This window comes from Methylobacter sp., assembly GCF_023227905.1.
Classification (GTDB): Bacteria; Pseudomonadota; Gammaproteobacteria; order Methylococcales; family Methylomonadaceae; genus Methylobacter_A.
In genome coordinates, this window is the sequence record NZ_JALOCF010000001.1 from 1 (window position 1) to 57671 (window position 57671).

Annotated in this window: 57 protein-coding genes and 1 pseudogene; 21 read left to right on the top strand and 37 right to left on the bottom strand. The window is 48.5% G+C overall.

What is annotated here, in order from left to right; translation table 11 throughout:
• The 4 genes from M0R47_RS00005 to M0R47_RS00020 all read right to left on the bottom strand — a co-directional run.
• The coding region (locus M0R47_RS00005; RefSeq protein ID WP_292548711.1) for a TonB-dependent receptor plug domain-containing protein at positions 1 to 545 on the bottom strand (545 nt) is incomplete at its 3' end.
• Positions 546 to 984: 439 nt separating this feature from the next.
• Positions 985 to 2043 (bottom strand): sulfite exporter TauE/SafE family protein, encoded by a 1059-nt coding sequence (locus M0R47_RS00010; RefSeq protein ID WP_292548713.1) that lies wholly within the window; start codon positions 2041 to 2043, stop codon positions 985 to 987.
• A gap of 21 nt (positions 2044 to 2064) precedes the next feature.
• On the bottom strand, positions 2065 to 2598 hold the full coding sequence (locus M0R47_RS00015) for an aspartate carbamoyltransferase (protein ID WP_292548715.1): 534 nt from the start codon (positions 2596 to 2598) through the stop codon (positions 2065 to 2067).
• A 430-nt stretch (positions 2599 to 3028) separates the two neighbouring features.
• A complete protein-coding gene (locus tag M0R47_RS00020) occupies positions 3029 to 4507 on the bottom strand; it encodes a multiheme c-type cytochrome (RefSeq protein ID WP_292549011.1) in 1479 nt (492 codons plus the stop codon).
• Between the two features lie 16 nt (positions 4508 to 4523).
• On the opposite strand from M0R47_RS00020, the gene M0R47_RS00025 reads away from it, so the two are divergent.
• Positions 4524 to 5174, top strand: a complete 651-nt coding sequence (locus tag M0R47_RS00025; RefSeq protein ID WP_292549026.1) for a hypothetical protein — start codon at positions 4524 to 4526, stop codon at positions 5172 to 5174.
• A gap of 404 nt (positions 5175 to 5578) precedes the next feature.
• On the opposite strand, the gene M0R47_RS00030 is transcribed toward M0R47_RS00025, so the two are convergent.
• From M0R47_RS00030 to M0R47_RS00045, 4 genes are all read right to left on the bottom strand, one after another.
• Positions 5579 to 5923, bottom strand: coding sequence for a hypothetical protein (locus M0R47_RS00030; protein WP_292548717.1), 345 nt, complete (start codon positions 5921 to 5923; stop codon positions 5579 to 5581).
• Positions 5923 to 7020, bottom strand: coding sequence for a quinolinate synthase NadA (nadA, locus tag M0R47_RS00035; RefSeq protein WP_292548719.1), 1098 nt, complete (start codon positions 7018 to 7020; stop codon positions 5923 to 5925). Before nadA ends, M0R47_RS00030 begins: the two co-directional genes overlap by 1 nt.
• A gap of 139 nt (positions 7021 to 7159) precedes the next feature.
• Positions 7160 to 8953: an aspartate--tRNA ligase gene (gene aspS / locus M0R47_RS00040; protein ID WP_292548722.1), complete on the bottom strand. Its 1794-nt coding sequence runs from the start codon at positions 8951 to 8953 to the stop codon at positions 7160 to 7162.
• A 99-nt stretch (positions 8954 to 9052) separates the two neighbouring features.
• On the bottom strand, positions 9053 to 9328 hold the full coding sequence (locus M0R47_RS00045) for a zinc ribbon domain-containing protein (RefSeq protein ID WP_292548724.1): 276 nt from the start codon (positions 9326 to 9328) through the stop codon (positions 9053 to 9055).
• A gap of 106 nt (positions 9329 to 9434) precedes the next feature.
• Between M0R47_RS00045 and pyrC the strand changes: the two genes are divergently transcribed.
• Positions 9435 to 10475, top strand: a complete 1041-nt coding sequence (pyrC, locus tag M0R47_RS00050) for a dihydroorotase (RefSeq protein WP_292548726.1) — start codon at positions 9435 to 9437, stop codon at positions 10473 to 10475.
• Positions 10476 to 10545: 70 nt separating this feature from the next.
• On the opposite strand, the gene M0R47_RS00055 is transcribed toward pyrC, so the two are convergent.
• Complete coding sequence (locus tag M0R47_RS00055; protein WP_292548728.1) at positions 10546 to 11310, bottom strand: VacJ family lipoprotein; 765 nt, start codon at positions 11308 to 11310, stop codon at positions 10546 to 10548.
• Between the two features lie 115 nt (positions 11311 to 11425).
• On the opposite strand from M0R47_RS00055, the gene rnt reads away from it, so the two are divergent.
• A complete protein-coding gene (gene rnt / locus M0R47_RS00060; protein WP_292548730.1) occupies positions 11426 to 12052 on the top strand; it encodes a ribonuclease T in 627 nt (208 codons plus the stop codon).
• Positions 12053 to 12098: 46 nt separating this feature from the next.
• Here the strand turns inward: rnt and grxD are convergent, their stop codons facing one another.
• A complete protein-coding gene (gene grxD / locus M0R47_RS00065) occupies positions 12099 to 12422 on the bottom strand; it encodes a Grx4 family monothiol glutaredoxin (RefSeq protein ID WP_292548732.1) in 324 nt (107 codons plus the stop codon).
• A gap of 314 nt (positions 12423 to 12736) precedes the next feature.
• Between grxD and M0R47_RS00070 the strand changes: the two genes are divergently transcribed.
• The 4 genes from M0R47_RS00070 to M0R47_RS00085 all read left to right on the top strand — a co-directional run bounded on the left by M0R47_RS00070 (position 12737) and on the right by M0R47_RS00085 (position 16006).
• Positions 12737 to 13210 (top strand): sterol desaturase family protein, encoded by a 474-nt coding sequence (locus tag M0R47_RS00070; RefSeq protein ID WP_292548734.1) that lies wholly within the window; start codon positions 12737 to 12739, stop codon positions 13208 to 13210.
• 360 nt (positions 13211 to 13570) lie between these two features.
• Complete coding sequence (gene lpoB, locus M0R47_RS00075) at positions 13571 to 14140, top strand: penicillin-binding protein activator LpoB (protein ID WP_366513150.1); 570 nt, start codon at positions 13571 to 13573, stop codon at positions 14138 to 14140.
• Positions 14141 to 14151: 11 nt separating this feature from the next.
• Complete coding sequence (locus M0R47_RS00080) at positions 14152 to 14955, top strand: penicillin-binding protein activator LpoB (protein ID WP_292548738.1); 804 nt, start codon at positions 14152 to 14154, stop codon at positions 14953 to 14955.
• A gap of 61 nt (positions 14956 to 15016) precedes the next feature.
• Positions 15017 to 16006 (top strand): serine/threonine protein kinase, encoded by a 990-nt coding sequence (locus M0R47_RS00085; protein WP_292548740.1) that lies wholly within the window; start codon positions 15017 to 15019, stop codon positions 16004 to 16006.
• On the opposite strand, the gene rnhB is transcribed toward M0R47_RS00085, so the two are convergent.
• The 7 genes from rnhB to efp all read right to left on the bottom strand — a co-directional run bounded on the left by rnhB (position 16003) and on the right by efp (position 22485).
• The gene (rnhB, locus tag M0R47_RS00090; RefSeq protein ID WP_292548742.1) at positions 16003 to 16617 is read right to left on the bottom strand and encodes a ribonuclease HII; all 615 of its coding nucleotides are present in this window, start codon (positions 16615 to 16617) and stop codon (positions 16003 to 16005) included. The genes M0R47_RS00085 and rnhB overlap by 4 nt on opposite strands.
• A gap of 57 nt (positions 16618 to 16674) precedes the next feature.
• Positions 16675 to 17445, bottom strand: a complete 771-nt coding sequence (gene lpxA / locus M0R47_RS00095) for an acyl-ACP--UDP-N-acetylglucosamine O-acyltransferase (protein WP_366513147.1) — start codon at positions 17443 to 17445, stop codon at positions 16675 to 16677.
• Between the two features lies 1 nt (position 17446).
• Positions 17447 to 17890 (bottom strand): 3-hydroxyacyl-ACP dehydratase FabZ, encoded by a 444-nt coding sequence (gene fabZ, locus M0R47_RS00100; RefSeq protein WP_292548744.1) that lies wholly within the window; start codon positions 17888 to 17890, stop codon positions 17447 to 17449.
• A gap of 60 nt (positions 17891 to 17950) precedes the next feature.
• Positions 17951 to 18451 carry an OmpH family outer membrane protein gene (locus M0R47_RS00105; RefSeq protein ID WP_292548746.1) on the bottom strand — a complete coding sequence of 167 codons (501 nt, stop codon included), beginning with the start codon at positions 18449 to 18451 and terminating at the stop codon, positions 17951 to 17953.
• 100 nt (positions 18452 to 18551) lie between these two features.
• Positions 18552 to 20861 carry an outer membrane protein assembly factor BamA gene (gene bamA, locus M0R47_RS00110; protein ID WP_292548748.1) on the bottom strand — a complete coding sequence of 770 codons (2310 nt, stop codon included), beginning with the start codon at positions 20859 to 20861 and terminating at the stop codon, positions 18552 to 18554.
• Between the two features lie 77 nt (positions 20862 to 20938).
• Positions 20939 to 21916, bottom strand: coding sequence for an EF-P lysine aminoacylase EpmA (gene epmA, locus M0R47_RS00115; RefSeq protein WP_292548750.1), 978 nt, complete (start codon positions 21914 to 21916; stop codon positions 20939 to 20941).
• On the bottom strand, positions 21916 to 22485 hold the full coding sequence (efp, locus tag M0R47_RS00120; protein ID WP_292548753.1) for an elongation factor P: 570 nt from the start codon (positions 22483 to 22485) through the stop codon (positions 21916 to 21918). The genes epmA and efp overlap by 1 nt, the downstream gene beginning before the upstream one ends.
• An 84-nt stretch (positions 22486 to 22569) precedes the next feature.
• Here efp and epmB point away from each other — a divergent pair, with 84 nt between their 5' ends.
• Positions 22570 to 23580: an EF-P beta-lysylation protein EpmB gene (gene epmB / locus M0R47_RS00125; protein WP_292548755.1), complete on the top strand. Its 1011-nt coding sequence runs from the start codon at positions 22570 to 22572 to the stop codon at positions 23578 to 23580.
• 1 nt (position 23581) lies between these two features.
• Here epmB and M0R47_RS00130 read toward each other — a convergent pair whose 3' ends face one another.
• Both M0R47_RS00130 and M0R47_RS00135 read right to left on the bottom strand, forming a co-directional pair.
• On the bottom strand, positions 23582 to 24478 hold the full coding sequence (locus M0R47_RS00130) for a 5'-nucleotidase (protein WP_292549015.1): 897 nt from the start codon (positions 24476 to 24478) through the stop codon (positions 23582 to 23584).
• Positions 24479 to 24491: 13 nt separating this feature from the next.
• Positions 24492 to 26870 (bottom strand): SPOR domain-containing protein, encoded by a 2379-nt coding sequence (locus M0R47_RS00135; protein ID WP_292548757.1) that lies wholly within the window; start codon positions 26868 to 26870, stop codon positions 24492 to 24494.
• A gap of 165 nt (positions 26871 to 27035) precedes the next feature.
• Here M0R47_RS00135 and M0R47_RS00140 point away from each other — a divergent pair, with 165 nt between their 5' ends.
• The 3 genes from M0R47_RS00140 to M0R47_RS00150 are packed head-to-tail and all read left to right on the top strand — an operon-like array spanning position 27036 to position 29455.
• Complete coding sequence (locus M0R47_RS00140; RefSeq protein WP_292548759.1) at positions 27036 to 27560, top strand: ACT domain-containing protein; 525 nt, start codon at positions 27036 to 27038, stop codon at positions 27558 to 27560.
• 6 nt (positions 27561 to 27566) lie between these two features.
• The gene (locus M0R47_RS00145) at positions 27567 to 28037 is read left to right on the top strand and encodes a peroxiredoxin (protein ID WP_292548761.1); all 471 of its coding nucleotides are present in this window, start codon (positions 27567 to 27569) and stop codon (positions 28035 to 28037) included.
• 2 nt (positions 28038 to 28039) lie between these two features.
• Positions 28040 to 29455: a PhoH family protein gene (locus M0R47_RS00150; RefSeq protein WP_292548763.1), complete on the top strand. Its 1416-nt coding sequence runs from the start codon at positions 28040 to 28042 to the stop codon at positions 29453 to 29455.
• 59 nt (positions 29456 to 29514) lie between these two features.
• On the opposite strand, the gene M0R47_RS00155 is transcribed toward M0R47_RS00150, so the two are convergent.
• The 3 genes from M0R47_RS00155 to M0R47_RS00165 form a co-directional block, all read right to left on the bottom strand.
• A complete protein-coding gene (locus M0R47_RS00155; RefSeq protein WP_292548766.1) occupies positions 29515 to 30615 on the bottom strand; it encodes an AI-2E family transporter in 1101 nt (366 codons plus the stop codon).
• Positions 30616 to 30783: 168 nt separating this feature from the next.
• Positions 30784 to 31860 carry a COX15/CtaA family protein gene (locus M0R47_RS00160; protein WP_292548768.1) on the bottom strand — a complete coding sequence of 359 codons (1077 nt, stop codon included), beginning with the start codon at positions 31858 to 31860 and terminating at the stop codon, positions 30784 to 30786.
• A gap of 226 nt (positions 31861 to 32086) precedes the next feature.
• The gene (locus M0R47_RS00165; protein WP_292548770.1) at positions 32087 to 33070 is read right to left on the bottom strand and encodes a folate-binding protein; all 984 of its coding nucleotides are present in this window, start codon (positions 33068 to 33070) and stop codon (positions 32087 to 32089) included.
• Positions 33071 to 33199: 129 nt separating this feature from the next.
• On the opposite strand from M0R47_RS00165, the gene M0R47_RS00170 reads away from it, so the two are divergent.
• Positions 33200 to 33619: a protein YgfX gene (locus M0R47_RS00170; RefSeq protein ID WP_292548773.1), complete on the top strand. Its 420-nt coding sequence runs from the start codon at positions 33200 to 33202 to the stop codon at positions 33617 to 33619.
• 10 nt (positions 33620 to 33629) lie between these two features.
• Here the strand turns inward: M0R47_RS00170 and M0R47_RS00175 are convergent, their stop codons facing one another.
• The 3 genes and pseudogenes from M0R47_RS00175 to M0R47_RS00185 all read right to left on the bottom strand — a co-directional run bounded on the left by M0R47_RS00175 (position 33630) and on the right by M0R47_RS00185 (position 36931).
• Complete coding sequence (locus M0R47_RS00175) at positions 33630 to 34124, bottom strand: cyclic nucleotide-binding domain-containing protein (protein WP_292548775.1); 495 nt, start codon at positions 34122 to 34124, stop codon at positions 33630 to 33632.
• Positions 34125 to 34197: 73 nt separating this feature from the next.
• A pseudogene (gene parC / locus M0R47_RS00180) lies at positions 34198 to 36430 on the bottom strand (DNA topoisomerase IV subunit A).
• 3 nt (positions 36431 to 36433) lie between these two features.
• Positions 36434 to 36931 (bottom strand): acyl-CoA thioesterase, encoded by a 498-nt coding sequence (locus M0R47_RS00185; RefSeq protein ID WP_292548777.1) that lies wholly within the window; start codon positions 36929 to 36931, stop codon positions 36434 to 36436.
• A 392-nt stretch (positions 36932 to 37323) separates the two neighbouring features.
• Between M0R47_RS00185 and M0R47_RS00190 the strand changes: the two genes are divergently transcribed.
• Positions 37324 to 37563, top strand: coding sequence for a hypothetical protein (locus M0R47_RS00190; protein WP_292548779.1), 240 nt, complete (start codon positions 37324 to 37326; stop codon positions 37561 to 37563).
• A gap of 52 nt (positions 37564 to 37615) precedes the next feature.
• Here the strand turns inward: M0R47_RS00190 and folP are convergent, their stop codons facing one another.
• On the bottom strand, positions 37616 to 38467 hold the full coding sequence (gene folP, locus M0R47_RS00195; RefSeq protein ID WP_292548781.1) for a dihydropteroate synthase: 852 nt from the start codon (positions 38465 to 38467) through the stop codon (positions 37616 to 37618).
• An 80-nt stretch (positions 38468 to 38547) separates the two neighbouring features.
• On the opposite strand from folP, the gene M0R47_RS00200 reads away from it, so the two are divergent.
• The 4 genes from M0R47_RS00200 to M0R47_RS21815 all read left to right on the top strand — a co-directional run bounded on the left by M0R47_RS00200 (position 38548) and on the right by M0R47_RS21815 (position 42347).
• On the top strand, positions 38548 to 39084 hold the full coding sequence (locus tag M0R47_RS00200) for a flavoprotein (RefSeq protein ID WP_292548783.1): 537 nt from the start codon (positions 38548 to 38550) through the stop codon (positions 39082 to 39084).
• A complete protein-coding gene (locus M0R47_RS00205; protein ID WP_292548785.1) occupies positions 39081 to 40469 on the top strand; it encodes a DUF6513 domain-containing protein in 1389 nt (462 codons plus the stop codon). The genes M0R47_RS00200 and M0R47_RS00205 overlap by 4 nt, the downstream gene beginning before the upstream one ends.
• Before the next feature lie 229 nt (positions 40470 to 40698).
• On the top strand, positions 40699 to 41307 hold the full coding sequence (locus M0R47_RS00210) for a DUF447 domain-containing protein (RefSeq protein WP_292548787.1): 609 nt from the start codon (positions 40699 to 40701) through the stop codon (positions 41305 to 41307).
• Positions 41304 to 42347, top strand: a complete 1044-nt coding sequence (locus M0R47_RS21815) for a (5-formylfuran-3-yl)methyl phosphate synthase (protein ID WP_366513148.1) — start codon at positions 41304 to 41306, stop codon at positions 42345 to 42347. The genes M0R47_RS00210 and M0R47_RS21815 overlap by 4 nt, the downstream gene beginning before the upstream one ends.
• A gap of 123 nt (positions 42348 to 42470) precedes the next feature.
• Here the strand turns inward: M0R47_RS21815 and M0R47_RS00225 are convergent, their stop codons facing one another.
• Complete coding sequence (locus tag M0R47_RS00225; protein ID WP_292548789.1) at positions 42471 to 42848, bottom strand: hypothetical protein; 378 nt, start codon at positions 42846 to 42848, stop codon at positions 42471 to 42473.
• Positions 42849 to 43595: 747 nt separating this feature from the next.
• Between M0R47_RS00225 and M0R47_RS00230 the strand changes: the two genes are divergently transcribed.
• Complete coding sequence (locus M0R47_RS00230) at positions 43596 to 44072, top strand: MarR family transcriptional regulator (RefSeq protein WP_292548791.1); 477 nt, start codon at positions 43596 to 43598, stop codon at positions 44070 to 44072.
• A gap of 20 nt (positions 44073 to 44092) precedes the next feature.
• On the opposite strand, the gene M0R47_RS00235 is transcribed toward M0R47_RS00230, so the two are convergent.
• The 3 genes from M0R47_RS00235 to M0R47_RS00245 are packed head-to-tail and all read right to left on the bottom strand — an operon-like array spanning position 44093 to position 46043.
• Positions 44093 to 44695 carry a nitroreductase family protein gene (locus M0R47_RS00235; protein WP_292548793.1) on the bottom strand — a complete coding sequence of 201 codons (603 nt, stop codon included), beginning with the start codon at positions 44693 to 44695 and terminating at the stop codon, positions 44093 to 44095.
• A gap of 33 nt (positions 44696 to 44728) precedes the next feature.
• A complete protein-coding gene (locus M0R47_RS00240; protein ID WP_292548795.1) occupies positions 44729 to 45589 on the bottom strand; it encodes a pirin family protein in 861 nt (286 codons plus the stop codon).
• Complete coding sequence (locus tag M0R47_RS00245; protein ID WP_292548797.1) at positions 45582 to 46043, bottom strand: DoxX family protein; 462 nt, start codon at positions 46041 to 46043, stop codon at positions 45582 to 45584. Before M0R47_RS00245 ends, M0R47_RS00240 begins: the two co-directional genes overlap by 8 nt.
• Positions 46044 to 46296: 253 nt before the next feature.
• Here M0R47_RS00245 and M0R47_RS00250 point away from each other — a divergent pair, with 253 nt between their 5' ends.
• The gene (locus M0R47_RS00250; protein WP_292548799.1) at positions 46297 to 47190 is read left to right on the top strand and encodes a LysR substrate-binding domain-containing protein; all 894 of its coding nucleotides are present in this window, start codon (positions 46297 to 46299) and stop codon (positions 47188 to 47190) included.
• Here the strand turns inward: M0R47_RS00250 and M0R47_RS00255 are convergent.
• The 5 genes from M0R47_RS00255 to M0R47_RS00275 all read right to left on the bottom strand — a co-directional run bounded on the left by M0R47_RS00255 (position 47183) and on the right by M0R47_RS00275 (position 52362).
• Positions 47183 to 47482: a type II toxin-antitoxin system RelE/ParE family toxin gene (locus M0R47_RS00255; protein WP_292548802.1), complete on the bottom strand. Its 300-nt coding sequence runs from the start codon at positions 47480 to 47482 to the stop codon at positions 47183 to 47185. The two genes, M0R47_RS00250 and M0R47_RS00255, sit on opposite strands and share 8 nt — an antisense overlap.
• Positions 47483 to 47488: 6 nt before the next feature.
• A complete protein-coding gene (locus tag M0R47_RS00260) occupies positions 47489 to 47749 on the bottom strand; it encodes a type II toxin-antitoxin system ParD family antitoxin (protein WP_292548804.1) in 261 nt (86 codons plus the stop codon).
• An 82-nt stretch (positions 47750 to 47831) separates the two neighbouring features.
• Positions 47832 to 49031: an efflux RND transporter periplasmic adaptor subunit gene (locus M0R47_RS00265; RefSeq protein ID WP_292548806.1), complete on the bottom strand. Its 1200-nt coding sequence runs from the start codon at positions 49029 to 49031 to the stop codon at positions 47832 to 47834.
• Between the two features lie 206 nt (positions 49032 to 49237).
• Complete coding sequence (locus M0R47_RS00270) at positions 49238 to 50707, bottom strand: efflux transporter outer membrane subunit (RefSeq protein ID WP_292548808.1); 1470 nt, start codon at positions 50705 to 50707, stop codon at positions 49238 to 49240.
• A gap of 2 nt (positions 50708 to 50709) precedes the next feature.
• Positions 50710 to 52362, bottom strand: coding sequence for a DHA2 family efflux MFS transporter permease subunit (locus tag M0R47_RS00275; protein WP_292548810.1), 1653 nt, complete (start codon positions 52360 to 52362; stop codon positions 50710 to 50712).
• Between the two features lie 1055 nt (positions 52363 to 53417).
• On the opposite strand from M0R47_RS00275, the gene M0R47_RS00280 reads away from it, so the two are divergent.
• Both M0R47_RS00280 and M0R47_RS00285 read left to right on the top strand, forming a co-directional pair.
• Complete coding sequence (locus M0R47_RS00280) at positions 53418 to 53834, top strand: hypothetical protein (RefSeq protein ID WP_292548812.1); 417 nt, start codon at positions 53418 to 53420, stop codon at positions 53832 to 53834.
• Positions 53835 to 54186: 352 nt separating this feature from the next.
• Positions 54187 to 55389: a porin gene (locus M0R47_RS00285; protein ID WP_292548814.1), complete on the top strand. Its 1203-nt coding sequence runs from the start codon at positions 54187 to 54189 to the stop codon at positions 55387 to 55389.
• A gap of 188 nt (positions 55390 to 55577) precedes the next feature.
• On the opposite strand, the gene M0R47_RS00290 is transcribed toward M0R47_RS00285, so the two are convergent.
• Together M0R47_RS00290 and M0R47_RS00295 are read right to left on the bottom strand one after the other, a co-directional pair.
• Positions 55578 to 56699: an inorganic phosphate transporter gene (locus M0R47_RS00290; RefSeq protein WP_292548816.1), complete on the bottom strand. Its 1122-nt coding sequence runs from the start codon at positions 56697 to 56699 to the stop codon at positions 55578 to 55580.
• Positions 56700 to 56708: 9 nt separating this feature from the next.
• Positions 56709 to 57338, bottom strand: coding sequence for a pit accessory protein (locus tag M0R47_RS00295; RefSeq protein WP_292548817.1), 630 nt, complete (start codon positions 57336 to 57338; stop codon positions 56709 to 56711).
• Positions 57339 to 57671 lie beyond the last annotated feature (333 nt).

Sequence of the window (57671 nt, forward strand, 5' to 3'; positions counted from 1 at the left end):
GTTTCTACCGAGATCGTACCGCCGATACTGTCCCCACCCAAACTCACCGGCGTCACTCCGGACAAAATGGTGATCTTGCCGATATTGCTGCGGTCGATATAAGAAAGCGGCGGATTCATGTGATTGGCGCAAGCCGAAGTCAGGGTCATGCCGTTAATATCAATCTTGACGCGGTCGTCGTTCAGGCCATGAATCACCGGCAAACCCGACACGCCACCGGCGCCGTACAAGCTAACGCCCGGCGTATCTTCCAGTAATTTGGCGGTATCGCTGACCGCCGCGCGTTTGCTGTCGAGAATATCTGCCTCCATTTCGGAAGCGCCCAAGTTTTTAACACTGGGAAACTTGCCGGTGACGATCAGTTTTTCCAATACTATGGCTTGTTCTGTGGGATGATCCTGAGGATTTTCAGCAGCCATTACCGAAGTCGTCAGGCACAACGGCAATACGCCGATAATTCCGCCATAAAGAACTTGCGCGCTAACCGCATTGGCAATGGGCTTTTTAGAAAAGCAGGCGTGAGTGAGTGAATGGGTAGTTTTCATTTTTATTTTCTAAAGTTGGAAAAAATAGCTGGAAGATTCCAGAGGCATTGGTAAACAAAGGCACAAAACATGCCAAATCACAACGCATTGAAACATTAGAATATAATTATTCGCTTATTCTTAAGAATAAAAAAACTATGTTATTTAACGCATTTTATTGCGTCATATGCCGCACTTTTTAAATGTGGGGAGTAAATGATTAACTTAGCAACGAGTACGACTCGTTGCCTAAGCTCGGGCATCATTGAGTCGCGCCAATAACCGTCCGGTTTTAAAAATACCACCCTGAGCCACCAACACTTCGGCCAGGCGCAAGGGCTAATCGTGGTTTTGACGCGCACTTCCAGACGCCACCAGTCTGAATTCCAGCCAATGCACGGCAAAGGTCAGGACAATAATCGATACGATCGACTGGAGATAAAACGGAGGGATAGACTTTTCATAAGTGAAAAGTCGAAAAAATCTGCATCAGCGATTGAAGATCATACCCTGAACCGGTCAACCTTAAGCCTCGGTTGAACATCATCAAACCGAGGGCAATGACGATGACACCGGATAAGGCTATCAGTCGTTGGCTGACCTTGCGGGAAATCAAGCTGGTCATTGCCCCGAAGCTCAATAAGACGGGCAAGGTGCCGGCACCAAAGACGAATAACATCTTGGCGCCTTCAACCATACTGCCAGTCCCCGCCGCCAGTACATAGATAGCTTGCAAGGGGCCGCAACCGATCATTAAGCCAGTCAACAAACCAATCACAAATGGGCTGCTGGTTTTTCCGGACTCGACGAAGACGAAGCGCGACAAAAAAGACGGCATGCGCAGGCTGAACACCCTGAAAAACCGGAAGTGAGTGAGGCTACTCAACCCGAACAGGATCAGGAAAACACCCGCCACGAGTTGGGCAATGCCTCGCAGATAAGGCGTGAAGGTAACGATTGAGCCCAGCAAGCCGAATGCCGCCCCCATGGCGGTATAGGACAATGTTTTGCCGATACCGTACTTGAGGTGCGCCATTACATAGGAAGGGTTTTCCCGCTGTGACTCCCGCGCCGCATAACCGATCACGAAACCGCCGCACATGCCGATGCAATGAAATCCGGTCAATAGGCCGGTGACGAACAACAGCCCGTAACTTACGCCTTGATCGAAGCGAGGTATATGGGGCCGCCCCTGCGTGAGCAGTGCGCCGAGCCCCAGCAGTGCGGCTATCCCGGCTAAGCCCAAAGACACCATGAGGACTGTCTTCAGCTTGACCCGCCGGGAATCGGGCGAAGGCGTCGGCGTCGGCGCGCAGGCGTAGCCTTTGTCCTCAATGACCTGGAAAATTTCGGCAAGACTGGTCTTTGAGTCATCCCAGATAACCTTGACCTTTTCTTTGGCAAAGTCCGCTCGCACTGAACGTATTTCTTCGAGTTCATTGACAGCCGATTCGATCGCGGCCTCGCAACCGCGACAATGCATTCCTGTCACGCTAAATGTTCGGGTCTGAAGAGTCATGAATTTCCTGGGACGCTTAGGTTATTGCTTATGCATGTTGTGCATGGCGCCGTGAGGATGCCCCGGTACGGCATCCGGGCCGTGGTCTGCCAGTTGGGCGTCGAACCAGCGATGAATGGCATCGACCAAGTCCGGTTCTTTCGAAGAGTAAATAATCTCGGCACCCGTCTCAAGCTCTTTATATTCAACGTGCAGTTGTCCAGGTTCGGCCTTGCGCAATTTTGCCAAGCCCGGCATATCCTGACCGTGGATTTTCGCCGGATTGGTGAAGTCTCCACGGGCGAACTCCTGTGCAATCTTGCTGAGATGTTGACGTATCAGCTCGACCTGTTGTGTATTGGGCGGGTTTCTGACGATAACTTGTTGTAAACCACCTGTCTCTGTTTTATTAAAAATGTGTTGGGTTTGTTCAAGGTCGAAAGGCATAACGTGCATGCCGCGTTGAGTGATCTCTTTTAGCCGCTCCGGGCTTGCCGTTTCGGAATAGCCGGGTTGTGAGAGAGCTAGGCCGAATACAGCAACGGCAAATAGGGGAATAGGTTTGGCAAATAACATGAGTTTTCTCCAGATAATGATAAATAGTGCGTTTGAATGACCGAGCTGGATTTACCGCTTCCGGACCAAACACTTAACCTTGAGGAATGGAAAGACATCAAGGAACAAGCCGCTTGAAAGCTCCCCTGAAACAGCATCGGGGCGACGTAAAGCAAGTAAGGGAAAGCATGGGGGCACATCGCGCGAAGTCTACAGCAAGCTGAAAAAGCATGAGCGGACTATCGCAAAGCTTAATTCTAATTGATGCATTATAAATGTCTCAAGACGATCAAAAACGCCTCTATCAACAATGCAGCGAAACAAGCAAAAGCCGGTAACAACTGTCGTGGAAAATGGCTCATGGTCAAGAAGATACCTGCCATCACGCTGGTTTTGTGCGCCACACCAAAACAGCCGCCAGTTAAAAAACTGGCGGCTGTTTTATTTCAGGTTACCGAACGACGCTAAAGGTATTTAATGCAATGCGGCTTGATTTTGAATTCGACGCATTGAACATAGTTTTAAAGTCTTCGACTTCATTATCGACCTCGTTAAACAAATCTAACGCGAACGAATAAGCAATCGGCTGATGAATCAACTCGGCTTCGACTTGATAGCTGCTGCCGCTCAAGCCGCTAATCCGATAACTGATTTCATCACTGCCACCGACAAAATTAGCATCATTCAAGGCGTCGCCAACCACTTTAATATCGTTAGGCGCAGTCGATTTATTGAATCCTTGCGGCAATAAGCGGTTATCTTTTAGATAAACCATACCGCGTAGCAAGGTATAAGTGACTTGATTCTGGTTGTCGCCCATAATCGCCTCGTACACTTGCACCTGGTCAGGAGCGGTAATCAAATCATAGTGCGGTTCAAACGCCGCCAAATTGGTGTCTGCATCTACGCCGTCAATGCTGCCGTTGGCGTTTATTTTTCCGGATTCGAACACGACAGTGCCTTGCGCATCTTTTACGGTAACGTGCAGAACGACCCGCCGCGATGGGTACGCGCTGGGTAATTTATGCCCGGTGTTACTGTTGATTTTCAACGTGAAATTCAAGGCATTATCGCTACCTAAACTTTGGTTCACCGGGGTAATGGCGGCCGAACTGTTAAGCATCGTTTGGGTCTTGTCGATGGTTTCGGCAAAGTTATTCGACAATACGCCCAATTGCTCTTTGTTATTGTTGAAGATATCGAGCATCAATTTATTGGCGCCGACAAACTCATGAATCGCAAAATTATCGCGAGTGCCCAACATCATCGGCATAGTGGAAATTTTTACACCATTAGCCCGCGACATATGACAACCCTGGCAACTTTTCGGATTGGTGCTTGCATAACTGCTGTGCTCCCATTCGCTGTAAGGCATTTGTTCAGGAAATTCGCTTTCCGGCGTGGTGCTTAACACCGTGCCGAATTGATCCACATAAGGCGTCTTTAGATTATGGCAAGTCGCGCACATTTTGGATGATTTAATATGCGCGCTATAGGTTGGCGTATAGCCTGTTTGCATAATCATCGGATTGGCGAAAGGATTTTCAAAAGGCCCATAAATCGTCTTGTTATTACCGATCTCATAACGCCCGGTGAAACTGCTCAATGTGCCTAAATTGGGTGCATCCTGAACTTGATGGCAAAGCGTGCAGCTGACGCCGTTCATAGCTTCATCATGTCGCGGATGGCTTACGCTCAAAAACCCGCCATCCAAAATTCCTTTGGTTTCATTGGAGCTTTTCGCTTCAAAATTCGCCATCGGCGCATGACAGCGCGTACATTTATCGTTAATTACATCGGTTAATTGTGGATTGCGATTTAATTCGCTACGCACCTTTGCTCGCCAAAACGGATCGCGGGTGGAATTTGCCATCATAGTCGATGACCAATCGGTTTCAATCGAAACATCTTTGCCGCTACTATCTTTTATGCCATTGTGACATTGAGTGCAGTTTGATGAACCGGAAAAATGTTCCGAAGTAAAAGACGGATTGCCCGGCGAAGCTGACGGCGATACGAAACCACCGTTGGTTGCCGCTAGCGTCGTTGCGCTAAAGGTATCGGAAACGCCGCCAATGGTTAATACAGCGTTTGTTGTAACGGAATTTGCCGCTGATGCCGTTAAACGTACCGTAACAGAATTGCCTTCACTAGCCGTTCCAGCCGCTGTTGTGTATGCGCCGCCGTTAATTGAATATGAACCGCCGCTAACACTAATTGGCGCCGGCGCGTTAATTCCTGAAACTGTCACAGCATTAGAAGTGACTGCCGCACTTAATGCAACGTTAGTTTGGTCACTAAAAATAAACGCATTGGGCGTAGTGTCCAAACTTGAATTAGCTAAAGTCGTGACACTAAATGTGTCTTTAACGCCGCCAATGGTTAGCACTGTGTTTGTCGTAGCGCTGTTTGCGCTCGATGAGGTTTGTTGCACACGCACGGTATTGCCATTTGAAACCGTAGTGCTGCTGGTCCTGAATGAACCGCCATTGATTGAAAATTTCCCGCCTGTCACGCTAATCGATGCTTTAGCGTTAATACCGCTGACAGTAATTGAATTTGAGGTAATCGTCGTGTTTAAAGCTACGTTCGTTTGATCGGCGAATGTAAATTGATCGGGCGTGGTATCGCTCCTCATAGCGTGCGCGTTAAAGCCATAGCAGCTTAACCATAGCCACAGAAGATAAAGAAAGAGTGGGTTGTGTTTTGGCATAAAATTTTGATTTTTAGTTAAAGGTTAGGATTGATACAAAAGGTCCTAACCATAAAAGGCAAAAATCACGCCATTTATGCTTCACTTCTATTAATGCTAAATATTACAGAGACTTAAAGAGTGATAAAACTTAATAACCAAAAGAAAAATGAAAGTCGTGTGATATGCCGCAGTAAACTGAGGCATATCACACAATCGGTGTCCCAATCGATTTTTTGATTATATGGCTGCCTCAAAAAAGATTATTGCCAAGCAAACAGGCTGTTTACCCGCCCTGCTTAAACCGCTCTATTCAAAAAATCCATATAAATACATATCTTCATCCTCGCCTTCCAGGATGAATTTTACGTCATCATCGGAAATCTCGACATCCAAAGGATAAGGCTCGTCGGCATCTTCAAAATAATCGGACTTTATGTAAAACTCGTCATCGCCCTCTTTTACCAAGACGACCGAGTAAAGATCCTTGTCTTCGCTTTGATCGATATTTCTTAAGGTGAAGCTTACGCTATTGCCGTCGGGAGCGACAACGGGGCTTTGCTCGGTTTGCTCGTATTCGCAGGCTATCTCTTCGTCATCCATGAACACATAAGTCATCGAGAAATGCTTTAGGCGATTAAAATCTACTGTCATTACATTACCTCCAACATGTTATCCAGCGCTTTCCTGGCGTACTTCGCTATGTCTTCCGGCACTGAAATCCGGTTAACCACATGACCCGCAGCCAGATTGTCCAGCACCCAGGCCAGATGTTGCGGATCGGTTCTGAACATCGTTGAGCACATGCATAATGTCGGCGACATGAAATGCACGTTTTTGCCCTGCGCCTTGCACTCTTCGTGCAGGCGGTTGACCAGGTTGAGTTCGGTCGCCACTAGCCAGCGGGTGTTGGGTTCGGCTTCGCGCACCGTTTTTAAAATGTACTCGGTGGAACCGATGTAATCCGATTTTTGGCAGACTTCAAACGAGGCTTCGGGGTGCGAAATAACTTTGGTTTCCGGGAAGCGTTTAAGGAACTCGTCAATATGTTCAGGTTTGAACACCTGATGCACGGAACAATAGCCATTCCAAAGGATGATCTTGGCGTTGCGGATTTGCTCTTCGGTCAGGCCGCCCATCGGCTTGGTGAAATCCCAGGTGACCATCTCGTCCAACGGAATGCCCATCCGGTAACCGGTATTGCGCCCCAGATGCTGGTCAGGGAAAAACAGCACTTTCTGTTTTCTGGCAAAGCTCCATTCCAGTATTTTCTGAGCGTTGGACGAGGTGCAGACAATGCCGTCATGCTTTCCGCAAAAGGATTTAAGGTCGGCCGCCGAGTTGATGTAGGTCACCGGGGTGACTTCCGCCTCCACATCGATCACTTGCGCCAATTCATCCCAGCATTTTTGCACCTTGATCAGATTAGCCATATCGGCCATCGAACAGCCTGCCGCCATGTCGGGCAGAATCGCAATCTGCTCGGGACGGGACAGTATATCGGCGACTTCCGCCATAAAATGCACGCCGCAGAATACGATGTATTCGGCGTCGGATTTTGCAGCATCCCTGGACAGTTTTAACGAATCGCCGGAAAAATCGGCATGCTTGAACACTTCATCGCGCTGATAATGATGCCCGAGCACCACGCAACGGCTGCCCAGCTTGGCTTTGGCGGCGATAATCCGGGCATCGCATTCCTCATCGCTGAGTAAGGCGTAATCTTGAATCGGAAATGGGGTATTGGTCATAAATAATACTCCTCTAGGGAGAATACTTCGGAGGATTAGTTCACCGCAAACAGCGCACTGTTCGCGGTGAATTTAATGTAGGGTACGCATCGCGTACCATGCTTCTCAATAGAGGTACGCAATGCGTACCCTACCCGGTTTAATCGTATTTGGCTTTTTCTTTTCCGGCCGGTTTAATCAACCGGATGCCCAGCTCTTTCAACTGCTCATCGGTGACGACCGCCGGTGCGCTAACCAAAGGACAAGCCGCTGATTGGGTTTTAGGGAAAGCAATCACGTCACGAATAGACGTTGATCCGGTCATCAGCATAACCAGACGGTCAAGGCCGAACGCAAGGCCGCCATGCGGAGGCGCACCGTATTTCAACGCATCCAGCAAGAAGCCGAATTTTTCCCTGGCTTCGTCTTCGCCGATGCCTAAAATCTCCAGCACAGTTTGCTGCATCGCACTGCGATTGATACGAATCGAACCGCCGCCGACTTCGGTACCGTTCAACACTAAATCGTAAGCGCGCGATAATGCTGCGCCGGGGTTCGCGACCAGTTCTTCGACCGAGCAACTTGGCGCGGTGAAAGGGTGATGAATGGCATTGTAGCGGTTGGTTTTTTCGTCCCATTCGAACATCGGGAAGTCAACCACCCAGACCGGTTTCCACTCGCCTTCCAGCAGGTTCAAACCATGGCCCAACTTGACCCGCAATGCGCCCATCGCTTCATTAACGATGCTGGCTTTGTCCGCGCCGAAGAAGATCAAATCGCCGTTTTGTGCTGAGGTTTTGGCCAACACGCTGTCCCAAACCTCGGCAGGGGCGAATTTAACGATAGGCGATTGCAAGCCGTCGACGCCAGCGGCCAAATCGTTGACTTTGATATAAGCCAAACCTCTTGCACCATAAATGCTGACATACTTGGTCAATGCATCAATGTCTTTGCGGCTTAACTCGCCGCCATTCGGTACGCGCATTGCAACGACGCGGCCTTTCGGGTCATTGGCCGGTGCCGAAAAAACTTGGAAATCGACATCTTTCATGTCCTCGGCAATGTCGACCAATTCCAGCGGAATCCGCAAATCGGGACGGTCGATACCGTAGCGCGATATAGCTTCCTGATGCGTTATGCATGGAAATTTATCGCCCAGGTTCACGCCGATCACTTTGATAAACAACTGACGGATCATTTCCTCCATCACGTGCATGATTTCGTGTTCATCCATGAACGAGGTTTCGATATCGAGCTGGGTAAATTCGGGTTGACGGTCGGCGCGCAAGTCTTCATCGCGGAAACAACGCACGACCTGATAATAGCGGTCCATGCCCGCGACCATCAAGATTTGTTTGTACAATTGCGGCGATTGCGGCAGCGCGAAAAACGAATTTTCGTGGGTGCGGCTCGGTACGATGTAATCGCGCGCGCCTTCGGGAGTCGCTTTGGTTAAGTAAGGTGTTTCAATCTCGAAGAATTCGTGGTCATCCAGGAAGTTTCTCAATACCCGTGTCACATCACGGCGCACTTTCATCTTTTCTTGCATCTCGGTACGGCGCAAGTCGATATAACGGTAGCGTAGACGCAATTCTTCATTAACTTCGATTTCGCTTTCAACCGGGAACGGCGGGGTTTCCGATTCGTTCAGCACAACGATGTTTTTAGCCAGTATCTCGATCGCGCCGGAATGCATGTTGGCGTTAATGGTACCCGCGGGACGATCGCGAACTAGGCCGGTAATTTGTAATACATATTCACTGCGGACGCTTTCAGCAGTGGCGAAAGTCTCGGCTACGTCTGGATCGACTACGACTTGCACCAATCCGGCGCGGTCACGAAGGTCAATAAAAATAACGCCGCCATGATCTCTGCGTCTATGTACCCAACCGCAGATTGAAACCGTTTCGCCTAGCTGTTGTGTGTTTAATTCTCCGCACTTGTGAGTACGCATAAATTTTCCTGTTGATTTGATGAAGATGAAAGGCGAAAGGCTCAAGGCGAAAGCCCGTTTATTTGCCTTTCGCCTTTTGCCTTTCGCCTGCTTTGTTTATTAATGGCTTTTAGTGCAACCGCCGCCTGGACAGCTGCCTGAAGATGATGCGGAAGTCGAGGAACTCGACTCACCCGCTACATTCTTCTTTGCACCGCTCTTGAAATCAGTTTCGTACCAGCCGCTGCCTTTTAATCTGAATCCCGCCGCAGAAATCTTTTTCATTAACTCCGGCTTGCTACAGGCTGGGCAGATAACTAGGGGTTCGGCGCTGAGTTTTTGTAAAGCTTCATGCTCATGACCGCATGATTGACATTGGTACTCGTAAATTGGCATTAACCACTCCGATAACAAAAATAAAAGCAACAATAAGTGCTGTGTTTAGTTTTTCAAGGCACTTACTATAAAATAACCGCCTATTTTACAGAATTTACATTCAATAATGAAAACATTAACCATCACAAGGCCGGATGACCTGCATTTACATGTCAGAAACGGCGCGGTTTTACATACTGTTCTGCCGCATACCGCCAGACAATTTGCTCGCGCGATCATCATGCCCAATCTCAAACCGCCGGTTACGACGGTGGCTCAGGCCTTGGCTTATCGGGAAGAAATTCTGGCCGCGGTTCCTGAAGGCCTCGACTTCACGCCGCTGATGACGCTTTACCTGACCGGTTCGACGACGGTTGATGAAATCAAAAAAGCCGCCGAGTGCGAGCATGTACACGCCTTTAAACTCTATCCCGCAGGCGCCACCACCAATTCCGATTCCGGTGTTGCCAATATCAAGGCTATTTATCCGTTATTGGCGGCAATGGAGCAATATGGTCTCCCGCTGCTGATTCATGGCGAAGTCACCGACGAGGCCTGCGATATTTTCGACCGGGAACGGGTGTTTATCGATACCTATCTGACTGACGTGGTCAAAAATTTCCCCAGCTTGCGCATCGTCGTCGAACACGTGACTACGACCGAAGCGGTGCAGTTTGTACAGGATGCCGGAGCCAATATTGCCGCAACCATCACCCCTCAGCATTTGCTGTTTAACCGCAACGCGATTCTGGCCGGCGGGATCAGGCCGCACCATTATTGCCTGCCGATTATCAAACGCGAATCGCACCGCCTGGCATTGGTCGAGGCCGCGACCAGCGGCAATCCGAAGTTCTTTCTGGGCACGGACAGCGCACCGCATTTAACTTCGCTAAAGGAAACCGCCTGCGGTTGTGCAGGCTGTTACAGCGCTCATGCCGCTTTGGAACTCTACGCGGAAGCATTTGAACGGGCAAATGCATTGGACAAACTGGAAGGCTTCGCCAGTTTTTACGGCGCCGATTTTTATAGACTGCCCAGAAACTCGGGTACAGTCACACTGGAAAAAACCGTCTGGAAAGTGCCGTCCGCGTATGGTGAAAATGATTTATCGATCACACCGCTGAAGGCAAACGAAGAGTTGTGTTGGAAGTTGTTGGCGAAGGGCTAAAGGCAAAAGACGAAGGGTTCGAGGCTTAAAATAACAGCATATCTTGCGCCTTTCGCCCTTTGCCTGATTTTTAATAAGGCCTAACCGGCGCCAGATTATTCTGATTAAGCTCCTCTTCATCAATCTCCAGCAAGTCCGAATCTTCCGGCATATTGCCATCATTAATCAGATATTCGCGCTGCTGAAAATAAGCGCTTTTAAAAAACGCATACCGGTCTACAGCCGCTTCTGATGCAACTTTTTCATTAGCTAAATTGTCCGCACGCAGGTCAACCCCATTTAACACATACAGTCCCCCGGCAACACCAGTACCAATAAAATAAGTAATCGGATTCATTGCCCCATCGCCGACCAGTCCCCCCACGCCTCGAGGAGAACTTGGCCCGAGAAACGGCAGCACCAGGTAGGGCCCGGAAGGTATTCCCCAGACGCCCATGGTCTGGTCAAAATCTTCATTATGCTTGGGCAAATCTATCATCGACGCAACGTCAACAAAACCGGCAACACCGGCTACCGTATTAACGATAAAGCGCGACCCATCCATACCGGTCTGCTCTATCTTAAACTGTAACAGATCATTGATGGTTACACCGACGTCGTTAATGTTGCTAAAGAAGTTACTCACGCCAAGATCAACAAATGACGGGGTAATCCACTGATAACCTTTGGCGATAGGTTTCATCGCATAATCATCGAACTTATCGTTAAATATCTGAACGCCTCTGTTCCAGCCTTCCCATGGATCTTGCGGGTCTTTCGCAGTCGTTGCGCACGCTTCCAATATACCCAATAAAACAAGGCATCCGAGTTGAGTTATCAATTTTCCAGGTTGCATTATATCTACTCCTCAGCGCTATTATTTTTCATAATGGGTCAATTTTCGCGTAACATACCATAAATTATCACATTTTCTCCTCATCATTTCGACACCTCTTGGCATAACTCAAAAAATGGATACACCTGTAATTCCCCTAGAAAAACGTTTCCGGGGCTATCTCCCGGTAGTCATCGACATTGAAACAGCCGGTTTTAATCCCAAAAAAAATGCACTACTGGAAATTGCGGCCGTGATTGTCGAGCTTAACAGCAACAGCGAACTGGAAATTACCGAGCGTTATACAACAAACGTCATTCCGTTTAAAAATGCCGAATTGGACGAAGCAGCCCTCAAGTTTAATAAAATCGACCCGTACCATCCGTTTCGCATGGCTATTGATGAGAAAGAAGCGCTGCACATGCTCTTTAAACCGATAAAAGAGGCCGCCAAGCGCAACAACTGCACCCGGGCAATTCTGGTCGGCCATAATCCTGCTTTTGACATCGGCTTCTTAAATGCAGCCATTCAAAGAACCCAGATAAAACGCAGTCCTTTTCATCCATTCAGCACTTTCGATACCGCGACATTGGGAGGCTTGGTCTATCAACAAACCGTGCTGGCGAAAATGGCCCAAGCGGCAGGGTTGGACTGGGATAATGAAAAAGCGCATTCAGCGCTCTATGACGCGGAAAAGACAGCGGAACTGTTTTGTATGATAGTCAACCGCTGGAAACAACTGGAATCACGCGAGAACGGATAACAAAACCGGCGCACGGATGACACGAGCGTCATCCGTGCGTCATCAATTACGCTTCTATAGCATCTACCGCAGCCAGCATCTTTGCCAGCTCACCTTTCTGGTACAGGTCCGTAACGATATCGCAGCCGCCGACTAACTCGCCGCCGATATACAACTGGGGGTAAGTCGGCCAGTTCGAATATTCTTTAAGCGCCTCGCGAAGTTCAGGATCCTCAAAAATATTAACGTGCTTAAATTTGGCGTTACAAGCCCTCAATATTTGCACTACCTGACCGGAAAAGCCGCATTGAGGAAAATCCGGTGACCCTTTCATGTATAAAACAACCTGATTATTTTCAATCTGGTCTTTAATTTTTTCTATAACGTTCATGCTGATAATCACCTAATAAATAAAAACCCAGTAATTTTATATACTTTATGGGGATTAAAAAAGGAAATCTTGCAATCCAGCTCCCAGACAATTATTTGCCCCAATCTTTGCTGTAATTTGCTACGTTTGAGTATTTAATTCGGAACTCGAAACGAGTCCAGCAAAAAGCCTTTGCTTGGCAATATTTTCAATGCGGCTTGATATCAGTAAGAAAGCGTATTATAGGAGGAAGAAACATTCTGGATAATGTCCATAAATTAATTGCTCAGAAGCAACTGCCGTCTGAGCTCCCTAACTGAGGTATTTTATGTCCCATGCTTAGCTTAGCCGTTCAATTCATTTTAGGCTTACTGTATGCCAATGCCGGCGAATGGCTGATCCATAAATACATTCTGCATGGACTGGGGCGGAACCGGGACAGCTTTTGGGCTTTTCATTGGTATGAGCATCACGCTGTCTGCACTAAGAATGCCATGTTCGACCCGGGCTATCGGTTCGTAACATTGTCATGGAATGCCCAAACCAAGGAATTACTGGTGGTTCTGGGCGCTGTGCTGCTGCATATACCGCTGTTTATACTATTCCCTTTCTTTACCGGCGCCGTGTATCTATCTTCGATACTTTATTGCTACAAGCATCGCAAAGCTCACCTTAACCCAGCCTGGGCTAAACGGCATTTACGCTGGCATTACGATCACCATATGGACAACTGCTCCGCAAACTGGTGTGTGACTTGGCCGTGGTTCGATTATCTGATGGGGACTCGCGTTAAAAATAATACCAAGTAAAACTCAAACAGATCGCTAATCCCCAAAAATTAGTAAGTATATTTACTTAAATAAAAAATGGGGTATCAGGAAAAACATTTTATAATTTCCCCTGTACCGGGACGTTGGTTACTACCATACCCAAGCTATCGGATACAAAACACCAATAAATTATAATAACAAGGAATTTACATACCTTCCTTTATCCGACCTACCAGCCTAGCGCTGCCTTTCGTACTAACCCTAACGCTGTCCGGCTGCTCTGCGATGCGCAGTTACGATGATGAACTCAAACAAACCATTAATCTGGTCGGCCAAGGCCAAGTCGACCAAGCCTTAACTCAGCATGAATCTAACAACACCGTCAAAGCCGCAACGCTAATGCTGATTTTAAGCGGCTGTGCCACGCAATCGCCAACGCTCAGTTCCGGCAATGTTGAGTATGGCGACAGCAAAACGGTTGAAACCCTAACCAACGAGTTTGGTTCTACCGACTTGCAAACCATAGCGGAGTCTATGTCCAACTCGCTATTGCAATCCCCTGCCTTGTTTGGAAAATCACGTCCTTTAGTGACTGTTGCGGAAGTAAAAAACAGAACCAGCGAGTACATTGACACAAAATCGATCACCGATTCGATACGCGCCAAGATCCTGAAAAGCGGCATGGTGCGCTTTGCGGTAGATACCAGCGCGATGCAAACACAAGTCGATGAATTGACCCGGCAAAACCAAACGGGCCTGTACAAAAAGAGCAAGTCCAAAAAAATGGGTAATATGGAAGGCGCCGATTTTCGCATCGAAGGCACGATTACTTCTATCGTTAAACGCGCCGGCGATGTCAAGGACGTGTATTACAAATTCAGCCTGCAACTGGTGGATAATGAATCCGGCGTAATGGAATGGGCGGATGAAAAAGAGATCCGCAAAACTTCCAATAAATCCATGTTTTAATGGCATAGCATATGAAACAGTTACGTTTGTTATTCTTGCTGTTACCGTTGTTTGGTGCCAGTAATTCCCAGGCAGCCAAAATTGCTGTGACCGACCTGGCTTATGCCGAACGGGTCAGCGGTTATTTTCATCTGGTTGATTATCACAATAAATCATCGGCGAGAGCCAGTCAGAGCCAGCGTGAACATGACAGTTTCGAAAGCTCTTCAGCATCGAGTCGTTCATCGTATAGCGGAAATTCACAGACTGATTATACCGAGGTCGAAAGCAGCTACAGTTATATCGAATATGGCGAATTGCGTAAATTTGTCGGTGATATCAAAGGGGAAATTCTTAAAAACGGCGATTTTCAGGTATCTCAGGCCAAGCCATACACAGCCAAGGGCATCGAAAAAATCTACGATATTATCGAGCGTATCAAAAAAGGCGCTTATCCCGGCGCCGATTATGTGTTGTTCGGTACCGTCAGCGAACTTGATTTTCGCGATGAGGTTAATCCCATCATCGGCACCGGCACGCTATCCAATACTTTCAGCCTGATGCTGGTTGCGGAGTTCAGCCTGATCAACACGCGCACTTATGAAGTAAAGGCCGCATTTAGTGCCACAGGTGAAGGGCAGGATGTCCGCGTTGTGACCGGCGGAAGCCGCGTAACGCCGAGCCGTGGCAGAGTTGTGTCGGAAGTTTCTAAAAGCTTGGGAATTGATGTAGCGCGGCAGATCAATGAGCAACTTGAAGGCGGCGTTTATCAACAGACCAGCCCCACATCCGGCAATATAATGCAAGAAGGCGAGGTCATGCATTTTAGCCAATAACAACAGATGTACATGATCAATTAAATCAGGCTAAGCTGAATTCGGCGTTACAATGGTAACCATGAATACTAATCTGACTCCGTTTTCAGCGCTAACTCCCGATATCATTTTAAACGCGCTCGACAGTATCGGCCTTCATGGCGATGGCCGACTGCTGGCGCTCAATAGTTATGAAAATCGCGTCTACCAAGTCGGCATGGCGGACGCTTCCTTCATTGTCACCAAATTTTACCGGCCGGAGCGCTGGACAGATGCCGCCATTCTTGAAGAACACGCGTTCGTTAAGGAATTATTCGAGTCTGAAATTCCGGTCGTACCGGCGATGCCCTTCGGCAATCATCAGACCTTAATCCACGCCGGCGGTTTCCGATTTTCGGTATTTCCACGACAAGGCGGACGTGTGCCTGAGCTTGAAGGCCGCGAAAAACTGGAATGGATGGGGCGGTTTATCGCCCGTATTCATGCTATCGGCGCTTTAAGACCTTTTAAGGAGCGTCCGACTCTTAATATCGCCAATTTTGGCGATGAACCCAGAGCTTATCTGTTGGCAAATCATTTTATCCCTGCCGACCTTGTCGAAGCCTACCGTAGCGTGACTGAGCATGCATTGGATGGCGTGAGGCGCTGCTTCGAACGCGCAGGCAAGGTAAAAACCTTGCGCCTGCATGGAGACTGCTATCCCGGCAATATTCTCTGGACCGATGACGGCCCGCATTTTGTCGATTTCGATGACAGCCGGATGGGGCCGTCCATACAGGATTTATGGATGTTGTTGTCTGGGGATCGTGCTGAAATGACGGTACAGTTAAGCCACTTGCTCGCCGGTTACCGGACATTTTACGACTTCGATACCCGTGAGCTGCATCTGATAGAAGCCTTGCGTACTCTGCGCCTGATTCATTATTCTGCCTGGATCGCACGGCGCTGGGATGATCCTGCTTTTCCTCTGGCGTTTCCGTGGTTTGATACCCCGCGTTATTGGCAGGATAGAATCATTGAACTGCGCGAACAGATCGCGTTAATGGATGAAGGACCGCTTGAGCTCTCTTAATAACGATTACCTTGCTGTATAAGCATGGTTTTCACCGGATTGAATGTTTTTCTATGCACATCTAAAAAACCGAACCGCTCGATTTCAGCCAGATGCTGTTTGGTGCCGTAGCCCTTATGCAAATGGAACGAAAAATCGGGATACTGTTCGCTATAGCCACCCATGAGCTTATCGCGCTCGACTTTAGCCAATATCGAGGCTGCGCTGATGGCCTGCACTTTACTGTCCCCTTTAACGATAGCCTGAGCAGGCATGGATAATTTAGGGAGACAGTTACCGTCCACTAAAACTTCATCAAGCTGGACATTTAGCCCATTAACCGCTCTTTGCATTGCCAATAGCGTTGCTTGAAGAATATTAAGCTTATCAATCTCCTCAACACTGGCTTCGGCAATTGACCAGCTTAAAGCGGCTTCCTTGATGGTGAGATATAGGCTGTCCCGCTTTCTTTCGCTAAGGGTTTTAGAATCGGCTAATCCGGTTATCGGCCGCATAGGATCAAGAATAACCGCTGCCGCAAAGACTGGCCCCGCAAGCGGTCCGCGGCCTGCTTCGTCAACTCCGGCAACAATAAGACCTTGAGAAATTTTTATAAAATATTCATCGTCCATAATTACTTTCCACGCCGAGACAGATTAAGCACAATTTACTCTCGCCAAGGCGGATTTTTAACGCAATATGCCGCGACTTACATTGCGTAGAAAGCTAACCATATCGGACAATTCTTTACTTTCACCGGCCAGATCTTCCATTTGATCAATGGCATCTTCCAGACGTAGATTGGTCTTGTAAATTATCTTATAGGCTTTTCTAATTAACCTAATGTCTTCAGGAGAAATGCCGTTGCGTTCCATGCCGACTGAATTGATGCCGTGCGGCCTGGTAGGCTTACCGCCAACCATAACAAAGGGAGGAATATCCTGGGTAATGGCACTGCCCATCGCTGCAAAACTGTACTGGCCTATTTGGGTAAACTGATGCACCAAGGTAAACCCGCCCAAGATGGCATGGCTGTGTAAATGCACATGGCCGGCCAATGAGGCCCCGTTAGCCATAATGACATGATTGCCGATGATGCAATCATGCGCCACATGGGTATATGCCATAAACAGGTTATCGTTGCCTATTTTGGTAAGGCTATGATCCTGCTTCGTTCCCCTGTGCATCGAGGTAAACTCACGTATGGTATTTCTATCACCAATTTCAAGCCGGGTTATTTCGGACGCATATTTTTTGTCTTGGGGATCTTCGCCGATGGAGGTAAATTGATAGATGCGGTTCTGTTTGCCTATTGTGGTAGGTCCTTTAATAACGACGTGCGAACCTATGACTGTGCCGGTGTCGATTTTTACACCAGGGCCTATGACGGAAAAAGGGCCAACTGACACGTCATCAGCCAGCTCTGCTTTACTATCAACTATCGCTTTTGGATCAATCAAATCAATTTACCACGGCTGCACAACGGATTTCGGCACTTGCGACAAATTCGCCATCAACTTCTGCACAGCATTCAAATGCCCAGATATTACGCTTGCTTTTAACGAACTTTGCTTCCAGCATCAATTGATCACCAGGCACCACAGGCCTTTTAAACTTGGCCTTATCGATACCGGTCAAATAATAAATCATTCCTGCCAACTCATCCCCTGCGGTTTCTGATGCCAGCAATCCTGTAGTTTGAGCCAGCGCTTCCAAAATCAGCACGCCCGGCATAATAGGTTTTTGTGGAAAATGACCTTGGAAAAACGGTTCATTATAAGTAACGTTTTTCACTCCCAATAATCTAACGCCAGGTTCACATTCAATAACCTTATCAACTAATAAAAAAGGGTAACGGTGCGGCAAGAATTGTTGTATTTGTAATATATCTAGTTTAACGGACATGTTTTGAGATGCTTCTCTAAAAGTTGATGGCTATGCGATTAAATAAAAAACGTGCGTAAATTATTCCGGCATAGTTGACAACTTTTGCTGAACTTGACTCGTTACGTCGATCTTTTCACTGGCATAAATAACGCCATCAGTCAGTAACAAGTCAAAATTTTGAGCCTTGGCTATTTCCCGAATAGCTTCAACGATACGGCGTTGTAATTTGCCTAGCTCCTCATTACGACGCGCATTAAAATCTTCGCTGAACTCCTGCTGGGCTCTTTTGGCATCTCTTTTTTTGTTCAGGATGTCTTTTTCCATATTGGATTTGGCTGACGCCCCCATCACGGCGCCATCACGGGCCAACTTTTCGTCCATGCTTTGGATTTCTTTTTGCTGGGCGACTAATTGCTTGTCGCGCGGCGAAAACTCTTGTTCCAGGCGTTTTTTAGCTTTTTCTGCCTGAGGTGCTTTTTCCAGAACGGCTGGTATATTGACAAAGCCAATTTTTAAATCAGCGTAGCTCACGTTAGCTGCAAGCAACAATCCTAAGAATAAAGCAATTTTCGTTTTCATTGATAAACAGGTCTCTGGTGAAAAATTAAGGTTGATAATTATTAAAATATATTATTTATTAAATTATAGGGGATAAGCCTATTAAACAGAACAACTTCTTCTAGAAATTTTGCCCGAAGTTGAATTGAAACATCTGTTTTTGATCCCCTGTAATAGTGCCATCTGCTGCCGTTGATGTAGACTCGGCATTTAATGGCAATGCGGCACTAACGGATAAAGCGCCGAACGGCGACAACCATTCACCGGAAATCCCAGCAGAATATTTCATGTTATCCGTTTTAAAACCATTGTTGATTGCTCCGGCATCAAAAAAAGTGCCCAACCTGACCGATTTTGTCTCAGGCATAAAGGGTACCGGAAAAAACATTTCGGCATTACCGATAATTTTACTGGAGCCGCCAAGCGGGTTGCCATAAGGGTTGTCTCTCGGCCCAACCGTATTGTTCCTATAACCGCGTATCGATCCGGTACCGCCGCCGAAGTAATTTTCAAAGAACGGTAGGTCGCCCGTGCTTCCATAACCGTCACCATAACCCACTTCCCCCTGTAATCTGAACGTAAAGTCTTTAGCTAACGGAAAATAAAGCTGATGTTTATAGCCAATTTTATAATATTCCAGGTCGCTACCGGGAACTGTTGCCAAGGCGGAAAAACGCTGTTGCTGCCCCTTATTCGGGAAGATTGCCCGATTAAGTGTATCGTGAGACCAACCTATTGCCGGCGACAGAGTTAGGAAAGTACTACCTTGCTTATTAATAAAGTCTTGAATTTGTGTGGATGTAAAGTCAGTTTTACTCAACTCAGTATGTTTAACATCGACATCAAAACGCAAGTTGTCGAATTCATTCAACGGTATGCCGAAATTGACCCCGGCATTTGCGACATTGGTCGAATAATTGGCAATATTAATTTGCCCTGCATTGCGTTTGGTGTAGCCCAAATTATAACCCTGGCTGACGCCGTCCACGGTGAAATAAGGGTTAAAAAAACCGAACTGGTAACTGGTAGCGTAATCACTATTATTAAAGGCGATATTCACCCGCTTGCCTGAGCCAAAGACGTTATCCTGGGCAACATTGGCGTTCAATACGATCCCTTGGGTTTGAGAAAAGCCGATACCTGCGGACAGGTTGCCGGATGGTTTTTCCGTTACCGTATAATTCACATCAATCTGGTCGGCAGAACCCTGAACCGGCGGCGTTTCAACGTTTACCTCTTCAAAGTAGCCTAAACGCTCAAGACGCGTTTTCGACCGCTCTATTTTTGAGCTTGACGCCCAGCTGGACTCCATCTGCCGCATTTCACGCCGCAACACTTCATCGCGGGTTTTGCTATTGCCCTTCATGTTTACGCGCCTAACATAAACGCGTTTGCCCGGATCGACAAAAAAAGTCATATCAACCGTTTTTTTGGCTTCGTTGATTTCCGGCACCATATTAACGTTTGCAAAAGCATAACCGTCATCGCCTAAACGATCGGAAATTGCCTTGGAAGTTTCAGTCGCGTTTTTTCTGGAAAAAGTTTCTCCCGGCCCCACCTTCGCCAACTTAATCAGCTCTTGAGGATCAACCACCAGATTACCGGCTAATTTAACTTTTTCCAGTGTATAAACATCACCCTCTTTAACATTGATGGTGACATAAATATCTTTCTTATCCGGAGTAATAGCGACCTGCGTGGATTCAATATTAAAGTTAATATAACCGCGGTCCAGGTAATAGGAACGCAAGGTTTCCAAATCCGCCTGCAACTTTTGTTTGGAGTACTGATCGTTCTTGGTATAAAACGACAACAGATTAGAGGTGCTTAACTCAAGATTGCGCAACAGCGTTTCATCATCAAAAACATTATTGCCGACTACATTGATCTGCTTGATCTTGGCGACCCTGCCCTCAGAAATCTTGATATGGATACCGACCCGGTTACGGGTGAGGTTGGATACTTCGGTGGTGATCTTCAAGCCGTATTTACCGTGACTGAAATACTGTCGGCTTAATTCCTGCTCGACTTTATCCAGCACCTGCTGATCGAATACCTTGCCTTCAGCCAAACCGATTTTCTTTAGGGCTTTGGTCAAGTCATCCTTGCTTAGATCCTTATTGCCTTCAAAGATGATTTTTGCAATGGAAGGCCGCTCGACCACATTAACAATCAGCGTCGACCCTTCTCTTTCCAGAGAAATATCCTTAAAAAAGCCGGTCTTGAATAACGCTTTGATTGCCGGAGCGACATTATCCAAAGAGAATCTTTCTCCCACATTAACAGGGAGGTAGTTATAAACGGTACCTACCGAGATGCGCTGCAGGCCCTTGACTTGAATATCCTCTACAATAAACTCTTCGTCGCCTTTAACCGCTTGGGAAACAAGTAGAAATAACAATAGCACGCGAGAAAGAGTATTCAATTTCATGTAGAAGTCTAAAAATAAACGGCATTGCCCAATGTTAAAATCTAACGGATTATATCACAGTAAATATTTAAACGAGCTTAAGCCCTGTGAATAGGAAAACTAAGCACATCCTCAATAGAGGGACTCCCCGAAAGCAGCATTAATAAACGATCCAAACCTATAGCCACACCCGAGCATTCCGGAAATCCCGACTCCAGAGCCGAAATAAGGCGCTTGTCTTTAACGGAAACAGGAAGTTTTTGTTGATGCCTGATAGCCAGCTCATTATCAAAGCGTCTATTCTGTTCTTCGGCGTCAGCCAGCTCATAGTAACCATTACCCAGCTCAATGCCATTGATAAACAATTCAACCCGGTCAGTAGTCAGAGGGCATTGCTCATTGATCCTTGCCAACGACGATTGGCAAGCCGGATAACCGTAAACCATACACAATGCGTTGCTGCCCAAATGTGGCTGGACTTTATGGCTAAATATAAAGTCCAGCCACATTGCATGATCATGTCCGCAAATACCCACTGCCTCCGGCAACTGGCAATCCCTGGCAAAAGCGCAATAGTCCTGATACGAAAACACTAAGGGATCTAAACCGGTAAACGAACTAAATATGTCCTGATAACTGACTCTTTGTGTTTCCTGCAACGAATGCCCGCTAAACAGCTCACCGATCAGATCGGAGATTTCATCCATTAATTGAGGCAATGTAAAACCGACTCGATACCATTCAAGCATCGTAAACTCAGGATTATGGAACCGCCCCGACTCACCGTTCCTGAAGGCTTTGCCTATCTGGTAAATAGAACCGCTACCAGTCGCAAGCAGCCGTTTCATTGCAAACTCGGGTGACGTTTGCAAAAACAGCGTTTGCCGCAATGGCGACGCGCAATACTCAGCTGTAAAAAACTCCAACTGCGGGTCTGTTCCGATACTGTGACTGAGCAGAGGCGTCTCCACTTCCAGGACCGATCTTTCCGCAAAAAATCGGCGTATCTGGGCAAGCATCTGCGCCCTTAGATGCAAAAGCTCTATGGCGCAGGTCGGTCGCCAATCTTGCAGCACTATTCTTTTACGCGGGAAACGTATTCGCCGGTTCGCGTATCAACCTTAATCACTTCACCCTGTTGCACAAACAAAGGCACCCTGACCACTGCGCCGGTTTCCAAAGTAGCCGGTTTTCCGCCGCCGCCAGAGGTATCGCCACGCACACCCGGATCAGTTTCGACGATGGCCAGCTCAACAAAATTGGCAGGGGAAATAGCGAGAGGCGCATCATTCCATAAAGTTACCGTGCAGGAGTCCTGGTCTTTAAGCCATTTACCGGCATCGCTGACGGCTTTTTCATCACATTGGTACTGTTCAAAAGTCTCAGGCACCATAAAATGCCTGAATTGACCGTCGTTATAAAGATATTGCATCTCGACATCGACAACATCGGCACCTTCAAGCGACTCGCCCGATTTAAAGGTTCTTTCAATCACCCGGCCGGTTTTCAAATTTCTGATTTTTACCCGGTTAAAAGCTTGGCCTTTACCCGGTTTTACAAATTCATTTTCAATAATCGCGCAGGGGTCGTTATCCAACATAACCTTTAACCCGGCTTTAAACTCGTTAGTGCTATAAATGGCCATTTTATCCTCAAAGATGACAAACAATGTAAAACTTACCCATTATAATAGAGGCACCAACCGATAGAAACTTTAATAACCCATTTCATGTCCGAACCACAGTCCGAAATCCAGCACTTTGCTAAAAACTGGCAACAACAACTTGCCGAAGCTTTTAATAACATTGAAGACCTTTGCCGTTACCTAAACTTATCGCCGAACGACTTGCCGATCTCGGCCGCTGCCGCCGAAAGCTTTCCGTTACGCGTTCCGTTAAGTTTTGCTGCCTGCATCGAAAAAGGCAATGCGCATGACCCTTTATTGCGCCAAGTATTGCCTGTGAGTGAGGAACTGTTCGCCTATCCGGGCTATAGCAATGACCCTGTCGGCGATCTCGCGGCGGCCACCCAGATCGGGGTTTTGCATAAATATCATGGCCGGGTTTTATTTATCGACACCGGCAGCTGCGCCATTAACTGCCGGTATTGTTTTCGTCGCAACTTTCCATACGCTGATTTGCAACTTAGCAAACAACAGGAAGATGCCGCCATCAAATCCATACAAAACAATACCAGCATCTCGGAAGTTATTCTGAGCGGCGGCGACCCTTTACTGCTAAGCGAGTCAAGACTAGCCCGGCTTATTCGGCAACTGGACGGTATTGAGCACCTGAAACGCATCCGCATACACAGCCGTCTACCCATCGTTCTACCTGCCCGCATAACTGAAGAATTCATTAACACCCTGACCCAAAGCGCCAAACAAATCATCATCGTCGTGCACTGCAATCATGCTAATGAAATTAATGATCGAGTCATTGCTGCCTGCAATTCTCTGAAAAACAGCGGCATCACCTTGTTTAATCAATCGGTGCTGTTAAAAGGAGTGAATGATGATGCAGAAGTCCTGTGTGAACTAAGCGAACAGCTGTTCAGCCACGGCATCATTCCTTACTATTTGCATTTACTGGATAAAGCGACGGGGACAGGGCATTTTGAAGTCTCTGAAACGGAAGCGCTGGCGCTTATGCAGCAGGTTCAAGCCGCCCTGCCCGGCTACCTGGTTCCAAAGCTGGTCAAAGAGCAGGCAGGAGCCACTTCAAAGCAGACTGTTTTATAGCTTAGCCGTTTCGGTTAGTAATGCCGTGCGGTACATGGGCGGCTGCGACGTGCCGGGCGGCAGACTCGCAGTGGCCTTTTTGATCATCAAAGAAAATATCCGCACCGAATGCCTTCAAGAAGGCGCCTTTGTCGAGGCCGCCCAAAAACATCGCCTCATCAATACGAATACCCCAGGCTCTTAACGTCCTGACTACCCGCTCATGAGCCGGAGCCGACCGGGCGGTCACCAATGCAGTTCTTATGGGTGACGATTGGGGGTCAAACTGCGTTTGGATATGATGCAGAGCACCTAAAAAGTCCTTAAAAGGCCCGCCCGGCAAAAGCTTTTTGGCTTCGTTACGCTCGTTTTCGATAAACACATCCAAGCCGCGCTGTTGATAAATCCGTTCCGCTTCATCCGAAAACAACACCGAATCCCCATCAAAAGCGATGCGTAGCTGGTCGGAATGATGTGTCATGGAAGGGCCGCAAAGAATGGTTGCCGCAGCAAAACCCGCACACAGTGCCTTGGCGACGTCATCCGCATTGGCCGATAAAAACAAATGCGCACCAAATGCGGGAATATAGCCATACGGTGAGACGCCACCGGTGAATGCCGCACGAACAATCGCCAATTGATAATGGGCGATGGAGTTAAAGATTCTCAACCCTGTATCAGCGCTATTCTGGGATAATAAGATGACTTCCGCCAGAGGGTCGTCCGGGCAGCTATCGTTTAAGCCCAAGATCTTTTTAACCAAGGAAAAACCGTAACCGGGCTCCAGTATTTCATCTTCATGCTCTATTTGGTAACGGCAGAAAGCTTCCTTGCCTTGCGTTTCAAATATCGCATGCGATTCATCCAGATTAAATAGCGCTCTGGATGATACAGCGACAACAAGCTTTTTCTTCCTCATAACCGGCATTAGATTAATTGTCACTTACCCAGACCGAGTCCAGATTAAGTGTGTTTTTTATCCTATCCGTGTTGGAAAACGCCTCTGCCTTGCTTTTAAAACCTCCTACTCGCAATCGGTACATCGTTATGTTTTTTTCATGGACGGGGATTACTTCGGCAAAAACACCCCTGCGCGCAAATTCAGCCGCTTTGCTTTTGGCAAACCATTCCTGCTTGAATGCCACCAGATTTACGCCCCACTTTCCCGCAGTAGCTGTCTGCTTATTAGCCGTTACAGATTCCCCTTTAACAACAGCTTTTGGCGGAGCTATTGGTTTGACTGGCACAGCTTCGGGTTGGGCTTTGGCAGGTGCGGGTTCAGGCGCTGCCCCTACTTTAGCGGGCGCTGCTTCCTGCTTGGATTTCTCTTTAGCCGGAACAACCACATCCTGTGCAGTTTTCCCTTTGGTTGCGGCGTGCTCTTGCGCCACTTCCCCCTTGACTGGAGCATGCACTTGGGTTTCGGCTTTGGTTGTTGCAGACTCATGACCATGTTCTTCTTTAGCGACCACAGGCTCATGCGCTGCTTCAACCTTGGCAGGCTCAGCAACCAATGGCTTAAAAGTTATTTTTCCTTCCTCTCCCCCAATTTTGATCTGCAACCTGTCAAGCGCCTTGCTTACCATATCCTGTTTCGCCACAATCTCAGAAACCTTGTTATTCAATAAATCAACAGGGAACTGGGGAGTTTCTTTCAGCTGCGTCATAAACCCATAGACCTGCTGATTCAACTGCACAACAGAATTCATCAGCGTGTTAATCTCTTCATTCGGATTATTTTCAATATTTTTTGCCAAGCTTGTCTCAAGGGTTGAAACCTGCTCAGTTAACTTTGAAACTTCAGATTTTGCACCGTAAGTCACCACGCCCAATCCAGCGGCTGCGCTTAATGCAAGGGCACCAAACCCTAGCGCTGCGTAACTGAGAAGCTTTGCTTTTTTAACTTTATTTTCGGCGCTTTCCAGCTGCTTTTTAATATCTTCCTGATCCACTACCGAAGGACTCATCCTTGCATTTTCAATACCTTGCACTGCTGTATCAACAACTTGTTTCGGTTGAGATTCGAGAATCGCTTCATCATCTTTTGATTTGAGCTCAGTATTTTCTGAATCAAAAGCCCGCACAGCTTCTTCATCTTCGCTCAAGAAGCCAGTGCCACCAAAAGCTCCCGCCAAATCGTCTTCTTTAACCCCGGCACTACTCTCTGTGTCAGGTATTTCCATACCCGCAGTAATATCAAAGTCAGGTAGAAGAAAATCATCTTCATCTTGAGTCGATTGTTTAGTCTCTGCTAACTGATCCTCCTTTGCCTTATTGGAGAAACCATCATTCGCCTCATCCAATTGAAAAATATCGGCAAGCTCGCTCAAATCCGCATCATCGCTAAATAACATATCCTTAAAGGCAGATTGATCTAACGCATCCTCTGAATCAAAACCCGAATCCATGAGCAGATCGTCAATGCCACTTTCATCGCCTTGCAAATCATTAGGTGCTTCGCCAGCTGCCGACTGCTGTGGCATGTCAGGCGTGGTTGAGTCCGTTTCAGTCAGAATCAGAGCATCAATCTCATCCTCCTGGATCAGATCCGTCTCATCGAAGTCGTCAGCCAAGCCGGAAAAATCATCTATTTCATCTGGAAAACCGACAGCAACGGTCGTGGATAAACCGCCTGCATTTTGTTCAGGCTCATCAATTTCGACCGAAATCATGTCCGGTTCATTGAAATCACTAAAGTCCGAAAAGTCATCCAGCTCTTCATCGGTATCAACAAGCACATCCTCCACACCTGATTCTTCAGTTTCCGCCACGGCCAATTCAGGCTCATCAGTTTCGGGTACCGGATCTATTTCCGGCTCATTGAAATCGCTAAAATCGGAGAATTCATCCAGCTCTTCAAACGCACTAACATCATCATCGGTTACAGGCATTGGCACATTATCGGCATCAATGCCGGCATTCATCAGCAACCTATCGATGGCATCTTGGTCATCCTGATGCTCATCTGACAAAGCAAGAGAAATATCCCCTACCCCCTGTTCTGGTTCCACAACCGACTGCGTTTGTTCCGGTTTATCGAAATCGCCGACAAAGTCGTCAAAGCCTAAAAAGTCATCCAGCTCATCATGCAGGTCAATATCATTCACCGCATTTGCATCACTCGCCTCTGGCTGTGTTAATTCATCATCTAAACCAAAACCGGCATCCATCAATAATCTATCAATAGCGTCTTCATCGTCCTGAAGCTCATTTATCGGAGCCAGAGAAGATTCCGCATCGTCCAGCATGGCATCCAAATCAACATCGAGATTGGGTTTTTCTTTTGTTTTTTTGTCTATTGAGTCGGTCATATTGGGCTCGGTAGAGTTATAAGCTAACCGCAAAGTTTAAATGCAGCGGTCCAGTGTTTATCGGCAAGAGAGTGATTTTAAGCATTCTAATACCAAATAAACTTAATGTTCATCAAGTTTCAGCCATTTAATGCTAAACTTTCAAAAAAACTTCAAAGAAAAAAAATGCAACTAGCCATCACTGCCTTAGGCAACCATCAGATTAAATTTATCGCCGAAATATTGCCCGCCGTACGCGACTGTAAATGTAATATTCTGGAAATAAGATCATCCCGTCTCGCTCAATCCACTGCGGCATACCTGCTTATTCAGGGCAATTGGAGTCAAATCGCCAAGTTTGAAAGCACTTTGGACATTATCCAGAGGCGGCTGGACATTAAAATTCACACCTTAAGGCCCGATCAAAAAGACAAGGTCAAAGAGTGCGTTCCCTACTCATTGGAAACCATATCCCTGGATCGTGATAATGTCACAGAATCTATTACTTCCTTTCTGTTTGATCGGGAGATAGAAATTGAGGAAATAACCGGCAGCTGCTATCAGGCTCCCTATATTCAAACCTCAGTGTTCTCAACCAAGTTTGTCATTTTGATCCCGCCGCAACTTCACCTGTTGTCGCTACGGGAAGAGTTTCTGGATTTTTGCGATCAGTTAAATATCGATGCCATTCTTGAACCCATAAAACGGTAAAAAATAATGATAGCTCCCGGCGACACCGTACCCGATTTTGAGGCCTTATCTACCGGCGACAAAACGGTAAATCTAAGTGACTATCAAGGCAAATACCTTGTCATCTATTTTTACCCCAAAGACAATACGCCCGGTTGCACTCAGGAAGGCCAAAGCTTTCGCGATAATATCGAAAAATTCACCGCACTCAATGCCGTCATCGTAGGCGTATCCCGTGATACTGCACGCGTCCACGAAGGCTTTAAATGCAAACAGGAATTCCCCTTTGATCTGCTTTCAGACTCGGATGAAAAGCTGTGCCAGTTGTTTGACGTTATCAAAATGAAAAACATGTACGGCAAGCAGGTTCGAGGCATCGAACGCAGCACTTTTCTTATCGATCCCCAGGGCATGCTTGTCCATGAATGGCGCAAAGTAAAAGTCAAAAGCCATTGTGAAGAAGTTCTGCAAGTCTTACACGAACTCACAGGCGACTAACTATGAATATTCAATCATCACCTGATAAAAAGTTGTTTGTTCTGGACACCAACGTGCTGATGCATGATCCAGCCTCCATTTTCCGTTTTCAGGAACATGACATTTTTATCCCGATGATTGTTCTGGAAGAGCTGGATCATGCCAAAAAAGGCCTCACAGAACTGGCGCGCAATGTCAGGCAAGTCAGCAGGTTTCTGGATGAATTAATCCACGATGCCAACCAACAAACCATCAACGACGGCCTGCCGCTGTCAAGCATAAAACACGGCCCCAAAGCCGAAATAGCTGACAGCGGACGCTTATATTTCCAAACCAGCACGATGACTGCGCTACTGCCGGAAAGTATGCCCGGCACCTTGGCGGACAACTCCATACTCAGAATCGTCTTGGCACTGACCAAGGAATTGCCTGATACCGATGTAATCCTGGTATCCAAAGACATCAACATGCGCATCAAGGCAGCGACCTTGGAACTGCTTGCGGAAGACTACCATAACGATCAAACCCTGGATGATATTGACTTGCTGTATAGCGGCGCAATGGCGCTGGAAAAAGATTTCTGGACTATGCATGGCACCAAAATGGAATCCTGGCAGGAAAAAAACCGCACATTTTACAAACTGGAAGACCCCATAGTTACCGAATGGTATCCCAACCAATATTTGTACATAGAAGACGAAAGCAATTTTGAAGCCATCGTCAGGTCTTGTGAAGGACAAATTGCAGTACTGGAATTGGCCAAGGATTACCGTGCAAAACATAACAATGTTTGGGGCATTACAGCAAAGAATCGGGAGCAGAACTTCGCCCTCAATGTCCTGCTCGACCCCGAAATTGATTTTGTTACCTTATTGGGCACGGCGGGCACCGGCAAAACCCTGTTGGCCCTGGCCGTAGGACTTACCTTAACTCTGGAAAACAAAACCTACCAGGAAATCATCATGACCCGGGAAACTATGCCGGTCGGTGAAGACATAGGCTTTCTGCCCGGTTCCGAGGAAGAAAAAATGGCGCCGTGGATGGGTGCGTTAATTGATAACCTTGAACTGCTGGGCCAAAATACGGAACATAGCGAGTGGGAACAAAGCGCGACCAGTAACATTATCATGAACCGGGTTAAAATCAGGTCGCTTAACTTTATGCGTGGACGGACATTCCTCAACCGCTACCTGATCATTGATGAAGCTCAAAACCTGACTTCAAAACAGATGAAAACCCTGATAACCCGGGCAGGCCCCGGAACCAAAATCATCTGTATCGGCAATCTGGCGCAAATCGACACCCCTTATTTAACGGCAACAACCTCAGGACTAACTTATGTTGTAGACCGTTTTAAGACTTGGCAGCATGGGGCGCATATCACCTTGCGTCGCGGCGAACGCTCACGCTTGGCCGATTACGCTTCAGACATGTTGTAAGCGCTGCTTAAACAATATTGGCTAAATTAAGCGAAGACGCAGTCTCCGAAATAAAGCCCTTAAGTATTTGCGCCCAGACCGTTATCGCCAAGCCGCGGCCAGGCGCTCAGCACCGCTTTAACAACCGTTGCCAATGGAATGGCCAAAAACACTCCCCAAAAGCCCCATAAACCGCCAAAAAGCAAAATCGCGACGATAATTGCGATGGCGTGTAAATTAACCGCTTCAGAAAACAGCACCGGCACTAATACAACGCCGTCCAGCGCCTGAATAATTGAATAGGCAATAACAACATACATAAACTCATCGCCACCTAAGCCCCACTGGAAAAAAGCGACTCCCAAAACAGGGAAAGTAACCAATGTAGCACCGATATAAGGAATAATGACCTGCAAGCCCATCAAAACGGCCAGCAGCATGGCATAATTCAGGCCCATCATTGCGTAAGTTATATAACTGACAGCCCAGAGAATAAAAACTTCGCCGAACTTGCCGCGCACATAATTACCGATCTGCGTATCGACTTCTTCCCAAACACGTACAGTCAAATTCCTGTCTTTAGGCATAAACTGCAAAAACCAGGATATTAATACCTGTTTGTCCTTTAAAAAGAAAAAAACCATCATCGGCACGAGAAACAGATAGATCATGACACTGACCAAGCCCACAACGGATGCCGCTGAATGCGACAATATATTTTGCCCATAAGTCAACAATTCCCTCTGTACCGCAAACATCATCTGCTGGATTTTATTTTCCGAGACAAATTGCGGATACATTTCCGGTAAACTCATAATTCCGGTTTGTGCCCTGTTCAGTATCTCCGGAATATGTTGAACAAGCTCGACAGCCTGCTGCGAAACAATCGGCATTAAATAAAACAATAAAAAAATCAAACAGGCCATGAACACTGAAAACACCAGACACACAGCCGGCATGCGCGGCACATTCATGCTTTCAGCCTTACCTACCATTCCTTCGAGCAGATAAGCCAGCACAATCGACACAAAAACCGGCATTAACAAGCCGGACAATGAATAAATCAGCACAAAGCTGACGATCAGAATGACAGCCAGCGCAACCGCTTGAGAATTTGGTAAAAAACATTTAAACGAGTCTCTTAAAAAACGCAGACTTGCAAATTGAGCTTGAGTTGTCATTGATAACCGGTAGTTATATTTGTTTTGCGCCTTCAATGAAGGCTTTTAACGGAAATTATAAAAGTCGACGGCAGAGCCGGTTCTTTTATTCACCGCGAAAACAGTTTTATGTCCTCATGGTATTACTCAGCCAGTATACATCATAAACGTAGCGTGTTTTTTGACGGCTTACTCGGCGGCACCGGCCCCCGGCAGTTTTGCGGCAGTTTTCTGATCCATAGTGGCTAGACCAGAAGGTGCGCTCTCAAGAGCGGATGAGGTGGAGCCGCTGCCTGGAGCGATTGCCGAGGCATACCTCAGGCAGGTGAAAAGAAAAAACTGCACACCGAAAATGAGATTAGCCATCAACAGGTGTATCGGCTGGGCGACTGGCGGCATGCCCAACCTGTCGAGGCTGATGCCTGCGATAATAGCCGTGATCACCAAAGCGGCTAAAGCTATTCCGACACGCCGTAACAAGCTTTTTCTTTCGACAGACCGGACAATCTTCCAAACCAACCAAAGGTTGGTAAATAAAATAATCGAGGAGAAGGAGCGATGCACATAGAAAATGATCGGAAAATCATCCCGCCAGTATTGACGTTCGATATATGCATGATTATGAGAAATAAAATCTACCGCCTCCCTGACCTGCGTCCCCATAGCGACTTGTAACAGGGTCATAACCATTGCTGCGATCAAAACGGTTTTAAATTTATCCGGCAGCGGTCGAACATCAATCCGGGCGATGACGTCCCGTTGCGAACGGGCAATCGTATAAATAAGCAATGCGACGATGAACAAAGCCAGCAACATATGCAAGGTGATCATCAAGGGCTTAAGATTACTCGCCACAACCGTAGAGCCCAGCCATCCTTGAAACCCGACCAGCAAAAACACGCTAACCGCCAAATAAAAAATGGTTTTGTCTGTTTTAAGATAAATCCGCGACGACCAGGCGGTCAGGAAAATCAAAAACCCAATCGTTACGCCAACCAACCGGTTGGTGTACTCGGTCCAGGTTTTTACCGGATTGAACTGGGTATTTTCATAACCGCGTTGTGCATAAATCTCGTGATAATTGGCAGGTAACTGGGATTCGTCGGTAGGCGGCACCCACTGCCCAAAACAAGTCGGCCAGTCGGGGCAGCCCATGCCTGCCCCTGATGCTCTTACTATTCCGCCCACTAAAATGACAAAATAAACGGCAAAAATTGTAATCGTGCCCAATCGGCGGAAACGGGCGGCTGCTTCGGTATTAATCATAAGTTTCCAACATTTTTAGGAGAACACGCTTCAGGCAATTTCCAATATTTCAGTGTTAGCAAAAATCCGGGCTTGGTAAGAGGTAGAACAAATAATTCACCCTCCGCGGGTGCGATTTTTCCATCCATTCAGGCTATCCCTAAGGTCCGGAATATTCCCAATCAGCCTGTGTAACGTAAGTAAATTGCATTCTCGGTGTATCTTTGGATAAAAATACACTCCAAAATTATAAGGTTAATAACGTAATTTTATCTTGGTTATGATTTTTTAGCTTCAAATTATCAGCATTGGTATCAACATCACTTTGCAGGACAACCAGCATCTTGCAAGCATCCAGCCCTTTTTGCGCATACAGCACTTTACCTACGCTTTGTTCTGCGCCTGTGCTGTCATCGATGATTGCTGTGTTAGGCTCGGGAGGTGTCAAGACAGCACATTCGGCGAGAAACATTGCTCTTTTGGTCTTGCCAAGATAATGAGTCCGGGCAACAATTTCCTGACCGGTATAACATCCCTTGGTAAGACTAATGCCGCCCAACTTATCCAGATTAAGCATTTGCGGAATAAACTCTTCCGATGTTTCCGCACTAAGCCAGGGAATCCCTGAAAGCAGATCAAGATAGCGCCATTGCGCTGAACCTTCAGCCTGGAAGCCTAACTTAACCTGTTCTTCCCAGAACCCCTGAGCGTTATCAACCTCGGCAACAATCAAGCTGCGATTTTGAAAATCAACAACTATATTGTCCTGCTTGCTTGTTGCAAAGCGTTGTTCCTGTGCGCCGCCGGACCGCAAGGACTCATCGTGCAAGCCGATTAAACATAACTCATCCGAGCTATCGGTTAAGGTTACCTTCGACCGCAACACGTACATTTGCAGCCTTTTTTTCACGGGGGCCAATAATTCCATGGGCAGAATCATCAAAAAAGCATCGCCGTTTTTAACCAGCAAAAAAGTAGTAATCACCCGACCCTTGGGATTGCACATCGCGCCAAGGCTGCTTTTTATATCGGTTATGTCGTTAATATTGCAGGTAATTTGGCCTTGCAGGAATTTTGCCGCATCAACTCCTGAAACCATCAAAACCCCGAGGTAGGTAATTGGGTAAATAAATTTATTACCCTTATGCTCAGGTGACGGAAAAACAACGTTATCATCGTTGTCAAATACAGCGTTTTTAGAAAGCAGGAGATTTTTCCAGTTAAGGTTCATCAGCAAAAAATAATGGATTTTAGAGAATTTGATTATATCGCTGTTTGCACAAAGACAAAAAACCTATCGGGTTATTTGTATTGCATTGAAACACACGTATTATCATAGAAAAAAACAAGGAGCACCCACTTGCCCAAAAAACACGAACTCCCATTATCGGTAGAACTTCAGCCATCCAGACGCTTAAAGCAGGTGCTGGTTACTATGCATCTGCTGGCGTTGGCTTCAAGCATTGCCAATGCCTTGCCGGTTATCGTCAAATTGGCTCTGGTCATAGGGATTGGCCTGCATCTTTACTTTGTGTTGGCGCGCCTGAAAAGCGATCAGTACGTCATCAAACACTCCGAAACATCGGGTTGGGAAATAGCCAGCGATAATGACTTCAAACCGATCCAAATACTGAATTCAACAGTCATTACCCTATTCGCGATATTTTTGCATTTTAATAAAAATGCCCATAAGCAGTCCGTGCTTATAGTCAACGACGCATTAAATGAAGATGATTACCGCCGCCTTATCGTTAGACTGAAAACGGCTAATAAAAAATGAACAGCCCATGCTAGATTTTCCGGAAAATTGGAATTGATTTTTCAGCAGAACGTCGTGCTTTAAGCCCCCAAGCTAAAAGATATTCAATCCTGCGATTGCCATTGTCCAAGCGTTTAAAAAGTATTTCAAACATCTTCTTGTAAAAAGCATAGCCTTTAATGGGATGGGCATCCAGATACCCGCTAAGCTTTTCTCCGTTAATTTCCAATACACAGCCATCGGTAATGGCGGTAACAGACGCGGTTCGCACAGATGACTCATGCAGGCAGGTATCACCAAAAATATCCCCCTTCTTCAAATCGCTGACTCCCGTTTTTACGTTCCGGCGTTCTTCCAGTTCCACATGCACAGACACTCGTAATTGACCATCCTCAATGAAAAACAGGGACTTGGCCACGTCGCCTTCCTTAACGATGACATCATCTGCACGAAAATACCAACGTTTCCAAGCGAGCCCTTGAGAAAACTTGGGATCATTGACTATTTCTTTAATTAAATTTTCCAAGGCGCTTAACCTCTATTACAGGCAATTATCTAACAAACCGGCCGGTTTAAGCCGATAGTTTCCAAAGCTTTCTTCATTGCTCACACTCCAAACCATCAACCCGCTGAAAGCCTCGAGGTAATGCCAACCCTCGTTTGGCACGGTTGCCCGAATAATGCTCAATATCCGCGCCTTTAAGCGTCAGTTGTCGCTTGCCGGCTATGATTTTCAGTTGGCCGTTTTCAGGTAGCGCTACCGACGCGACCACATAATCCTTTCCAGCCGTCAGGTCAGCTGTCGGTATTTGAATCAGCTTATTGCCTTTACCTTTCGCCAAAGCGGGCAATTCCGCCACCGGAAAAACCAGCAGACGGCCTTGCAAAGTCACAACAGCAAGCGAATCGGCTTCACTGCGTATCGGGATCGGTTTTAACACTTTGGCGCCATCAGGCAGCGTGATCAACTGCTTGCCCGCCTTGTTTTTGCTTAATAACTCTTTGAGCTGAACCCGGAATCCATAACCGAAATGGCTGGCAAGCACATACCAGTCGTCCGGTTGGCCGGCCAGAAGATGCACGAATAACGAACCCGGCGGCGGATTGAGCCGCCCGGTCAACGGTTCACCCTGAGTTCTGGCCGACGGCAGGTCGTGTGTCGCGGTACTGTAAGCCCGCCCGGTGGAATCCAAAATATAGACTGGCTGCGTGGTCCGGCATTTGACTGCATCCAGAAAGCTGTCGCCGGAACGGTAACTTAAGCTTGCGACATCGATATCATGGCCTTTTGCGGCCCTGATCCAGCCTTTTTGCGACAGGATAACAGTTAACGGCTCATTGCTTATTAACGCTGTCGTTTCCAATGCCTGCGCAGCCTCTCTGGCAACAATCGGCGAACGGCGATCATCGCCGTATTTCTCCGCATCGCGCTCAAGCTCTTTCCTGATCAGGCGGTTCAACAAGCGCGGCGAGCCCAGCGTTTTTTCCAGCGCGGCGCGTTCCTTTTCCAGTTCGTCCTGCTCGCCGCGGATTTTCATCTCTTCGAGCTTGGCCAGATGCCTTAACTTCAATTCCAGTATCGCTTCGGCCTGAATATCGGTAATGCCGAAGCGCTCCATCAGCACCGGTTTGGGATGGTCTTCATTGCGGATAATCGCGATGACTTCATCGATATTCAGGTAGGCGATCAACAAACCATCGAGAATGTGCAACCGCGCCAGCACTTTATCGAGCCGGTATTGCAGGCGTTTGCGCACGGTATCGGTACGGAACGTCAGCCATTCGACCAGTATGTCTCTAAGCCCTTTAACCTTGGGCCGACCGTCCAGTCCGATCATGTTCATATTGACGCGATAGCTTTTTTCCAGATCGGTCGTGACGAACAAATGCGACATAACTTCATCCACGTCGATCCGTTTCGAGCGGAATGACCAGCAGACGGGTCGGATTTTCATGATCCGATTCATCCCGCAAATCTTCAATCATCGGCAATTTTTTCGCCAGCATCTGCGCGGCGATTTGCTCCATCAGTTTGGCGCCGGAAACTTGGTGCGGCAGCGCGGTAATGACGATATTGCCGTCTTCCTGTTCATATTTGGCGCGCATTTTTATCGAACCGCCGCCGCTGAGATACATTTTTTGTATTTCGTCAGCCGAAGTAATGATTTCCGCATCGGTCGGATAATCAGGGCCTTTGATATGGGTAAACAGCGTTTCCAAGGTACTGCTTGGATCATCCAGCAGCTGGATACAGGCATTGGCGACTTCACGCAGATTATGCGGCGGTATATCGGTAGCCATGCCGACCGCAATGCCCATGGTGCCGTTCAGCAATATATTGGGCAATCGCGCAGGTAATAACACCGGCTCTTTCAGGGTGGCGTCGAAATTATCCGCCCAGTCGACCGTACCCTGCCCCAACTCGCTCAACAAGGTTTGCGCATAAGCAGTCAGGCGGGATTCAGTGTAACGCATTGCGGCAAAAGACTTGGGATCGTCCGGCGAGCCCCAGTTGCCCTGCCCGTCAACCAACGGATAGCGGTAGGAAAAATCCTGCGCCATCAATACCATGGCCTCATAGCAGGCGGAATCGCCGTGCGGATGATATTTACCCAGCACGTCACCGACGGTTCTGGCCGATTTCTTAAACTTGGCCGTTGCCGTCAGACCCAGCTCGGACATTGCATAAACGATACGCCGCTGCACCGGTTTCAAGCCATCGGCGATATGCGGCAAAGCCCGGTCCAAAATCACATACATGGAATAGTCCAGGTAGGCTTTTTCGGCAAAATCCTTTAACGGCAGTTGTTCAAAATTTCCCTGCATAATCATAACTTACAACTCACCTTTCAATAACTCCACATGCATGGCACGATTTTTCTCCAGATTTTCCTGGCGTAGTTTTTTGCGCATTTTTGCCGCTTCATAAAGTTTTATTTCCGCATCATTATCCAGTTGCAATCGAGGAACTTCCACAGTTTTTCCGTTATCATCCATCGCCACCATCGTAAAATAACAGGACGTGGTATGCCTTTTTTCATCGGTTCTTAAATCCTCGGCAAAAACCTTAACGCCGATTTCCATCGATGAATAGCCAACATAATTAACATGCGCATAAAAAGTAACTAGCTCACCGACATTAACCTGTTGTTTAAAAAACACCTGATCGAGCGCCGCGGTTACCACGTATTTTTTACAATATTTTGCCGCACAGGCATAAGCCACCTGATCCAGCAGTTTCAATAAAGATCCCCCGTGAACGTTGCCGGAAAAGTTGGCCATATCCGGCGTCATCAAGACCGTCATCGTTAGGGATTTTTCTTGTTTGGTCATTAATCGCTCACTTCCAAGGCCATTAATCTCATGTAACTTTTTATCCTATTCGCTTTTGATGTATTGCTGATTCGGCATCCCACGCTCCCAGCCTGAATCGACAGCGCGGTTACACTGGAAAATAATCACTGTAGCTAAGCCCGGAGCATTTTTCGCAACCGCAATGGCGGCAATTATAAATCTTAAACAATTATCTTGATTAATAATTAAATTTTGTCGATGCAAGACAAGCGAAATTAACAGAAAGGCATCCTCAACCTTATCTACTGTGTTGTTTTATAAAAAATTAAATAGTTGCAGCAAGTTCATGATGGGACTAGGATGACAACGACCAGTTGTAAATATATGGTGACATTTCATCAATTCTTTCAATAAGTTACCGGGAGATTATTATGTCAAACCAAAACGACCCTTCCAACAAAAAAGACCAACCCCAGTTTTCAAAGGATTCAGACGATGATTTAGAAACTACGGGGAACTTTAAGTCACTTTTAATAGCCATCGGCGGTGTGGCGTTGGTTTTAGCCATACTTGTATTACTGCCGATGTTATTTACCTATTTATCTGAGGGAGATTATCGCCCTGTAGGAGAACCTCATCCAGGCCTAAGCAGTCAAAGTGACTATAAGTGAAACCTGATAAATAGGGAATAATTGTAAACGGTGGGCAGAAAAACCTGCCACCCTATCTGCTCTGTTTAATGGCCCAAGCCACATCCGCTGCTTGCCGGTTTTCCCTGACATCATGCACCCGGAACATTCGCACGCCGGCCATAACGCCTAAAGCCGTAGTCACTGCGGTGGCTGTAACCAATTCCGAAGGCTCAGACACGTCGCAAATAGTGCCCATAAAGCGCTTGCGACTGGTGCCTAGCAGAACCAGATACCCCATTGCCACTAACGCATCCAGATGCGCCAGCAAATCCAAATTGTCCTGCTTGCGTTTGCCGAATCCTATGCCCGGATCAATGGCAATAGCTTCTTTTTTAATGCCTGCCTTTAACGCTGCATTAACGCGCTCATCCAGGGCATCGATCACATCCTGCACGACATTGTCATAGTGCGGGTTGTCCTGCATGGTTTTTGGGGCCCCCTGGCTGTGCATCAAAATAATAGGCACGCCGGTTTGAGCCGCCAGCGTCAATATGGCCGCGTCATCCTTGCCTCCTGAAACATCATTGATAATATCGGCTCCGGCATCCAGCGCCGCTTTGGCCACTTTACTCAAGGTTGTATCGATACTGATTAAAACATCGCTTCCTTGTTGCCTGATCGCCTGAATCACCGGAACGACCCGCTGAATCTGTTCTCCGGCCGCAACCGGGTCGGAGCCCGGACGGGTTGACTCGCCGCCGATATCGATCATATCGGCGCCTTCGGACAGCATCCGTTCAACCTGTTGCAAAGCCGCATTGAGGCCTGAAAATTTGCCGCCATCGGAAAAACTATCCGGCGTTACATTTAAAATCCCCATAATCAGCGGTCTGCCACCATGGATAGTGTCTATACCGGCTCGACGCTTGACTTGACTGAACATTCCCTAAAAACTCCTGTGTACGAAATCGGCATATTGATTCATGTATAATAACCAAATGTTTTCGACTCTAACTAAATTTAATGGATAAGCCACGATTAGCCTGGGCCATCACCGGATCCGGTCATTATATAGAAGAATGCCTGGACTTCCTGATGACTCTGAACAATGTTGATTTGTACCTCAGTCAGGCCGGAGAAGAAGTGTTGCTTATGTACGGCATCAGCCTCAATGACATACGCAAAAAAATGCCGGTGTACCGCGATAAAACAGCTTCAGCGCCGCCGGTTGGGCATTTCTATAAGGGTTACTACCACACCTTTGTGATGGCGCCGACCACGTCGAATACGATTGCCAAATGCGTGCTGGGCATTGCCGACTCGCTGGTCACCAATCTTTATTCACAGGCGGGAAAATGCAGAGTTCCGAGCATTGTTTACCCTTGCGACATAGCGCCGGAAATGGAAACCACTGCGCCGGGTGGAAAAGTCATGGTTTATCCGCGTAAAATCGACCTGGAAGGCACGGACAAATTACGCAGCTTTGAATACACGACCGTCGTTGAAAGTGTCGATGAATTGACTATCACAGTTAAAGAACGGCTAAAATCGTTAACATGAGCGAACATATCCTCTTCCTTACCGGCAGGCTGGCGGAAAAACAGCTGCATAGCATCCTCGAAAAAATGCAGCCGGAATTCACCTATACCGTGCATGAACTGGGACTTAAGGTCGCCGCCTTGATGACCGCGGACATGATCGGCCGCCGCCTGACCGACACTTTCGGCGCAGACCGGATACTGGTGCCCGGCCGTTGCCGCGGCGACCTGGAAGCCTTGTCCAAAGACATGGGCCTGCCGATTGAGCGCGGTCCGGAGGAACTCAAAGACTTGCCGATGTTTTTCGGCCAAGCGGCGCACAAGATCGATTTAAATAATTACAGCGTCAAAATCTTTGCCGAAATCGTCGATGCGCCCAATATCAGCGTCGATGAAGCCGTTCAACGCGCTTATTACTACAAACACAACGGCGCGGATGTGATCGATATCGGTTGCCTGCCAAGCACCGATTTTCCGCATATGGAGGATATTATCCGCACCTTGAAACAGGAAGGTTTCACCGTCAGCATCGACTCGCTTGAAACGGAAGATTTGCTCAGAGGCGGTAAGGCGGGCGCCGATTACATGCTCAGCCTGCACGAAAGCACCTTGTGGGTTGCCGATGAAGTCGCGGCAACGCCGATTTTAATTCCTGAAAAGCATGAAGACCTGGCATCGCTGGATAGAGCTATTAACGCCATGCAGGCAAAAAACCGCGATTTCATCGTCGACCCGATTTTAGACCCGCTGCATTTTGGCTTCACGCAGTCCCTCGTGCGCTATCATGAAGTCAGGAAAAACCATCCCGATATCGAAATGATGCTGGGCGTCGGCAACATCACCGAACTGACCCATGCCGACACCGTGGGCATGAATGCCTTGCTGCTGGGCATCTGCTCGGAGCTCAACATCAACAGTATTCTGGCAACCCAAGTCAGCAAACATGCCTGCCGGGCCGTCAAGGAAGCTGACCTTGCCCGCCGCATCATGTTTGCCGCCAAAGAGCATGAGATGCTGCCCAAGCATATCGATCCCGGCTTAATGGCTTTGCATGAAACTTCACCCTTTCCTTATTCATTGGAAGAAATCAAGGAACTGTCCGGACAAATCAAAGACCCCAGTTACCGCGTCCAAATCAGCGCCGAAGGCGTGCATATTTTCAACCGCGACGGCCTGCACAGCGCCACCGATCCGTTCGACCTGTTTCCGAAGCTGCACGTTGAGACCGACGGCGGTCATGCTTTTTATCTGGGCGTTGAACTGGCCCGCGCTGAAATAGCCTGGCAATTGGGCAAGCGCTATACCCAGGATCAGGCGTTGCAATGGGGCTGCGCAACCGAAAGCGCAGAATCCACCGTTGACCTGCACACCTTTAAACCGGCCGGAACCACATTAAAAAAGCACTAATGATTACATCCTTTCATTACCCGCAGGCGGAGCCAACTGCTGCTAAACAGGTGATTAACAGCTTTTTATTCACCACGAAGACACGAAGGACACGAAGAAATAAAACTTCGTGTCCTCGGCAACTACTCCCTGCGTTGCTCTACCTCCTGCATCCGTGCAGTCGTTCGTGTCTTCGTGGTGATAATTTTTTAATCATTTTTGATTTGCCTGTTTTAATAAGAAATTACCAATGATTCAAGAAACCATCGTCATCACCCAAAACAGTTCAGGCGTGGCGCATATTGCGCCGATGGGCGTTCATACGCAAACAGCCGGAGACGAATTTATCATCCTGCCGTTCCGGCCTTCAACCACGCTGAACAACTTGCTGGAAAGCAAAACCGCCGTCATCAACTATTGCGATGACGTCCGGGTCTTTGCCGGATGCCTGACCGGGCGGCGCGACTGGCCGCTAAAAGCGGCGGAAAAAATCAACGGCCAAGTGCTTGACTGCGCGTTGGCGCATACCGAAGTCGAACTGGTTCGCGTCGAGGACGACGAAACCCGGCCCAAGTTATTCTGCAAAGCCGTACATACCGTTAACCATGCGCCTTTTAAAGGCTTTAACCGAGCCCAATATTCGGTACTGGAAGCAGCGATTCTGGTCAGCCGTCTGAACATGCTGCCACTGGAAAAAATACAGGCGGAACTCGACTATCTGCGTATCGGCCTCGAAAAAACGGCAGGCGGCCGGGAACTGGAAGCCTGGGGTTGGCTAATGACGATCATTGAAAAACATATCGCCTATGTTGCGAGCCAGCCGGAAGCAGGCGCAACAATCGCTGAGGCCAAGCCATGACAGGAATGCTCGCCAGCGTTAACAGCGTAGAAGAAGCCTTGCAGGCATTAAGCGCGAACGTCGACATTATCGACCTGAAGCAACCTGCCTTGGGCGCTTTAGGCGCGCTTGAAACCGATCTGGTCAAAAGCATTGTTGATGAAATCAATGGCCGCTGCCCTGTCAGTGCGACCATTGGCGACCTGCCGATGCAGCCCGAAATTGTTTACCAAGCAACCCAAGCGATGGCCGAAACCGGCGTCGATTATGTCAAAATCGGCTTTTTTCCCGGCGACGACTGGCAGGGAACCCTTGAAAAACTCGCCACGTTATCGAGAACAATCAACTTGATAGCCGTGTTATTCGCTGATACCCAACCGGATATTGCAATCATAGCTTCGCTAAAAAATGCCGGTTTCAAAGGCGTGATGCTCGATACCATGGATAAAAGCCGCGGCTCCTTGACTCAGGTCATGACCAAGGCCGACATAGCTCGATTTGCCGGGCTGGCAAAAGACCGGTCCATGCTCTGCGGGCTGGCCGGATCGCTAAGACTCGACGACATAGCCGAATTGATGTCTTACCAACCCGACTACCTGGGTTTTAGAGGCGCATTATGCATGGATCATAATAGAACGGCGCAATTGAATGCGTCGTCAATTATGCGGATAAAACAGGCTATAAAACATCATCAGAGCCAAGTCATCGCCGAGAACCGCATTTTGATTGCCGATGACAGTGAAATAAACCGGTTGATACTGACCAACATGCTTGAACTGAACGGCTACAAAGTTGACGCCGCCGGTGACGGTGCAGAAGCCCTGCAATTCATTAACCAAAACCGCTATAAATTCGCGCTCATCGATCTTAACATGCCGGTCATGTCGGGGCTGGAAATGGTGAGGATTCTAAGAAAACAGCATAATCCCCTAAAAACTGCCGCTATCAGCGCTTTCGCTTTCGACCATCAAAAAGCGGAAGCGCTGGATGCCGGGTTTGATTGCTGCTTAGATAGACCGGTTGATGAAGAGCAATTGATGGCGCTGATTAATTTACGCTAGATGCACGCTATTAATCCCACGAAACCGCACATGCAAAAAACCCTTACCCGGAAACTCCGGATAAGGGTTCAGTTTGCAGCTTAGTTTAAATCAGCCGACCTGACGGTATTTCCACCTTCTTGCTTAGTGATTAGCTGCATAAAGCTGCTTGATTTCCTTATAGCGATTCAACGCATCCGCCAAAGACTCTTTTGCCGCCTGCGGTTCATTGTTCATTAGCGCTGTACGCACTTGCTTCAACACGTTACTGGCCTGGTTGCGTTTTAAATCCAGCACGTTATTGGAAATGTCTTTTTGCAATTGGCGGGCATCGGTCACCATATCGATAACCGCTTCGTTATTCGCGCCACTGTCCAAGGCAGCTTTAGCCTCTTCCACTTTGGCAAGCGTATTGTCGATCGCCGCCCTAACGTCTTCATAGGATGGATTGGCTACCGCAAAAGCGCTTGATGTCATTGCGGCCATAGCTAAAGAAATTATGATTTTTTTGAATGTGTTCATGGGGTAAACCTCACAGTAGATAAACAGGATATTAACCGGCCGGTGCATGATCTTGTTCAGGAAGATTCAGGTTCATCAGCAGGTATGGATATAGTCTAGCAGATTTAGTTCTTATTAGAACTACTTTTTGTTCTAATAAGAACTATTTTTTATAAAGCTTACTTTTTCTTGCTGTTCTACTATTCCCGAGTATAGAAGTAGGTTTTATTTATCAACCTATTAGCCCTAATTCCTTACAAGATGCATCAGTCGTTGAACTCGTTAAACTAAAGCCGCATGACCGGCAAGTCTTGCCGAAAATGTTTAAAGTCGCCCGATGCATAAGCCAATAGATTGAGTTGTAAAATAAAATATCCCGTCTTTAAGACAGGTGTAATGCATCTGCTGTAAATGATCACCGCTCATTCGCTGCCGGCCTTTATTGACGATTGACATGCACGTTGACAATATCCAAAGTGCAACCGAAGCGTTTATTAATCACTGATATTACGCACGGATGTTTTTTGCCCGTATGCCGCGCCGAGCACCGGAGCTTTTGCCGAGGCGAAGCAAAAGAAAGTAACTCGCCCTCGGGTGCGAGAACCCGATTAAAAATAAACCGTCGCGGCAGCGACGCTTTAATAATCAAAATGCTAATGCAGTCTAAATCCGAACAACTGCGTAACATCAGTTAATCATTAAAAATCTTGAGGTTAAATTTAGTTAGGGCTATCATTTAGTACTAACTAAAACTATTGGCCTTATAAAATGAATTCTACATCGACATTTCCAAGCGTATTGCGCGAGCTACTACGAACACATCAAGCTTTTTTAGCCTATGCCGCCAACCATGTTTACACGCTGGATCTGACGCTGCCGCAATACGATATTATTATTACCTTAGGTGATACAGACGGCATGACCTTCAAGAAACTGGGCGAGAAAACTTTAATTACCAAAGGGACCTTAACCGGCGTGATCGGCCGACTGGAGGACAAAGGACTGGTTCAACGACTTGCTTCGGAAACGGACGGCCGCAGTCAGATTGTACGACTGACGGCGGCTGGTGAGGACTTGTACAGACGCACTTTTCCAGAGCATCTGGCGTTCATTAACCGGATATTTGCAGATTACACTCCGGAGGATATAGTAAACCTTGAAGACAGCCTGCGGCGGTTACACCGAACTGTCACCACATTGCGTAGCAGCGGGGGTGAAACGCCTGCTGACGAAACCGATGAGTAATGGCCGGAGCCCTGAACACATTATTCAATCCCCCTACCCCATTGACCTGCAAAAAACTGTTCATTCAATGCCACCCGAGAGCGTGCCCCTAATTCAGCTTCCTTAAAATCCTCATCAAGCACATCCACATCGGCCTGATAGCCGACGGCCATCATTGCCATCGGTTTGCAATCGCCGGGAAGATGAAAAACCTCCCGGGCTTTTTCGGTATCAAAGCCGCCCATCTGATGCACAATCAATCCCAGCGCAGTCGCCTGCAAGCATAAGCTGAGGCTGGCGGCCCCGGTATCATACATCGCCCAGCGATTCGGTTGGCCGTTATGGCTGAAATTATCCATGGCGACAGACAATATCAGAACAGGCGCGTTCTTGGCCCATCGCCTGTTTTTTTCAGCCAGCGTTGTAAACGCATGTTGCCAAGCGGTTTCATCGGTGGCTTTATTACAGACCACAAAACGCCACGGCTGGCCGTTAAAACAGGAAGGCGCCCAGTGCGCAGCTTCCAGTAGCGCCAGCAAATTTTCATGACTGACAGGCTTGCCATGATCAAAAGCTCTGGGACTCCAACGCGCCTGGATAATATCGTGAAGTTTTACACGGGTTGGTGCGGGTTTTTGCTGCATGTTTGTCTCCTTAATTTGCTTAAATAAATTTATTTACAGCGTCAAGGCGCCGTCACGGTAATCACGGAACGCCTGCTCGATCTCTTCGCTGCTGTTCATCACAAACGGGCCGGATTGCACCACCGGCTCTTTTAACGGCAGCGCCGCTAACACCAAAAATTGCGCTGGCTGATCCTGTGTTGCCAGCTGTATGTTATCGCCGTTAATTAACTGGCCCAATTGCCCGGCCTTTAAAACCTTGTCCGATGCGCCGATAGCCAGCCCGCCTTGGTAAACATAGACCAAGACCGTATGCTGCTCGTCTATCGGTATATCCAGCTGTTGCTGGGGACTTAACCGCACATCGAAATACAACGGCCGTGTCGTTATGCCTGTCACCGGGCCGGATATTTTTTGTGCTTCGGTCACATATTCACCGGCGATAACCTTGATGTAGCTTCCGTCCGTCAAGGCGACATGAGGGATTTTTTCGGCGGCAAACTCCTGATAATGCGGCGGTTTCATTTTTTCTTTGGCAGGCAGGTTAATCCATAACTGAAAGCCGTGTAACAAGCCGTTTTCCTGTTCCGGCATTTCCGAATGGATAATGCCGTGCGCGGCGGTCATCCATTGCACATCGCCTGCCCGAAGATGCCCTTCATTGCCCAGATGGTCGCGGTGCCGCATCGCGCCTGCCAGCATATACGTCACGGTTTCAAAGCCGCGATGCGGATGATCGGGAAAACCGCCGATGTAATCCGTCGGCTCACCCGACCCAAACTCATCCAACAAGATAAAAGGATCGAGAGCGTTTTTCTGCTGCTGGCTGACGATGCGTTTCAGTTTGACGCCTGCCCCATCCGAGGTGTTTTGGCCGTTAATAACAGCTGCAAGTTGTCGTGTGCGCTTATTCATCGTTACCCCCCAATAGTTTTGCATCCAACAGATAGCGATCCAGCGAATACCGTCCTCCGCCGATAAATATCAGCGCTACGTTTGCCGATAATAAAGCCAGCGCGTATTCAATGCCGTGCGTATCCAGAAAAAAGCCTTTGCCCCAATGCACCCAAAACAGCGCTACCAGCATCGTAAGCGCATTAATCGTCGCCGCCGGGCGCGTCAGTAAGCCCAGCATCAACGCGACGCCGCCGAAAAACTCGGCGCTGCCCGCCAATAACGCCATAATGAACCCTGGATTCAAGCCCACCGATGTCATCCATTGCCCGGTTCCATCCAAGCCGTAACCGCCAAACCACGCGAATAATTTCTGACTGCCATGCGCGGCCAGAATTAAGCCGATAGGAACGCGTAAGATAACGGCTTCCCAGCCAGCGTTGGAGGCAAGTGTTTTATTGATAAATTTTTTCATAATAATCTCCTAAATGTCTAATAATTTGAAACTTTAAGTTCATTATAGATTTGCGCTAAAGAATAAAAAGCGATAGATTTTGCTTAATATATTCAAAATATCTGAACAATAAAGCTATCAACTTAACAGCGTCATTTGGAGTGCAAGCTTCGCCTAGAGCGCCTACTTTTGGTGCTTGCTCTTGCAGGCGAAGCCTGCACTCCTGTTTAGCCCGTCTTAAATTGGTAGCCAACAATAAACACGAACGGAAAACATGAAATATCCTATCACCCTCGACGCACTGGAAGTACTGGATGCGATTGACCGAAAAGGCAGCTTTGCCGCCGCAGCCAATGAACTGTTCCGGGTGCCTTCGGCAATCTCTTATGCCGTACAGAAACTGGAACAGGACCTTGATGTGGTTTTGTTTCGCAAGGAAGGCAGAAAGGCCGTACTAACCCAGGCCGGAAAAGTGTTGCTTGAACAAGGCAGGGAGATTCTGGAAGCAACTGAACGCTTGGCTATCGCCACCAAAAAAACTCATAGCGGTTGGGAACCTGTGTTCAATATCGCGATAGATTCAATTTTAAGTTTTGACTTCATCTATCCGTTAATAATGAGGTTTTATGAGGTACTGCCGGATATTGAAATCAATATTTATGAGGAAGTGTTAGGCGGCGCGCAAGAAGCGATAACCAGCAACCGGGCTGACCTGGTCATAGGCGCAGGCGTTGAACCCGCATCAAATCAGGGTATTAAATACCAAAAAATCCGGCAGATCGAATGGGTTTTCACCGTTGCGCCGGATCATCAGCTGACCCAAGCGCAACTGCCGCTATCCCGGCAGCAGATTGAACAGCACCGTTTTATCGTGGTCAGGGATTCATCCAGAAACCAGGCTCCGCAAAGCCACAGGGTATTCAGCAAGCGGCCGGTGTTAAGCGTGCCGTCAATGTCAGAAAAAATTAATGCCTTGCGCTCGGGGTTAGGTGTCGGCTTTTTACCGGCCCACCGGGTTCAGCACCTGCTTGAACAAGGCCAGCTGATCGCGCTACCGGTAGAAGACGCGATACCGGCAGAGACTCTTCACATAGCCTGGAAAACAACCAGTAAAGGCAAAGTCTTGCACTGGTTTATCGAGCAGCTGTCTCGATATGATTTCACTTAAGATTTGTAAAATAGTCGCTCGACAAAAGGCGGAAACTGGACAATATGCGCTCTATCCGTACTAGGTCGGTATATGCCGTGTAAAAAATCAAATACCGGCCAAAAGGAACAACGCGAATACCTGCCCCTAATTCCTCGCGCAAGGGTGCGGCTTCTGGAAACATGATTATATTGCGGCAACGCTCACGGATTTCGCCGATAAACGACAATGCACGGCGCGGATTGTCGCGGGCAATGTAATCGGCGATTTCTTCAAGATCGAGTTCGGCGAAAGTCGAAAAAACACATTTCATGAAGTATCAAGCTTGCGAATCGACCATGGCCTGATACTTAGCCTCAAGACGTGTAAAAACATCCTCGGCACGCAGCTCTGGACTGTTAATCCCTTCGCGTATTTTTACCCGGTATTCCTCCAACTCGATTTCCCGCAGCCGCTCCCGCTCCTCAAGCTCGCGCAATGCATCACGCACAACCTCGCTTGCACTAGCGTAGCGTCCGCTTTCGATCTGCTGACGGATGAACTGTTCAAAGTGATCGCCTATGGCGTAACTGGATGGCATCGCAATAACTCTCTTCGATAGACTGCTTTCAATGTTATCAATTATTGATAAGCCATACAATGATAAAACTTGCCAGCCAATTTCAACTACCTCTCTGATTTTTTGCCTGCCTATTACCTTCAATAATCTTCTGAATCAAAGCCTCGGCACCATCCAGCTGATGATCGTAAACTTCGGTTTTATAGGCGGTAGCAGGCGTCGTGGTTAACGGCTCCAGAACCGAACGCCCAGGATGATCGGTATCGATCCGCACCACTGCCGACAGTCCTGGCCGCAGCGGCTTGGCCTTTAGCTCTTCGGCACGCAAGCCGATCCGTACCGGCACCCGCTCGACGATATGGATATAGTTGCCGGTCGCGTTATCCGGCGGCAACAGGCCAAATACGCTGCCGGTACCGGCGCCCAGCCCCTGCACTTCGCCGTGATAAACGACCTCGGAACCGTACAGATCGACGGTGATTTCCACCGGCTGGCCGGGTTGCACATCGGCCAGCTCGTTTTCCAGAAAATTGGCTTCCACCCATAAATAATCGAGCGGTACGATAGCCAGCAGCGGCGTCTCAGGCCGCACCTGCTCACCCGGCTGAATAGTACGCTTGGCGACGAAACCGGACACCGGCGCGACAATCTGCTGCCGGGCATTATCCAGATAAGCCTGTTTCAGCGCGGCGACCGCCTGCAACACCTTCGGGTTATCGGCCGGGCTGGTGTTCTGGATCAACGCTTCGGCTCCGGCCAGTTCGGCGCGAATCTGGCGAACGTCGGCCTCCAGCTCTCGGACCTGAAACTCGCTATTTTCAATCTGCTGCGCCGATACCGCCCCGTCGCCAGCCACGCTGCGATAGCGGGCCAAATCGCGTTGACTGCGATTCAAAATCGCCTCTTTGGCGGCCAGTTTCTGGCGCAACATATCGGCCTGGCTGAACGAAGTTTCGATCTGCCGCACGCTATCGGCCAAATTGGCTTCGGCCCGCTCCAGCGCCACTTGCGCCTGCAAGCCGTCGAGCCGCACCAGCACATCGCCCTGCTTCACATACTGGGTGTTGTCGACCCGCACATCCACGACCGTGCCGCTGGTTTGCGCCTTCAGCGGAGCCAGGTTGCCGGTAATATAGGCATCATTGGTGACCACGGTATGGCTGGCAAATTTCCACCAATAAAGCAGAGTTATCAATCCGGCCAGAAACGCGACGGCAGTCACCAGCAACAGCCGGTAGCCTCGATGCTGCCGACGCTGATGAAAGCCTAAATGGCGCTGGGGTTTGGTTTGGGTATTCGTCATGGCTCTGCCTACCTTATCGGGCAATACTGTTGATTTTAGAACGCTCTCGTTCCCACGGGCTCCGTGGGAATGCAGTCAAGGCGCTGCGCCGCGAATCACGTCCAGCCTCTGGCGTATACGGGACGCAGCGCGTCCTGCACTGCGTTCCCACGCGGCGCGTGAGAACGAGGAAAAATACGAAATGACGCTGGGATTTGGTTTGTATATCAGTCATTGTGTCCTACTTTGCTCGACACTCTCATCGTTGTGTTTTCGTATCCGCCGCCCAACGCTTCGATCAGGCCGACCGCAGCCAGCAGATGGGCGCTATGCAGTTCGCTGGCGGTCAGCCGCTGCTGAACCAAGGCCGCTTCTGCGTCGATAATGCCGTCACGCGTACTAAGCCCGGCCCGGTAACGTTTTCCGGCCAGCGTTGATGCGGCTCCTGCTGCCTCCAGCGCGCGTTCCTGGGCGGCATCATGTTCCAGCGTTTTTCGCCATTCGGCCAGACTATCGGCGACCTGCTGCACCGCTGCCAGCAGCGTGCCGTTGTAGCTTTCGGCCGCGGCATCGTAAACCGCCTGCTGGTTCTTCAATTCCGCCTCCAGCCGCCCGCCTTCAAAAATCGGCAGGGAAACAGTCGGCCCCATGCCGTAAGCCACGCTGGCGCCATGGGACAGGAACAAATCTTTCAGATTAAGGCTGCGCAAACCGGCAAAACCGACCAGATTGACGTCCGGATAAAAATTGGTTTTCGCGACATTGATCAACTGCGCAGCAGACTCCACCTGCCACATTGCCGCCGCCACGTCCGGGCGATGCGCCAGCAACCCCAGCGATAACGCTTCCGGCTGCGGCAGGTGTCCGGCAACCTCGGTCTTCTGAACATGAATGCTTCTGCCCCAGTCCGGCCCCTGTCCGACCAGCGCCGCCAGTCGGTTGCGCAGCACTTGCGACTGATTGCGCACAGCGGTTTCGCGTTGCCGCGCCGCTTCCAGCAGCTGCTCGGCGGCATAAACCAAGTCCTGGCTGGTTAATCCGCGTTGCCAGCGCAGCTCGGCCAATTGCCGTTTTTCCCCGGCTTTTTCACTCAGCGCGTGGGCCAGCTCGATGTCTTCCTCGGCTGCGCACAGACGGATATAGCTGCGGGCGATGGCGGTGCTCAGCATCAGCCGGGCCATCGCCAACTCCGAAGCCTGCGCGCGCTCCTTGCCCAACGCCGCTTCCAGATTCGACTTATCCTTGCCCCACAAATCGAGGTGATAGCGAAACACCACCGGATCAATGTACGCGCCGGTGAAAGTCTGGCCGCCTGCCGGGCCGTAAAAATCGGTCGCTGAAAAGCGGCGGTGATGCAGTTCGGCGTTGGCATAGAGGCTCGGCAGCATCTCGGCAGCCTGAAAATCGGCTACCGCCTCCGCCTGGGTCAAACGCGCCGCTGCCGCATGCAGGCTTGGGCTGTCTTTCAATGCGGTATCTATCAAGCGGTTCAGCTCGGCGTTATGAAATTCCTGCCACCACTGCGCTCTCGGCCATTCGCTGACGATTTTTTCGGCTTGGGCATCGCCGTTCAGGGTTTGCTTCAGGCTGGGCATTTCCAGCAATTTGGCTCGCGATCCGTCCTCCGGCATGAATGCGCATCCATTCAAAAGAGACAGTCCTACTGCCAACAAGGCCGTTTTGTTAAACTTGAACATGACTACGGCTCCTCCATCAGCTCTTCCAGAGCGGCTTGGCGACTGTCTTCCTTAACAGTAACAGGCGGTTTGGGTTTGACCGGATCGGCGATCCAGACCACTGCCGCCAAGCCCAGGAATAACCAAGCCGTCAACCGGAAAGTATCGTCCAGACCGAGAATCGCAGCATGTTGACCGGCCATTCCCGCCAACTTAGCATTGGCCAGCTGACCGTGCAGACCGGCGGCATGCAGCCTGGCGATAATGTCGCCGGACCCGCCATCGTGCAGCGAAAAGTTTTCGATCAGTCGGCTTTGGTGAAAGGCGGCGCGCCGTTCCCAAAACACGCTTAATAATGGCGAGGCGACACTGCCACCCAGCACCCGCAACATGCCGCCCAATTCCACTGCCTGGGCTTGCCGTCTCGGCGTCAGGCCGGACAGAAACAAGGTGGTCAGCGGCACGAACAACGCCCCCAGGCAAAGGCCTTCCAACACCTGCGCCCACAAGGTCTGCGTAAACCAGCCGCCGCGCCCGAAAAAGTCGTAGCGACTGGTCCAGGTGCAATAAAGAGCAAACAGCAGCATGTTTAAACTGACCAACAGGCGGGCATCGAAACGATGCACAATCCGGTGCATGACGCTGGCCACAGGTTTAGCCAGAAACACCAGCGGCAATAACGCGCTGCCGGCCAAGAACGACGTATAACCGGCCACCACCTGCAAGCGTACCAGCAGCACCGACAACAAGCCGTACATCAACATAAAGCTTACGCTGAGCATGACGCTGCCGATCGCGAAATTGCGCCGCGCGAACAGCCTTAAATCGAGCAGCGGCGAGGGCTCCGCCAGTTCCCACACGATGAAGTAGGCCAGCATCAGCAAACCTGCAAGCGCTACGGCGATCAACCCGTTCGAGTTGAACCAGTCCGCATCCTGGCCCTGATTCAGCACGGTCTGTAAACAAACCAGCGCGCCTGTCAACAGCACAAAACCCACGCGATCGAACGGCATTTTCTTCTGCGGGGATTGCCTGTCGAACAGCAAAGCCCAGACCAATGCCGCAGCCAGCAACGGCAGCGGCCCATTCAGGTAGAACAGCCAGCGCCAGCCCAAATGATCGGCTATCCAGCCACCGGCGGCCGGGCCGAGCGTGAACGGAGTCAGCGCGGCGATGCTCCACAGCGACACTGCAAAGGATTTGGAAGATTCCGGGTATTCGCGCATCAGCAAGGTTTGCGACAGTGGGATAGTCAAGCCGCCGAAAAAACCCTGCAATGCCCTGCCCGATAAAAACCAGAACAAATCGCCAGTCATTGCGCACAGCAGCGAAGCCAGCGTCATCGCGATCATGGACCACAGATACAACCGGACTTCTCCGACCGCGTTAGCCAGCCAGGAACTGACCGGCAGCGACAACGCCAGGCTAATGAAGTAGTAGGTCTGCATCCAGCTGGCGTGACTGGGGCTGACGCCCAGATCGCCGGTGGCGTGCAGGACGACGGAGGCAAATGCGCCGGTGTTGAACAATACCAGGACGTTGCCCAGCAGCAAGCCGAAGTTCAGGAAGAAAAACTGCACGCCAGTCAGCGTACGCTTGCCGACGTGGCCGTTATTCAGGCTGTCGTGGGTTAATGTTGCCCAAGCAGCCCGGGCATTTTTGTCGGTTGAGGTCATGGCTTTGGAGTCTCCTTGGACTCGCAACAAAAGGATGTTATCCGTATCATTGCAAGTGCCGTGCCGGAGTCAGCAAAAACCAGTTTAATACTTCTAAATCATAAGCTTAAGGAATTATATAATAGGCAAACAAACACCATGTAAACATAATTTCACTAAATATCGTTAAATTTACGAAATATAGTGACTTTACGCTGCTCGCTGGCTTTCCTTGTGCCTGGGGCAAGTTGCATAGCCAAGTGTTCAGCCTCCTTCCCCATGCGGAATGTAAATTCTTGAAGAAAGTAGTATTTAGAAGTTCATGCCATGAAGAGTTTAAACCGTGAAATCATGCCTGTTAATTTCGATTATTGCTGTCGGCTGTGCCGGCACCGATGGCAAGAACGTTTTCGGTACCGTCGATAGCGGTTTGGCTACCGTAAGGCAAACCGCGTAAACAGGGAGGGCTGTCCATGAAGCCCCACCTACAATCTGTAGCTTAAATTGTAAATACATGGTTTTACGTATTTCTATTTCTTGCAAAAAGGTTAGCCTATCAATTTTGATCAACGACGCTAGATTTGTTTTTTGAGTCGTTGATGCCGCCAGTCATAAAAGTTACCTGTGGACATTTTTTGGGATTCGGTATTTTTATCGCGATTACAATTTCCTGTATCAGTCGGCATGTCCCTGGTCCTGGTTATCTTTGAAGCGCTGATGGGAATGACCATAAGCTATTATCCTTATAGGCCCTCCATCCCCCGGCAACCATAATGGAAGCGGCATCTTCCAGAAAAACATTGATATTCATGCTTACCGGCATCGGTTTTTTAGTTCCGGTAATGCTTGTTTATAGCGGCTATCAGTGTTTTGTTTTTCGGGAAAAGGAAGAATGAAGATGGCGATGCCAGTTAGCAGAATCAAAAAAATTGGGGTCAAAATTATTCTACCCTGCCCCTTTTGCGCGATCAGCCCGCAAAGGCTTACTGGCAGCTTGGCCCCATGCCCGCTACCACCTTAGTTGATACTTGCTAAAGACAAACCATTAAAGCAACGTTACCGAGAGAGGATGAGTTATGAGCAATCAGACACCAGAAAATAAACCTCACACAGCGCCTGCAACGAGCTTCGGCATTTTTTATCCGCTTGGCTATATTGTCGTCGCATTTCCTAAACAAGAGGATGCGCAACAGGTACAACGAGATCTTATAACCGGTGGTTATGACCAGGCGGATTGTGAACTCTATACGAGCGAAGCGGTGGCTGACGCCGCACAGCGTAATCTCACCGATAATACGGGCTTTTTGGCGCGCTTGGGCTGGGCCGACGAGGCCGTAAACGCCCATTTGGAAGCAGCCAGGCAAGGCTCCGCGTTTTTGCTAATCTATGCACCCGGCGATACGGATGCGGCGCGCGCGATGAATGTCATTCGTCGCGTGCCGTTTGATTTTGCGCATCGTTACCAGCGCTTCACGATTGAGAAACTGAAGTAATTAATCGCCACTGCCAGACAGGCTATCATGAGCGATAAATCAAAAAATGTTTCGAGGGACTCGGTCTTATACCCTTCCCATGACGGAGTCCCTCTGCCCTTGCTCGGCGAAGAAGCGCGCAAGAAAATGTAAAAAAAAACGACGCCTGATTTTGGCACAGTCCCACGGCTATTTTAGCGATCCTGCCCACGCAATGACGCCTGTAGTTCACGGACGTTGCCGGGCCAGGTTGGGAATTGTTTCAACCCGATAAAAAGTTATTCCAATAATCTGGAAATAAATTTGTATCGTATAAATAACTTGTTGTTATAAAAACAAAAATTAATAATTTATCTATTTCGGGAGAACACAAGTGAAAACTTTAACCGCTAAAAAATATATCGTCGGAGGGATGTTGATTGTGCTGGCTGGTGGCGTTCATGCCGAACTGACTTCCCAATCCAAAGGCTTGCTGGAAGCCACCGGCATCAATGAATTCGAATTTATGCAAAACCTGCATTTAACCGCAGGCGGCTGGGTTTCGGCGGGCGTAACCTATAATGCCAACGATCCGGCCGACAAATTTAACGGCCCGAACGCCTATAGCGAGCGAGATTCTGAGCTTCAGATGAATCAGCTATATCTGTTTATTGAGCGAAAAGTCGATAAACAAGGCAAGGACTGGGATATTGGCGGCCGTGCCGACTTTATGTTTGGAACCGATGCCTATAAAACGCAGGCTTTCGATCATTGGGACTCCAATCTGATTTCCTCGAATGATCTGCGTTTATATGATGTCGCCTTTCCACAGGCGTATGCCGAAATTTTTGCTCCGCTGGGCAACGGCTTGTCTATCAAAGCCGGTCATTTTTATACCATCATCGGCAAAGAAGGCGTTACCGCTCCGGGCAATTTCTTTTATTCCAGAAATTACAGCTTTACCTGGCAAGGTCCGTTCACTCATACCGGCGTTTTGCTAAATTATCCGGTCAACAGCAAGTTCTCAATCGATGCCGGTGCCGTGATGGGCTGGGATAACGTCGACAACGAAGCTGGAGCCTGGAATTTCATCGGGGGCGCTACCTGGAAAATCAGTGACTCTACCTCGACAAGCCTTCATGCCATCACCGGAGACTGGGATGAATCGGTATCAGCCAATCGCACGCGATATACTTTTCTCATCAATCATGATTTCACTCCGAAATTTCATTACACTTTTCAACACGATTACACTTTCCAGGATCAACACCCTCTTCTCGGCGGCGGCACAGCACACTGGTACGGCATCAATAACTTCCTGACTTATGACATCAACAACCAGTTGTCGGCCGGACTTCGCGCAGAATGGTTCAGGGATCATGAGGGCGTCCGCGTCACTCAAAATGTCAGAGGCGGTCCGCTGAATGGTTCCAGCAGTTATTATGGAATGACTGCCGGCTTAAATTGGAAACCGATGGGCTGGTTGGTCGTTCGACCTGAAGTCCGTTACGACTGGGCCGATAAAGCTCGAGCCTTTGATGCCGGCAACAAAGGCGACCAGTTCACCTTCGCAACGGACGTGATCGTAAAATTTTAATCCGCTTTGCAAGCGTGCTTTTCAAATTTCTACGGGCAAGAAGTCGATCCTTTTAACGGGATCGCTTCTTGCCCGAATTCATTAAATCCAGAGCCTCTTGCAAAATGATCATTAGGGAGACGCTGAACAAATCGCATTCCAACCACAATTGCCGGAGAAACCGATTTTTTTTCAGAAATTGCGCCGACCTACTCCCCTAAATGAAACAAAAACAACAAATTCACCATTCCCCAAGACACTCCCGCCGCTGCCGGGATCGTCAGAACCCAGGCCCAAACAATCCGTTCGATGACGGAAAGCTTAAGCGCGTGAGGATTTTTCGCAAAACCGACGCCCATAATCGCTGTTGAAATGCTGTGCGTAGTCGAAACCGGCATGCCGAAATGGGCCGCGGTCAACAGAATTGTCGCTGAGCTGGTTTCCGCCGCGAAACCGTGGATCGGGTGCAGCTTGACCATTTTATGGCCGAGAGTCTTGATAATACGCCATCCGCCTATCGCAGTGCCAAGCGCCATGATCAACGCGCAAGTGAAGGTAATCCAGGTATCGATGTCCTTTTCTCCGCCATCCGGCCGCAAAAATTCAGCCCAGCCCGGCAACTGATCAAGGGTACCGGCGCTGTTAGCGCCAAAAATGGCTAAAGCGATAATACCCATGGTTTTTTGCGCGTCATTGCTGCCATGCGCAAATCCCATATACCCGGCCGACAAAAGCTGGGCCTTGCCAAACGTAGCGTTAACCCATTTTGGACGCGCCATTCGTGCCAGGGTGCCACCGGCGGAATTCATGCCGCTAATGATAGCCATCAGGCCGCCCATAATAATGATACCCAAGGTAAAGCCGACAACCGGTGAGCTGATCATGGGAATCACGACTTTCCAAAGCAAGCCTTTGTTCGTCGTCCAGTCTGCCGCCGTTTTTGACCAGATCAAAACATCGGGATTATTGTGCCCGGCAGCCAGGGCTGCACCGCATAAACCGCCGATCAGGGCATGACTGGAAGAAGACGGCAGCCCTAATGCCCAGGTAATCAGGTTCCAGATAATCGCGCCGACCAGCGCGCAGATCAAAACTTCGGAAGTGATGTTCACCAAGCTGGTGTCGACTAATCCCGATGAAATGGTTTTGGCCACTGCGGTACCCGATAGCGCACCGGTTAAATTGGTAACTGCGGCGAGTATTACCGCCTGCGTAGGTGTTAATACTTTGGTGGCAACAACCGTAGCAATGGAGTTCGCGGTATCGTGGAACCCGTTAATAAACTCGAATACCAGCGCTACCAGAATGACAAGCAAGAGCAAGGTCAGCATGATAACCCTTTATGAATTTTTTAGGACGATATGGTAGATGACATTACCGGCATCGCGGCAGCGGTCAATCGCTTTTTCGAGGATTTCAAACAAATCCTTTTTTACCAGGTAACGGATCGGGTCGGACTCGTTGGCATAGGCATCCCGGTACAATTCAAGGATTAATCGGTCGGCTTCAGCTTCAATGGTTTGCAACTGATCGTTTAATTTTTTGGTTTGATCCAGATCCATGCCTTTACGCAACAGCCTGATCATTTGCTCCAGGACTTTGCAAGCTTGTTCCAGCATGGCAGCACGACTGATAAAATCCACATCGCCAATCCGCTCCGAGGCTATGGTATAGCGCTCCGCGAACTTTTCCACGATTTTAGGAATTTTATACAGAGCGCCGTTAAGGGCTTCAATATCTTCACGATCAAGCACGGTAACAAAAGTATTGACCAATTCTTCGCTGATTTGTGCGAATAAATCCTTTTCCCGGCGGCGTGCCTGTTTAAACTTTTCCAATGATTGTTGCGTCGCCGGTGTGCCGAGAAGCTCGTTCAATGCCTTAGCAGACAAACGCGCAGACTCGGCGCTGGCTTCAAGCAAGCCATAAAATTTATCGCCTTTACCGAAGATAGTTTGCAATGAGAACATAGTGTTTCCTTATTTATTATCCATAATCGTTTATTATGTTTTATTCAATACGTAATTATCGCATAACAACACTCTTAAAGTTTTTAAAACATTAAGATTTCGAGTTAAGACTGCCTAGCCTGAATCCAACAAATCTTTTATTTACAATACCTTACAATATCCCAGCCTGACTGATTACATTACAAAGCCGCTTACGCTTCAAGCTAAGCTTGTTTAAGTATTTCTACATATTGTGCATTAAGCCCAATCTTATGTATCGTTGATTCAAACTATTAGCATTTATTACCCGGATAATGTTCGGACCCTTATAGCCAAAACAGGATGTGGAGACAT

Bases quoted from the DNA above. Each gene is read 5' to 3' on its own strand.
- M0R47_RS00155 (WP_292548766.1), bottom strand. From the start codon at position 30,615: ATGACAACTCAAGCTCAATTTGCAAGTCTGCGTTTTTTAAGAGACTCG.
- M0R47_RS00190 (WP_292548779.1), top strand. From the start codon at position 37,324: ATGTCAAACCAAAACGACCCTTCCAACAAAAAAGACCAACCCCAGTTT.
- M0R47_RS00240 (WP_292548795.1), bottom strand. From the start codon at position 45,589: ATGAATAAGCGCACACGACAACTTGCAGCTGTTATTAACGGCCAAAAC.
- M0R47_RS00185 (WP_292548777.1), bottom strand. From the start codon at position 36,931: ATGACCAAACAAGAAAAATCCCTAACGATGACGGTCTTGATGACGCCG.
- M0R47_RS00295 (WP_292548817.1), bottom strand. From the start codon at position 57,338: ATGTTCTCATTGCAAACTATCTTCGGTAAAGGCGATAAATTTTATGGC.
- M0R47_RS00150 (WP_292548763.1), top strand. From the start codon at position 28,040: ATGAATATTCAATCATCACCTGATAAAAAGTTGTTTGTTCTGGACACC.
- M0R47_RS00265 (WP_292548806.1), bottom strand. From the start codon at position 49,031: ATGACGAATACCCAAACCAAACCCCAGCGCCATTTAGGCTTTCATCAG.
- M0R47_RS00105 (WP_292548746.1), bottom strand. From the start codon at position 18,451: ATGAAAACGAAAATTGCTTTATTCTTAGGATTGTTGCTTGCAGCTAAC.
- M0R47_RS00010 (WP_292548713.1), bottom strand. From the start codon at position 2,043: ATGACTCTTCAGACCCGAACATTTAGCGTGACAGGAATGCATTGTCGC.
- M0R47_RS00290 (WP_292548816.1), bottom strand. From the start codon at position 56,699: ATGCTGACCTTGCTCTTGCTTGTCATTCTGGTAGCGCTGGTATTCGAG.
- M0R47_RS00270 (WP_292548808.1), bottom strand. From the start codon at position 50,707: ATGTTCAAGTTTAACAAAACGGCCTTGTTGGCAGTAGGACTGTCTCTT.
- M0R47_RS00055 (WP_292548728.1), bottom strand. From the start codon at position 11,310: ATGCAACCTGGAAAATTGATAACTCAACTCGGATGCCTTGTTTTATTG.
- M0R47_RS00255 (WP_292548802.1), bottom strand. From the start codon at position 47,482: ATGAAATGTGTTTTTTCGACTTTCGCCGAACTCGATCTTGAAGAAATC.
- M0R47_RS00275 (WP_292548810.1), bottom strand. From the start codon at position 52,362: ATGACCTCAACCGACAAAAATGCCCGGGCTGCTTGGGCAACATTAACC.
- bamA (WP_292548748.1), bottom strand. From the start codon at position 20,861: ATGAAATTGAATACTCTTTCTCGCGTGCTATTGTTATTTCTACTTGTT.
- M0R47_RS00280 (WP_292548812.1), top strand. From the start codon at position 53,418: ATGAGCAATCAGACACCAGAAAATAAACCTCACACAGCGCCTGCAACG.
- M0R47_RS00045 (WP_292548724.1), bottom strand. From the start codon at position 9,328: ATGCCAATTTACGAGTACCAATGTCAATCATGCGGTCATGAGCATGAA.
- M0R47_RS00015 (WP_292548715.1), bottom strand. From the start codon at position 2,598: ATGTTATTTGCCAAACCTATTCCCCTATTTGCCGTTGCTGTATTCGGC.
- M0R47_RS00225 (WP_292548789.1), bottom strand. From the start codon at position 42,848: ATGAACACATTCAAAAAAATCATAATTTCTTTAGCTATGGCCGCAATG.
- epmB (WP_292548755.1), top strand. From the start codon at position 22,570: ATGTCCGAACCACAGTCCGAAATCCAGCACTTTGCTAAAAACTGGCAA.
- efp (WP_292548753.1), bottom strand. From the start codon at position 22,485: ATGGCCATTTATAGCACTAACGAGTTTAAAGCCGGGTTAAAGGTTATG.
- M0R47_RS00165 (WP_292548770.1), bottom strand. From the start codon at position 33,070: ATGAACCTTAACTGGAAAAATCTCCTGCTTTCTAAAAACGCTGTATTT.
- aspS (WP_292548722.1), bottom strand. From the start codon at position 8,953: ATGCGTACTCACAAGTGCGGAGAATTAAACACACAACAGCTAGGCGAA.
- M0R47_RS00085 (WP_292548740.1), top strand. From the start codon at position 15,017: ATGAATACTAATCTGACTCCGTTTTCAGCGCTAACTCCCGATATCATT.
- nadA (WP_292548719.1), bottom strand. From the start codon at position 7,020: ATGACCAATACCCCATTTCCGATTCAAGATTACGCCTTACTCAGCGAT.
- folP (WP_292548781.1), bottom strand. From the start codon at position 38,467: ATGTTCAGTCAAGTCAAGCGTCGAGCCGGTATAGACACTATCCATGGT.
- grxD (WP_292548732.1), bottom strand. From the start codon at position 12,422: ATGAACGTTATAGAAAAAATTAAAGACCAGATTGAAAATAATCAGGTT.
- M0R47_RS00205 (WP_292548785.1), top strand. From the start codon at position 39,081: ATGAGCGAACATATCCTCTTCCTTACCGGCAGGCTGGCGGAAAAACAG.
- M0R47_RS00200 (WP_292548783.1), top strand. From the start codon at position 38,548: ATGGATAAGCCACGATTAGCCTGGGCCATCACCGGATCCGGTCATTAT.
- M0R47_RS00135 (WP_292548757.1), bottom strand. From the start codon at position 26,870: ATGACCGACTCAATAGACAAAAAAACAAAAGAAAAACCCAATCTCGAT.
- M0R47_RS21815 (WP_366513148.1), top strand. From the start codon at position 41,304: ATGACAGGAATGCTCGCCAGCGTTAACAGCGTAGAAGAAGCCTTGCAG.
- M0R47_RS00235 (WP_292548793.1), bottom strand. From the start codon at position 44,695: ATGCAGCAAAAACCCGCACCAACCCGTGTAAAACTTCACGATATTATC.
- M0R47_RS00130 (WP_292549015.1), bottom strand. From the start codon at position 24,478: ATGAGGAAGAAAAAGCTTGTTGTCGCTGTATCATCCAGAGCGCTATTT.
- M0R47_RS00030 (WP_292548717.1), bottom strand. From the start codon at position 5,923: ATGACAGTAGATTTTAATCGCCTAAAGCATTTCTCGATGACTTATGTG.
- M0R47_RS00210 (WP_292548787.1), top strand. From the start codon at position 40,699: ATGATTCAAGAAACCATCGTCATCACCCAAAACAGTTCAGGCGTGGCG.
- rnhB (WP_292548742.1), bottom strand. From the start codon at position 16,617: ATGGACGATGAATATTTTATAAAAATTTCTCAAGGTCTTATTGTTGCC.
- pyrC (WP_292548726.1), top strand. From the start codon at position 9,435: ATGAAAACATTAACCATCACAAGGCCGGATGACCTGCATTTACATGTC.
- M0R47_RS00230 (WP_292548791.1), top strand. From the start codon at position 43,596: ATGAATTCTACATCGACATTTCCAAGCGTATTGCGCGAGCTACTACGA.
- M0R47_RS00070 (WP_292548734.1), top strand. From the start codon at position 12,737: ATGCTTAGCTTAGCCGTTCAATTCATTTTAGGCTTACTGTATGCCAAT.
- M0R47_RS00245 (WP_292548797.1), bottom strand. From the start codon at position 46,043: ATGAAAAAATTTATCAATAAAACACTTGCCTCCAACGCTGGCTGGGAA.
- lpoB (WP_366513150.1), top strand. From the start codon at position 13,571: ATGCTGATTTTAAGCGGCTGTGCCACGCAATCGCCAACGCTCAGTTCC.
- M0R47_RS00140 (WP_292548759.1), top strand. From the start codon at position 27,036: ATGCAACTAGCCATCACTGCCTTAGGCAACCATCAGATTAAATTTATC.
- M0R47_RS00260 (WP_292548804.1), bottom strand. From the start codon at position 47,749: ATGCCATCCAGTTACGCCATAGGCGATCACTTTGAACAGTTCATCCGT.
- rnt (WP_292548730.1), top strand. From the start codon at position 11,426: ATGGATACACCTGTAATTCCCCTAGAAAAACGTTTCCGGGGCTATCTC.
- M0R47_RS00160 (WP_292548768.1), bottom strand. From the start codon at position 31,860: ATGATTAATACCGAAGCAGCCGCCCGTTTCCGCCGATTGGGCACGATT.
- M0R47_RS00250 (WP_292548799.1), top strand. From the start codon at position 46,297: ATGAAATATCCTATCACCCTCGACGCACTGGAAGTACTGGATGCGATT.
- fabZ (WP_292548744.1), bottom strand. From the start codon at position 17,890: ATGTCCGTTAAACTAGATATATTACAAATACAACAATTCTTGCCGCAC.
- M0R47_RS00145 (WP_292548761.1), top strand. From the start codon at position 27,567: ATGATAGCTCCCGGCGACACCGTACCCGATTTTGAGGCCTTATCTACC.
- M0R47_RS00080 (WP_292548738.1), top strand. From the start codon at position 14,152: ATGAAACAGTTACGTTTGTTATTCTTGCTGTTACCGTTGTTTGGTGCC.